The sequence below is a fragment of the Novosphingobium sp. ES2-1 genome, assembly GCF_015169775.1.
Classification (GTDB): domain Bacteria; phylum Pseudomonadota; class Alphaproteobacteria; order Sphingomonadales; family Sphingomonadaceae; genus Novosphingobium; species Novosphingobium subterraneum.
Window position 1 is genome coordinate 114,139 of sequence record NZ_CP063446.1, and the last position, 57,671, is coordinate 171,809.

A 57,671-nucleotide genomic window follows, 5' to 3' on the forward strand; every position below is an offset into this window, starting at 1 on the left:
GGTTTTGCCGAAGTCTGGTCGAGAGAATAAAGCGGCCGGCAGATGGCGGGTAATCGTCATGCAGCTGAAAACAGAGCGGCCTGTTCAATTTGATCTTCTTCCCGATGCCCGGGCCAGACTGCTGGTGTGGCTCGAACCGCGGGGGTAGCAATTGTGGACGATTATTTCTGTCCAAGCCGGGTTGGTCACCCCAGCACCCGCCAGTCTGCTCGGCTTGTCGACGAATGAGTGACGCGAGTGGGCCCGGTTGGTCAGATGTCCCTTTCTGAACGCCTGATCCTGAAACCTTCGACCGTTCGTCTGGAAGCGAAATACGCGAACCGCTCAAGCCCAATCGGTAGCTAAGTTGTTTTCTGTTACAGCTTATGCACTGTTTTTCGTGCCGTGGACGGCCAAGAGGAGCATTTACCGGCGCGGAGAGATCACAGGCAATTTGGGTAGCCGCCGGCAAAGCCTTGAACAAAAAATTCGAGGCACATTGGAGGTCGGTCGGAACGCCTCCTTCAAGCGGTTAGCGCGGCGAGATGTGTCTCCCAAGCGATTGTGTCGTTGTGCGAATGCGTAAAGCCGATCGAACGTTCGAAGTCCACGCAGGCTTTCGAACGGAAGGCAACGATGTAAGTACGCCGCCAGCGGTCCGGCGAGGTATTCCCACCTGAGCCGTGGACGATCAGTTCGTCATGCACGGTAATGTCGCCCCGCTTCAGCGGCAGGTCCACGACCATATCGGCATCGTTCAGTTCGACGCTGAGGATGTGAGATTTGCTGCGATCTTCACCCATCAGAGGGCGGTGCGGACGCAGGCCTTGCTTCTGCGAACCCGGCACAACCTTGAGACAACCATTTTCCGGATCGGCATCGTCGAGCGCAAGGCTGCAGGTCGCGGTCAATGGCTCAGGGGTTCCGGTGGGCCAGTAACCAAGGTCCTGATGCATGGTAAAAACAGCATCGGGCTTCGCAGGGCGTTTCGCGAGGAACTGGTCATAATCCAGAGTTGCAGTCTCTCCGATCAGCTGTCGGGAGATCGAGGCTGCGCGCCGTTCGTAGAGGTTGTCGCGCAAGCTTGGTTCGTAGTGACGCGGCAATACGGCATTTACCAGGCTGAAGTTCTCGAATGCACGGTCATATGGCCCGGACATGTCACAGAAATCCTTGCCCATGCCGCTGACTTCGCCGCGAATGAAGCGCTCGAATTCGGTCTCGAGCGGCGCAAGTTCCTCCTCGGTCATCACGCCGCGCAAAGTGATGTAGCCATCGCGATGGAACTGGGCGATCTCCTCTGGCGTGAGGATATAATCGTCCCCCTGTCTACCGAACTGCTGCGTCATGTGTGCTCAAACCTTCGTTTTCTTGATGAGCTTCCAAAGCCCCATGTTAGAATCGCCGGATGCCTATCCTGTCAGGCGATGCAGATGGTGCCGTATCGTTCGGCGTGCATCGGGAAGATATGCACGTCTGGCGGGAAGTAGGAATAGCGGATGCGGGCGAGGACTTCGATCTTGTGGACGCCCGGTTCGAGGCCGCCCGGCTTGTCGACGAGGATTTCGCCCCATTCGGTCAGTCCCCAGCGCGCGGTGGTCTCTTCGCGCATTTCGGCCATGGTATACACTTCGTCGCGGATGCCGAAGCGGTTGATCTCGTGATCGTAGAACACGCCGTCGACGGTGACGTCGAAGCCGTCGAGTTGCGACAGGCGGGTGCCGTGGTAGTTGGGAATACGGATGCGGATGGCAAAGCCTTCGCGCGCACCGACAGGGCCGAAATTGCGGAAGCCGGTGCTCTGGATGAGCTGGTGTTCGAGCATGGTGTTCTCCGGGAAATCTTGGGGGGCGGAAGGCCTCAGGCGAACTTGCCTTCGTCGAACTCGCGCTCCAGCTTGCGCAGCAGCACGTGCTGGCGACGGACCTGATCGATCGAGCGCCAAGGCGCGCGCCAGCCTTCGTACTCGCTAGACAGGTAGCCCGAATAACCCGAGCGCTTGATCGCCGAGATCACCGGCTTCCACGGGATGTTCTGGTCCTCGAGGTTCTCGTCGATATCGTGGAACTTGGCCTGGATGAATACGACGTACTTGGCGATGTCGAGGAACTCCTCCGGATTGACGGCAATGCCGTTGAGGAATTCCATGTGCTTGCGCGCCTCGTCGTTGATCTGGTGCGAGCCCCAGTGCGTCAGCGGGCGGTCCTGAAAGATGCCAGTGTCGATCATCAAGCCGAAGTTCTTCGTGCCGGTGCGCTCGATGAAATTGATGTAACCATCGACGACTTCATGCTTGATCGGCGTGGGCGCGTGGATTTCCGGACAGATGACCACGCCGAGCTTGTGGGCAAGATCGAGGTTGCGCTCGGTATAGGCCTCCCACTGCGGTTCGGGGATCAGGTCGTGCGAAAGCACACCGAACTTCGGACGCAGGAACTTGAAGCCCAGCTGGTGGGCAAGGCGCAGGTCGCGCTCCAGCTCCGCGGCACCTTCCTCGACGGTGAGATTGCGCCCCAGCGTAATGCGCATGTCGACCCACGAGCACATGTTGGTGGGTTCCAGCTTGTACTTGTCGAGCAGGCCAAACCAGCGGTCGATAAACTGGCTGGAGGGGTTGGGGTAGCCTTCGATCTGTCCTTCGCCGAGGATCTCGATGCCAGTGGCACCGGTATCGGCGATGTGATCGAACGCGTCTTCCAGCGTCATGACCGATCCGTAGTCGTCGACGTAGCTGTAGGTTGAAACACCGTATTTGAACGAACCGGGCATGTCTTACTCCTGGATGGCGGGAGAAGGAGCCAGGCTTCCTCTCCCGCCGGTATGCGTGTCAGATCAGAAGTTCACGCTCGCCCGCACGCCATAAGTGCGAGGCGGCTGGAACTGGTAATTGTCGCTGAAGCCGTTGAAGTTCTGCTCGGCGAAGGACAGAACGTTCTTGTTGAAGACGTTGCGGATGTAGGCCTGCAGCTTCCAACCGCCGGCGTTGGGCTCGATCGATGCCGAGAGGTTGCCGAGGAAATACGACGGCGAGCGGATCTGCGACAAGTTGAAGGCCGAGAAGTAGAAGCTCGAGGAGTACTTGCCGTCGGCACGGAACGAGAGCAGGTGATCGCCCAGTGGTACGCCCTGTTCGAAGCCCATGGAGGCGGTGAAGTGCGGGGCGTTGGGCAACTGGTTCTTGCTGATGTCGACGTTCTGATTGTTGCCGTTGCGGACGATGATGTTATCGCCGAACTTGGTGTCGAGAAGCGTGCTGTTGACATAGAGCTTCGTGTTCTCGGCTACGCGGGCATTGAGCTGGCCTTCCAGGCCAAGGACGCGGGCGCTGCCGACGTTGAACACGCCAGTCGAGCAGGTCGGGCAGGTGCTCTGCTGCGCCTGATAACCTTTGTAGTTGAAGTAGAAGGCGGCGAAGTTGAGCTGCAGGGCATTGCCCATCAGCGTATTCTTCGTGCCGATCTCGAAGGCATCGACCTGTTCCGCGCCATAGGGCGTGGCGGCGACCGAGCCGTTGGAGTTGAAGCCGCCCGACTTGTAGCCGCGATCGTACTTGGCATAGATCAGGCGGCCCGACTCCGGACGCCAGTTGAGGCCGACGTGCCAGGTCGGCTTGCTTTCCTTCGTTTTGCCATTGCCTGAATTGACGATCGGGAACGGCGGGCAGGTGCCGGGCGCCGGGAAGCCGTTGCCGCATAGCGGGAACGCCAGTGCGGGCAGGACAAGGCGGGAGTTGCCGGTACGCGACTTGTTGTCCCAGGTGTAACGCGCGCCGGCAGAAAGCTGGAGTTGTTCGCTCAGGTCATAGTCTGCCTGGGCAAAGATGGCGTCGGACTTGGTTTTCACCGCAAAGTCGAAGGCAATGCCATAGCGGAACGATTGGTCGGCGTTGGGCGCGAAGGAGAGCGGCTGACCGGGTGCGAAAGCGCCGGTCATTTCGCGATTGTACAGGCCAGCTACGAGCGCGTTGTCTTCGGTGAAGCGGAAGTAGCCCGCCTGGATGAAGAGCTTGCCGGTCTTCCCGTTGCTGATGCGGACTTCGTGGTTCCACGTCGTAGGCGCCTGGGTGTTGAGGTACTGGCGATTGGCCGGATAGTTTGGGCCGGTGGCGTCGAGCGTGAGGTCGAACCGCTGCTTGTCCCATCCGCCCGAATAGATCAGGTTGAGGTTGCCAAGACCGCTATAGCTGGCTTCCCAGCGGATGCGTTCACCCTTGAGTACGGTGCGGGTGGGGGAATCGCTGCGGAATGCCGGGAGCGGATCGAAGCTGGGCTGGGGCGCGCCGAGGGTGTTCTTGAGCACGGCCTCGCCGTCAGTGTCGCGATCATCGCGCTGGTAGGACACCCACAGGTCAAACCCGTCCTTGGCGAAGCGGGCCTGGATGCGGCCGGACTTGAAGTCCTCGTTGTCGGCCGACTTCATCACGCCGACCTGGCGGCGGTAGCCGTCGTGCTTGAGGAACACGCCCGAAGCGCGCAGCGCGAAGTTGTCCGACAGGGCGAGGTTGACGGCGGCGTCGGCGTTGGTCGTGTCGTAGTTGCCGTATTCGAACGAGGCGGAGACCTCGTTCTTGAACTTGGGCCGGTTGGTGACAATGCTGACGAGGCCGCCGGTCGAGTTCCGGCCCTGCAGAGTGCCTTGCGGACCTTTCAGGACTTCGACACGAGCAACGTCATACATCGAGGTGTTGATCGAATAGGCGCGGTTGGTGAAGAAGCCGTCGCGGGCAACGGGAACCGAGGGATCGCCCAGCTCGGTGACATCGGTCGAGGCGATGCCGCGCACGGCGATATAGGCGGAACTGTTTGAGCTGGAGACATTGAGGCTGGGGTCGATCGACGAAAGGTCCCGGACCGAATTGATGCCGCTGTCGGCAAGATCAGCGCCGGTATAGACGTTGAGCGCAATCGGCGTGTCCTGCGCGGTCGTCTCGATGCGGTTGGCGGTGACGATGATATCGCCCACGCCGCGATCGGCGTCATCGGACTGACCGGCGTTCTGCGATTGCTGTGCGCTTTGCGCGAAGGCTGGCGTGCCCAGCGCCAAGGCGGACGTAGCAAGCAGGATGGCAGTGATCTTCATGGCTTTCCCCTCCCGAAAAAAGACGGCCGACACCTTGATGGTCGGTCCATTTGATCGCCGATTAGATAGGTGGCACCTGTGCGTCAAGCGTAAATCTAATCACTGCTCTGATTGCAGAACGGCGCGATGGCGCAGGCGCGGCGATGCGCCGTGGTTCAGCATGTCGGAGAGTTCAGTTTGCCAGAGCGGCCAAAGTTGCGCGGGCGACAATGGCCTCGGCGATGTCGACAGTCGGCACGGCGCTCTCGCTCGGCCGGATCACGCCCTTCTTGCGCATCGACGAGAACCCGTAAATCGCCGACCAGAAGGCGATCACGCGCAAATCGGCCTCGTCGTCGGTCACGCCGGGGAGTGCTGCCCGCAGGTGATCACGCAGGTTGAAATGCCCCTTGAGCTGGTAATCGAGCAGCGCCGGGTCGAGTACTGGCGAGGTCAGCTCGCTCTCGTACATGAGGTCGAGCAGAAAGGGGTTGGTTTCGGCAAAGCGGATGAACAGCAGGCCCATGCGGCTGAGCTTTTCCGCAGGGGTGACGGTGCTGCGGCGGACTTGCTCCGCGCCGTCAAGCATTTCCTCAAAGCCTTCGATGGCCAATGCCAGCAGAAGTGAGCGGCGGTCAGGAAAATGGTGGTAGGGTGCGCCCGGCGAGACACCGACCTGCTGCGCCAAGGTGCGGATCGATAACCCGTGGTGCCCATGCTGCCGCACGTATTCGCGGCCGGCATCGAGCAGATCGCGGCGCAGGTTTTCGCGGTGATAGGGCTTCTTGGCGGGCATCAATCTCTCGGGCCACCGGGAAAATGGTGGATTATCGCATTGCTTCCCTAACAGCAAACCACCTTCTTGCCAGACCGAAACCGACCGCCATCGCGCAATAGGGTTGGTGGACCGCAGGCCTTTCAACAGATTGTGTCGACCGGCTTGCCAGCCAATCTGATCAATGATCAAAATGTTGTCATGGATAAATACGGTCTGCTGACGCTTGCGACGTCGAATTACGAAGTGACGATTGCGCCGCAGGTCGGCGGTTCGCTGCGCAGTCTGGACTGGAGGGGGCTGCCAGTCTTCCGCAAAGCGCGGACCGGGCACATTCTGGACGCGGCGTGCTTTCCCATCGTTCCGTTCTGCAATCGCATCGCGCTGGGGCGCTTCGCGGTAGATGGGGTCGAGCATAGGCTGCCGTCCAACTTTCCGGATACCTGGCATCCGCACGCGTTGCACGGCTATGGCTGGGTGCGGCCGTGGCAGGTGATGGCGCTTGATGGCGCGTCAATCCGGCTGGTCCACGATTACGACGAAGGGGTGTGGCCGTGGCGCTATCGGGCTGAGCAGCAAGTGACGGTGGCGGCCGACGGCGTGCGGATTCGCATGAGCGTGACCAACCTCAGCAGCAGCCCCATGCCGGCGGGACTGGGCTTTCATCCGTATTTTCCAGGCGATGACAGCGCCGTGTACCATGGCCTGCATCGCGGTGAGTGGGAAACTTCGCCTGATGGGCTACCGCAGTCGCTGGTCGATGCGGGCAGGGCGGTGGACTGGTGGCAAGGTGCTCCGATGACGCGCCGCGTGGTCGACACGATTCAGGAAGGCCGCAAGGGGAAGCTGACAATCCAGAGACCTGCTGATGGCCTGCTGATCGAGATGGAACCGTCCGATGGACTGCCCTGTACCGGTGTCTATGTCGGGCGGGATGCAGATTTTTTCTGCGTCGAACCGCTCAGCCATCCGACTGATGCCATCAACCGTGCGCCCGAAAAGATGGCGATGCTGGCGGAGGGCGAAACGCTTAAGGCAAGTCTGCTCATCCGCGCCAGCCGCATCCGGACGCAGGACGATTGACTTCGTCGCAAGATAATCTAATCAACGATTAAATTGTGGCATAGGCGAAGCATGCCTGATGGCTGCCCGGGAGGATTGGATGGAGCCTGTCAGGATCGGTGTCGTCGGCGCGGGCGATATCAGCCCGGTCTATCTCAACGCGATTACGCGTTCGCCTGCGCTGGATCTGCGTGCAATAGCCACGCGTGATCCTCAGGCAATTGCCGAGAAGGCCACCGCTTTCGGAGCACGGGCCGTTTCGGTGGCGCAGCTGCTGGCCGACGAAGCGATCGAGCTTGTCGTCAATCTCACCCCGGGCGTGGCGCACGAGGAGATCAACGGCGCTGCGCTTGAGGCAGGCAAGCATGTCTATTCAGAAAAGCCCTTCGCCCTGTCGCTCGGCGCGGCGCGGCGGCTCGCGGACCTTGCCGAGCGCCGGGGCCTGCTGATCGGTTCGGCACCGGACACCTTCTATGGCAGCGCACATCAGGCAGCGCGCAAGGCGCTCGATGCGGGCGCGATTGGGAAGCCGGTGTTCGGCACCTCGTTCCTCGGGCTGCCAGGCCTTGAGTTGTTCCACCCGAGCCCGGAGGCATTCTACCGTCCGGGGGGTGAGCCGCCGTATGATGCCGGCCCCTATTACACCACGATGTGGATCAACCTGCTCGGCCCCGTGAAGCGCGTTTTCTCCGTTTCGGGCGCAGGCAAGTCAGAGCGTACCATCCTGCGTGGCCCTCGTCAGGGCACGCCTTTTCCGGTGACTGTCGACACAACGTTCAACACTGTGCTTGAATTTGCTGAAGCCTCGGTCAGCTTCATCATCTCGCTCGACGTTGTGGTGCCTACGCTGCGGCCAGGCGAACTATTCGGGTCAGACGGCATTTTGGCCATGGCCGACCCGATGTTCTTCGGGGGAGAGCCTGCGGTGATTGCGCCGCCTGAGCCGCGCATGGGCCTCGTTACCGCCGATCAGGGCTTTGCTACGCCCAACCGGCATGACCACACAGGGCGAGCGGTGGCCGATTATCGCGGCGCAGGGCTCGTCGATCTCGCACTCGCGATCCGCACCGGCAGCAGACACCGCACCGGGGCCGAGTTCATCGTCCACTCGGTTGAAGTGATGGAGGCCATCGTCAGGTCAGCCACGACGAATTCGGTGATTGACCTTGAATCCACCTGCGAGCGTCCCGCGACCATCGACCTCCAATCCGATGCCGCGCTGATTGCGCTGACGGCATCGCCATTCGATCTGGCCGCGAGTGCCTGGGCCCACTGATTTCTCGCTTTGATGGAGTTTCCCCAAATGTCCGCACGTCATTGCATTCTGGCTGCCAAATTTGCCTGCAGCCTTGTCCTGACTGCTCCTGCCGGCGCGATTGCTGCCGATGGCCCGCCTGATGGTTCGACGCCCGAACAGAAGGCGGCAATCGCCAAGGATCCGGCCTACCGCAAGCAGGATCTCATCCTCACGAACCTGCCTCGCAACAGGGCCGCGCCGAAAAAGCTTTTCAATGGTCGCGATCTGACCGGGTGGGATAGCTGGCTTGGTTACACCGTGCCAGCCACGACTTACGGGACGCCCAGCAGCGCGCCGATCGGGCTCAATCACGATACCTACGGCGTGTTCAAGGTCGTCCAGGAAGACGGTGCGGCGGCGATCTATTCCAGCGGCAAACTGTTCGGCGGGCTGATCACAAAGGAGGCCCACCGCAACTACCACCTCCACGTCGAATACAAGTGGGGCGCGAACACCTGGATGCCGATGCCGCGCAATAACGGCGTGCTCTATCACTCGCACGGGGCCTATGGCGCGTTCTTCGGCACGTGGATGAGCGCGATCGAGTTCGAGGTGGTGCCGCACTCGGTCGGCATGCTGCTGACGGTCGGCGATTCGAAGGGCAAGCCCTCGTTCGAGACAGTGGACTGGCGCGTGGGGGCGACGGTGCAAGTCGCCAATGATCCGTCGATCCCCTATCCGAGCCGCCGCTACTTCCATGGTGGCCTGCCCGCGCAGCTGGTGTTCCCGACGTGGAACGTCGATGCCGGAGTGGATGCCGAAAAGCCGCTCGGCGAGTGGAACTCGCTCGACCTCTATGTCTTCGGTGACAGGTCGATCCACGTCGTCAACGGCGTACCGGTGATGGCGGCGACCAACCTTACCACCAAGGACGCCAAGGGCCGGACGATCCCGCTGACGGCAGGCAAGATCCAGCTGCAGTCGGAGGGGGCAGAGACGTACTTCCGCGCGATCACGATCGAGCCGATCCGCCGCCTGCCGACCATCGCCGAGCGCAAGCCGGGCTGACAGAAAAGGAGCGGGCATCATGGCAAAGACTGTCTTCGAGCAGGTGACGCAGCAGGAGGACCTTCTCGACGTGGCCGAGTTTCGCGCGGCGGCAGAGCCGCTGATGCCCGAGGCCTACCGCGACTTCGTCAATAACGTCGGCATGGAGCGCACGCTGTACGACGACATGGCAGCATGGCAGGCGCTGCACCTGCGGCCGCGGGCGCTGGTCGACGTCTCGCACATCGATACCACTGCCACGGTGCTGGCACAGAAGATCGCGATGCCGATCATGACCGCGCCGTTCGTCGGCTCGACGCTGGTGGATCCTGAAGGGGAGGTGGCAACCGCGCGGGGGGCAGTGGCGGCCGGTACGATCACCACGCTCAGCATGATGGGCACGCGTCCACCAGAGGCCGTGGGGGCGGTAGCAAGCGGGCGATACTGGCAGCAGGTTTACTTCATGCGCGATCGCGGCGTGGTAAAGCACGTGATTGATCGGGCCGTAGCCGCAGGGGCTTCGGCTTTGTGCTTCACGGTAGATCTTCCGGTGATGCCGGCATTCCCCAGGCCCATGCGCCTTGCCGCGCAAGCGCTGTTCCAGCGATGGCAGGAACCGGAGCACAAGATGTACGCCGTTCGCGACTACGCAGATCGGCCGATGGGGGCAACTTTTCCCGATGCTGCTGCAACCTGGGCAGATGTGGAATGGATGCGCGGACTTTCGGACCTGCCGCTGGTCCTCAAGGGCGTGATCCGGCCCGACGATGCCTTGCGCGCTCGTGATCATGGTGCAAGCGCGCTGATCGTTTCCAATCACGCTGGCCAGGGCCTGCGCCATTCACAACCGGTGGCCCACGCGCTACCGGCAATCGTTGACGCCGTTGGGCGGGACATTGAAGTCTATGCAGACAGCGGCATTCGTACAGGCGCCGACGTTCTGCGGGCTTTGGCACTTGGCGCACGTGCCGTTCTTGTCGGCCGGCCTGTGCTTTGGGGCTTGACCAAGGGGGGCTCTCAGGGGGTGGAGCGTGTGCTGAAGTTGCTGCAGGCCGAACTCGCCGAGATTATGGCAATTACCGGCACGTCGAGCATTGATAAGATCGATCTGTCTGTTCTGGGTGCAGGCGGAATCTCACCACATTCGCGGTAGGCCGCGCTCAGCTTTGGACCTTTCCCACAATTGCGCCGAGCGCATTGCTGGCTTGTAACGATAGGATGCTCCAGTCGTGCAGGGTACCAGTGTATGTGCAGAAGACCTGTTCGTCGGTCAGTGCTTCGATGATCTCCCATTCTATGACCCAAGTGTACGGCTTTCGGGTCCGCCGCACCCGTAATCGTTACGTCGACTCTTTCTGCTGCTAAAAAATTTTTCTTGGCGGAAGGATTAGGCGATCCGGTGACTCTTATTTGATGCAAGGTCGAAAATCGGCCGCACAGGAGGATGCTACGAGAGGCGAGGCGAACACGGAGCTGGCGAAACGTCGCCAGAGGGCAACGTGGGTTGCGCAACACCTGCTGCCGCATGAGCGGCGGGTTCGGGGGTGGCTTGCGCGGTCCCGCTTGCCCGGCGAGGAGATCGACGAGGTCATGCAAGAAGCCTACTGCAGAATTGCAATGCTCCCGGCGGTCGATCACATCGAGCATCCGGTAGCGTACCTTTACTCCGTAGCCAGAAACCTGGTGCTGCGCCGCATCAAGCGACAGCAGATCGTCGCGCTGGACGTCGTCGCAGACATCGAATGCGTCAGCGACGATTCCCTGCAGTCTCCGGAACGTCAGACCGAGAGCCGCCTGGATTATCAACGCGTCCTCGCCATTATCGCGGGCCTCCCTGAACGTTGCCGGCAAGTGGTTGAACTGCGCAAGCTGCAGGGCTGGTCGCAGAAGGAAATCGCCGCGCATCTCGGCATTACGGAAAAAGCCGTAGAGAAACAGATCTGGACTGGGGTTCGGGCAGTCCGTCAGGCATGGCAGCAGACCGAGGCGGAAGTCGATGCGCTGATAAGCGGAACGGCACGGCCCACCGCACGGCGTGGAGGTCGGACATGACTTCGCCCGTCAACAGCACCCGATCCTCGGACGAGGACTTCATCGCGGGGCAGATAGCGCGAATGGACTCCGGCGCCTGGACGGCAACGGACGAGGCAACGCTGCAGACCTGGCTCGATGAGGTCCCCGCCCGTCGTGGCCTGTTGCTGCGCATGGAAGCCGAATGGGTTGCACTCGACCCAGCTTCGGCCGCGACAGACTCCAAGAATGAAGAGCCATCAGCACCGCTTGCGATTTCATCCGCCGGTCGCTGGACTCGCCGTGGGTTGATGGGCGCTGCTGCCGCTTCGGTGGTTGGTGGTTACCTTGCTTTCCGGCTGGGAGACGGTGCCACTGATTTCGAGACGCGGGTGGGCGAGATCCGGCGGTTGCCACTGGCTGACGGTTCGGTGATGACGATGAACTCTGCCAGCCAGATCAAGGTGAACCTTGCACAGGACGTTCGCCAGATCGCCCTGCTGCAGGGCGAGGCTTGGTTTGAGGTCGCCAAGGATGCCAAGCGGCCGTTCATTGTCCAGGTCGGCGACGTCCAGGTTCGCGCGGTCGGCACGGCGTTCTCGGTCAGGACCCGGGGAACGGCGGTGGAAGTGCTCGTGACAGAAGGCGTGGTCGAGACTTCCGCAAGGCACGACAGCAACCTGAAGCTGACCTTGAAGGGCGGGGACCGGGCGATCGTCGGCGCCAGTGCGCTGGTCGATTTCGAAACCGGTCAGTCTACCGACGTCGACCGCGCGCTGGCGTGGCGCAGCGGAATGATCGATCTGAACGGCACGCCTCTTTCCAGCGCTGCCGAGGAGTTCAACCGCTATAACCGGCGCCAGATCGTCATCGCCGATCCGGCGATCGCAGCCGAACAATTCGACGGTCTGTTTCGTGTAAACGATCCGGATGGTTTCGCAGAAGCGGTCAAAGCAAGCCTTGGGGTCCGCATAAATACTGCCGAGCCGGGAATTATCAGAATAGAGTAGGCGACCTGAAAAAAGATCGGAAGCAAATCTTTTTTGGAAGGATTTTTGTTTCTGGGAGCTCTTGTTTGCACAGGCACAATCAAAAGCCTGGCAAGCCTGAATATGGGAGGGATTGATGTCGGTTTCGAGAAATATACTGCTAGCTTCGTCAGCTATTGTTTGTGCGGTTTCCTCACAAGCTGAAGCCGCTGCGCAGACCCGGCAGTTCTCCATCGATGCGCAACCCGCCGAAACGGCGATCAGCATCCTTGGCCGACAGGGCGATGTTCAGGTCATTGCCGCCAGAAAGGTAACGCGTTCGATCCGCACCAACGCCGTTCGGGGCGAAATGAGCGTTGGCGAGGCGCTTGACCGGCTGCTTTCAGGGACGGGTCTTGCCGCGCGCCAGCTCGGCAACGGATCTTATGCCATCGTCACGAGAAGTCCGTCGACCACGGTGACGTCTCGGCCAGTGGCCCTGACACGCGCGTCCGCGTTGACCCCAGTTAGCGAAATGACACCGGTGGCGGCCGCCACCGCTCCTGCTGCTGCGCCCGAGGAAGCCATGCAGGACGCTCCTGCGCAGCAGCTGGAAATCGTCGTGAGCGGCTTTCGCGGCAGCCTGGTTCGCGCCCAGGACATCAAGCGCAAGTCAATCAACCTGACCGAGAGCATTCTGGCCGAGGACATGGCCAAGATGCCGGACCTCAACCTTTCGGAGTCCATTCAGCGCCTGCCGGGCGTCGCGATCTCCCGCGAAGGTGGCGAAGGTCGCAACATCACCCTGCGTGGCTTTGCCCCGGATTTCACGCGCACGACACTCAACGGAATGGAGGTTCCTGCCAGCAGCGACGGTCTGGACTCGGGCGGTTTCACCATCAATGCCGGCCGTGCGTTCGACTTCCATATCTTTGCATCGGAGCTGTTCAACCGGGTCGATGTCCAGAAGACGCAGCGAGCATCGATCGAAGAGGGCGGCATCGCCGGTACAGTCGATCTCTATTCGGCAAAGCCGTTCGATTTCAACAAGCCGCAAGCCGTGATCTCGGCGCAGGGCGGCTACAATTCGATTACCCGCAAGGTCGATCCCCGCGTCACCGCCATGCTTTCCGATCAGTTTGCCGATGGCAGGGTCGGCGTGCTGGTGTCTGCCGCCTACTCGGAACGCACCGTTTATCAGGAAGGCTTCGGCTCGGTCCGCTGGACATCGCCGTTCGTCAATGGCGACAGCTGGGCTGACACCAATCCCGTCGTGTCCGGGACGCCGGTGGACTGCCCGGCTGCCGACAATCTGGACTGCCTGTGGGCGCCGCGACTGCCTCGCGCCGATTTCTTCGGCAACAACCAGAAGCGTCTCGGCCTGACCGGCTCGCTGCAGTTCCGTCCGACGGACACCTTGGAAGTCAGCTTCGACGGGCTCTTCTCGCGCCTGGAGAACGACCGTCTCAGCTACAACTCGATGGAGTGGCTGCTGACACATGGTCCGGCCGGCAATTTCGTCGGACAGACGCCCCGTTCGTTCACGATCGCTCCAGACGGCAAGCAATTGATTGCCGCGTCGTTTGACGATGTCACTTCGTGGTACGAAAGTCGTCACCAGACTTCGGTTTCGAAGTTCCAGCAGTATGTGGCTTCGGCCAAGTGGCAGGCGTCGGACAACCTCAAGCTTGATGTCATGGCTGGCAAGGCGCGCGACGCGGCCGACCGCGAGGAGCTGCGCTTCTATGCACGATCAGTCCCGCACTTCTACTCGTATGACTTCACCAAGAACCAGGACGTGCCGGTCCTGAACTATGGCAACTACGATCCGAACAACGCTGCAAACTTCATCAATGCGCTGACAGCGGCCAACCGCCTGAACAAGGTGATCAAGGACAACTTTACCACCAAGGGCAACCTGGTTCTCGAGGCTGGCAACATAACCGCTCGCACCGGCGTGGCCTACAGCCGCAGGTCGGTGGCCTATTCCGAAGCGCAGGGCAACTTGCCCAGCTTTGCGCCGCAGACTTACCTGCAACCGTTCCCCATCTCCAACTTCGGCAAGGGCGTCGTCTCGGGTGGCCTGCCGACATTCGCCGTCTTCGATTTCGACAAGGTTGGCGCGTCCAACCTGATCTCCGATACTTATACGCCCAATACGGCTGCGGGCTGGGAAGTGATCGAGAAGACACTGGGCGGCTACGGCGAAGTTACCGGGGAGTTCGACCTCGGCGGGATGGTTCTGCGCGCAAACGGTGGCGTCCGCTACGTGAAGACCAACATCGATTCTCGGGCAACCATTGCCGGTTCTGCGGTTTCGGTGAAGCGCAGCTATGACAATTTCCTGCCTTCGCTCAATCTGGCGCTGAACATCACTCCCGACATCGTGGCGCGAGCCGCATATGCCCGATCGATGACGCGGCCGGGGCTGGGCTCGCTCAACATCGCCGCCCCGACCTTCGAATACACCACAAGGACCGTCGGCAATCTCGGCAATCCAGACCTCAAGCCGTACCTTTCCAACGATTACGACGTCGGGCTGGAGTGGTACTTCAGCAAGGGCGGACTGATCGCTGCCGGTCTGTTCAAGAAGGATATCATCAGCTCGCTCAGCACTGCTGTGGTGACCAAGCCGGTGCCGCAGGAATACTGGCAGGCGATCTACGCCGATCCCCGCTATGACGCATCCTACAATGCCGATCCGGCCAAGGTGCCCTACACCTTCTTCCAGGCGGTCAATACCCCTGGCGGCAACAGCGTGAAGGGTGTCGAAGTCACGCTCAACGCGCCGTTCACGTTCCTGCCGGGCGTCCTGTCCTACTTTGGCGTGGCATCGAACTACACCCATGTATCGGCGCGTGACTCAACGGGCCTTTCGCCCAATTCGTACAATTTCACCGGCTATTTTGACACCGGTAGCATGGGCATTCGCGTTTCGGTGAACAAGCGCGATGACTATCTGTTGAGTGAACCGGGCGGAAACGGCCACGTTCAGGAGCGCAAGTACGGTCCGACCCATGTCGACCTGTCGGCTTATTACAACATCACGCCAAAGTTGACCCTGACGGTACAGGGCATCAACATCACGAACGAGAAGGAGCGGATATACGGCACCGGCGACGGCAGCCAGTATCTGGGCCGCGAGTTCTCGCGGACGGGGGCGCAGTGGTTCGTCGGAGCGCGCTACCAGTTCTGACGATGACTGGGCCGTCCGCAAATCCCCTCGCGGGCGGCCCCCTTGCATGAAAGCGGCCGGTTAATGACGCTGTTGAGGATGGCACTTGCGGCTGCAGCTGCCTGCGGGCTGACCGGTTCGTTGCCGGCAACCGCAAGAGAGGTGGACGACAGCTATACCGTCGCCCAGCGCTTCGAGCGGTACAAAGGTCAGTACAGCGGGATCACCTGGCCGGCAGTGACCCTTGCCGAGGGACAGGAGATCCTGTTCGACCGTTCCTACAAGCGCCTGTCTGATCGCAGCCTTGGCCTTGATGTATTCCTGCCGTCGCAGAAACGACGGCTGGGCACTGCACTGGTGCTGGTTCACGGAGGTGCCTGGCGATCGGGCGACAAGAGCCACTTTTACCCACTGGCCAGCCGCCTCGCCGGACTGGGCCATACCGTAATTCTTCCCGAGTATCGTCTGGCGCCCGAAGCCGGGTATCCTTCGGGAATGACCGATGCGGCAGACGCCCTGCGCTGGGTGCACGACAATGCGGCTCACTTTGGCATCAAGCCCGGTTGGATAGCTGTAGGCGGAGCGTCATCCGGCGGGCAGATGGCGGCTTTGCTCGCATATGACGCAAGGTTACGCACCGACGAGGCGGGCCGCATGGTACCAGTCGCTGCCCTGATCGATCTCGACGGGGTGCTCGACATGACCGATCCGTTGGCGTTGCAGTTCGAGAATGCGGCGGGCGACAAGTCGCCGTTTGCGCAATGGGTCGGTGGATCTTTCGAAAGCGCCCCGCAGACCTGGATCGACGCAAGTGCCGCGCATCATGTTTCGCCGAGGTCTCCGCCGACCCTGATCCTCGGGAGCGGCATCCCGCGTTTTACCGCAGGGAGAGTGGCTGTGCTGGCGGCGCTGAAAAGCCATGGAACGCGGACCGAAGTATATGATCTGGTCGATGCCCCACACGATTTCTGGCTTTTTGAGCCGTGGCTGACACCTACCGCGCGCAGGATCGACCGGTTTCTGCGTGCCCTTCTGAGTTCCAGCCAGACTGGGGATGGGCGATGAAGTTCTGCTTGGGAGTCCTCGCCGCAGCACTGCTCGGCGGAGCGTCCGCTGTGGCCAGTCCTGCCGCCGATACATACGCTGTTGCACGGGACTGCACTCGGTCTGCCTTGCCTTGCTACACCTCGGTGCAGCTCGCCTTGAATGCGGCCGAGCGGGATCAGTCGGAACGATGGATCGAGATCCGCGTCATGCCGGGCGATTACGAAGAGAAGCCCGTGATCCGGCGCAACCGCATCAAGATCGTTGGGGCGGGGCGGAACGTCAGCCGCCTCCACTTCGGCGCCGTGGCACAGACATCGGGCCGTTATCACCGCGCCAACTGGGGAACGCCGGGATCCGCCACGCTCACGATCAATGCAGCCGAGGTGCGCATTTCGGACATCGCGATCGAGAACACCTTTGACTATCTGGCCAACGATGCGCTCGCAGGCAGCGATGAAGGCAAGATTGCCAACCCGCAAGCCGTTGCGCTTCTCCTCGATGTGGCCAGCGACAGCGTGGCGATCAGCGATGCAGCGATACTCGGCTATCAGGATACCCTTTTCACGAATGGCGGCCGGGCCTGGATCGCGCGCTCGCTGATTTCCGGCAATATCGACTTCATCTTCGGTAACGGACAGCTGCTGATCGAAGACAGCGAAATCCGGACGAGGAAGAGGGCCGCGGAAATCGCACCGGGCGAGTTTCATTCCTTCATTGCGGCGCCTTCCACCCCTCTATCCCAGTCTACAGGCCTCGTGATCTATCGCAGCCGCCTGACGCGCGAGCCGGGCGTGCCGGACGCTTCGGTCGCGCTCGCCCGACCATGGCATCCGACAAAGCGCTTTGCCGATGGCCGCTACGCCGATCCTGAAGCTGTCGGACATGCGCTTTTCATCGAATGCCACATGGACGCGCATATCCATCCCGACCGTTGGGCGCCGATGAATGGAACGTCGAGGGACGGCACCATGGGTACCGTCTTCCACCCGCAAGACGCGCGCTTTGCCGAACGGGGATCCACCGGCCCCGGCGCGGCATTGAAGTCAATCGGGATGACTTGGCGCGACGCACGTTCCCTGCAGGAGATCAGGCAGGAATTCGCCAGTATCCCGCTCGGCCGGTAGCGGATCTCACCAGACCTGCCCCAAAACTTGCGAGCCGACGGCTACAGGATGGGGCCATTCAGGCTATTGCGGCCGCCAACTGCTGGTAAGCAGCCCGCCTTCACCGAACAGCGCGGTCATGGGATCGGCGCTTTTGGCGGCGCGGGAGAGTTTGTCGGCGAGGGGGTCGTCGACGGGTCCGTTGTGGCCTTGCAGGTGGTGGATCCAGGCGGTCAGGCCTTCGCGTATGGCGGGGCAGGTGCGGCCATGTTTCTCGTTGTGCGCCAGCGTCTCGAGCCAGCGCTGCGGGATCTTCTGCGAACCGTCCATGGCGATCTGGATCAGGCGGTGGTTGAGGCTGGGATTGGCGAAGCGGGCGATGAGGGCGTCGGCATAGGCGGCAAGGTCCTGCCCCGGTGCGGTCGCGATCGTCGGTGCGGCTTCGTTGCGCATCAACTGCTCGGCAAGGCTGCGCAAGGCAGGATCGGCAATGGCTTCGTGGACATATTCATGGCCCGCCCTGAGCCCGCAGTATGCCAGCAGCGAGTGCGCGCCGTTGAGCATGCGCAGCTTGGCCGTCTCGTAAGGGGCAACCTCGGAGACGATCTGCGCGCCGACAGCTTCCCAGCGCGGACGCGGGGACGCAAAGCGGTCCTCGATCACCCACTGGCTGAACGGTTCGGTGACGACACAAGCTTCATCCTGGCAGGCTTCATCCTGGCAGGCCTCGTCTTCAGGACCGCCCAGCGCTGCTGCCACCGCCGCGCGGTCCTCGTCGGTCGTGGCGGGCACGATGCGGTCGATCATCGTCGCGGGGCAGGTGCAGTTCCGATCGAACCAGTCCACCAGATCAGGCTCGTGCCGGGCAAGGTACTGGCGCATCAGGCGCTCGAGTATCGCGCCGTTCTCGGCCAGGTTGTCGCACGACAGCAGCGTCACGCCGGGCAGTCCCGCCTTGGCCCGCGCCAGCAGGCCTTGCGTGACGAAGTAGTAGAAGCTCAAGGAATGCGCGAGATCGAAGTCAAGGCTGCCATCGCCCTGCCGGCAGTAGCCCTTCTCGGTCACCGTCAGGCTGACGATGCGGGTGGCAGGCGCAGCCACGGCGGCAATCACCGCATCGGGTTCCTCGCTCGCCACCAGCACGTTACGGACCGATCCCACGATCCTCGCGCGCATCCCGTCGTCCGATTGCTCGACCACCGTATAGAGCCCGCCTTGCGGGTTCATCTGCCGCGCAACGCCCGCCGAGCGTAGCGAGACACCGGTGATCATCCAGTCACGGTCACCAGCATTCATCGCCGCATCGGTGTACCAGGCCTGATGCGCGCGGTGGAATGCGCCGATGCCGAAGTGGACGATGCCAACCTCTTGGCTTTCGCGATCGTAGAGCGGGCGAGCAACCTCTGCGGGCAGGGCTGCCAGCGTGTCCGGGGACAGGCGCTTCACAGGTTATAGGCCTTCTTCGCCAGATTGTACGACAGGTCCTGCGCAAGCTCTGCCGCTTCCCAGTCCTCGATGCGGTGCTCGGCCACCAGCTGCGCCAGGAAGCCGCAATCGATGCGCCGGGCAACGTCGTGCCGTGCCGGGATCGAAAGGAAGGCGCGGGTATCGTCGTTGAAGCCGACGGTGTTGTAGAAGCCCGCCGTCTCGGTCGTCATCTGGCGGAAGCGCTTCATGCCTTCCGGGCTGTCGTGGAACCACCAGGCCGGGCCGAGCTTGAGGCAGGGGTAGTGCCCGGCCAGCGGCGCGAGTTCGCGGGCATAGGCGCTCTCGTCCAGCGTGAAGAGGATGATCGAGAGGTCCTTCTCGTTGCCGAACCGGTCGAGGAGGGGCTTCAGGGCATGGACGAAGTCGGTGCGGGTCGGGATGTCGGCGCCCTTGTCGCGCCCGAAGCGTTCGAACAGCGCGGCATTGTGGTTGCGGAAGGACCCGGGGTGGATCTGCATGACAAGGCCATCGTCCAGGCTCATCGCCGCCATCTCGGTCAGCATCTGGGCGCGGAACAGCTCGGCGTCCGAGGAATGGAACTCGCCCGAAACCACCCGCTCGAACAGCGCAGCCGCTTCGGATGCGGAAAGGTTGGCAGTTGCTGCCGTGGGATGGCCATGGTCGGTGCTGGTCGCGCCCATGTCCTTGAAGAAGGCGCGGCGCTGGCGGTGGGCGGCAAGGTAGCCGGTCCACGTGCGGCAGTCCTCGCCGGTCAGCCCCGAGAACAGGTCGAGGTTCGCTGAAAAACCCTCGAACTCCGGGTCGATCACCGGATCGGGACGATAGGCGGTGATGACGCGGCCCTGCCATCCGCCGGCGCGCGCGTTCTCGGCGCGGATCGCGGCGTGGTGCTCCAGAGTGTCGAGCGGGCTCTCGGTCGTGGCGATGACCTCGATGTTGTAGCGATCGAACAGCGCGCGCGGGCGGAAGCTGTCGCTGGCCAGCATCTCGGTGATCGTGTCGAAATAGAGGTCGGCAGTCTCCGCGCCCAGCTGCACGCCCATGCCGAAGGCCTCGGCGAAGACCCAGTCGAGCCACATCCGCGAAGGCGTGCCGCGAAACAGCCAGTAGCGTTCGGCGAACAGCCGCCATGCCGCGCGCGGATCGACCGCCTTGTTGCGCACGCCAAGGTCTTCCAGCGCCACCCCTTGCGAATAGAGCATGCGGAAGACGTAGTGGTCGGGCACCAGCAACAGGTCGGTGGCATTGCCGAAGGTCTCGTTGCCCGCAAACCAGCGCGGATCGGTATGACCATGCGGGCTGACGATCGGCAAACCCGCAACGCTTGCATGAAGCTCGCGCGCAATCGCGCGCACCGATGGATCGGCCGGCAAAAGCCGGTCCGGATGAAGCTCAAGTATGCGGGGCATCAGTCGTCCAGTGCGGTGAAAATGAAGCTGCGGAATTTCGTTTCGCCCGGTCCTGCGGCATAAAGGCCGGGACGCAGCATCAGGAAACCGCCACGGACGTTGTGGTGATAGCCTGAGACTTCCATTCCGCGGTCGAACTTGCGCCAGGTGCGTCCGCCATCACCCGAGGTGTGATAGCTGACGATGTGGCGACGATTGGTCACGCGGATCCGCATGGCCGAACCGTGCGGGTTCGCTGGCCGGCCGCGCTCCATCCCGTACTGATGCGTGACGAAACGCTCCCTGTCGAAGCCTAGACCGGCATAAAGCTTGTCGTCGTAGAACAGCACAAGTCCAGCAGTGGCGCCCTCGGCCAGCTCGATGTCGCACTCGAACTGATAGGACGTATCTCCCGCGATCTGCAGCAGGGGCGAACCGGACGATGGTGCCAGACCCTTGCCCTTGAAGAACAGGGTCCTGTCGGAAACGCGCACGCGGTCCGCTTCATCGGGCGCCGGGCGGAAGAACGACCATTTTGTTCCGAGTTGCAGCGTGCTGAAATTGTCGCTCAGCGGCATGCCGTGGGGAAGCGCCTCGCCCCCGCTCGGTTTGGCCAGGGGCTTGGAGAGATCGCCGCCTTGCATGTGAAACCAGCCATCTGCAGTCCAGGCGACTGGATCAAGCAAGCACTGGCGTCCAAGCGTCCAGAAGCTGTTCTCGAAACCATGATAAAGGCTCCACCACGATCCGTCAGGAGCTTCGACCAAGCTGGCGTGGCCACGTGACCACCATGCCTCGCGCACGTCCTTGGTTCGGACGAGTGGATTGCCGGGATGCTGCTCCCAGGGTCCGTGGATCGACTTCGACCGTGCGGCAATGACCATGTGGCCTGTGGGCGGGCCGGCAGTGCCACCGACGGCGGTGAGCATGTAGAACCATTTGCCGATGCGATGGATCTTGGGACCTTCGGGCGAGAAGCCTTCGACGTCCAATTCATCGGGATATCGCCATGGGTCGTAGACATGTTCGACCGGGCCTGCGATCTTCAGGCCATCGTCCGAAAGACGTACGCGATCGCCGCCCGACAGGAACAGCCAACGCGAACCATCTTCGCCGACCGCATGGCACGGATCGATATGGTCGTGCAGTCCAAGTGGGACCGGATCGCTCCACGGCCCGTCGATATGATCGGCATGGATCACGTAGATCTCGTTGCGTGGGAGAGCCTTCACCGGGATGTAAAGGAAGTAGCGTCCGGCGTGTTTCTCAAGGCTGACTGCCCAGACGGATCCGATGTTCCTGTGTAGCGCAGGCTTGCGCGGCTGCCAGTTCACCAGATCGCGTGAGTGCCAGATCAGCAGCCCGGGATAGCTCTCGAAGCTGGAGAAGGTGAGGTAATAGTCCTTGCCGTCCTTGAGGATCGCCGGATCCGGACGGTCGCCCGAAAGGATCGGGTTTAGAAACATGCCGTTGCCCAGATCGGCAACGCGCTGGTTGTCGAAGCCCCGGTGCCGCGAGGGGACCTCGCGCGGCGCAGGTGCTGCGTTTGCTCCGAGAGGCGCGGCAAGACCGAAAGAGACGAGGGCGGCAGATTTCAGCGCATCACGGCGATTCACAGTCATAGCGCCAGTCCCGTGGTTCGCGCCCACGCGCGCCAAAGATCCGGCCAGACCTCGGCCGGCTTGCCGATTGCCTTGCGCAGGCCAAAGCCATGGCCGCCGAACTCGAACAGGTGGGTCTCGACGCGCACGCCTTGTGCCTTGGCGGCGGCACGAAGCAGCAGTGTATTGTTCACCGGTACCGCGTCATCGTCCTCGGCATGAAGCAGGAACAGTGGCGGGGCATCGCGCGGCATGTTGCGGTGAGGGGAATGCGCAGCTTCCATCTCCGGCGCAGCGGCCTTGCCGACCAGGAGTTCGCGCGAACCGGGATGGGCATCGGGTGCGGACATCGAGACCACCGGATAGATCGGCGCGGCGCTGTGCGGTTTGGCCGATAGCGCGTCTGCCGCATCGACCGGGGCATAGGTCTTCACCGCAAAGCGCGTGGCAAGATCGGCGCAGACATGACCGCCGGCTGAGAAACCCATTGCAGACACGCGTTCCGGATCAATTGCGAAATACCTGGCGCGCTGGCGAATGAGGCGCATGGCGCGCTGCGCATCGGATAGTGCGACATCCGGACCCGCTGCCCAGCCTTCCCCGGGCAGGCGATAGAACAGGACGAAGGCGGTGAAGCCACGGGCCGCGAGCCAGCGGCCCATCTCGTACCCTTCCTTGTCGACCACAACCCAGCGATAGCCCCCGCCCGGCGTTATCAGGACCGCAGCGCCGTTCGGGCGGTCAGGCCGGAACACAGCCATGCGCGGGCGGGATATCCCGAAGACGGCACGATCGGTGACGAGGCGGTCAGTCGAGCGCTCCTGCACGGTTTCGACCAGTGCTTTGGCCGGTTGGCCGGGCGCGCCGCCTGGCCAAAGATCGATCGTTTCGGATGGCTGTGGCAGGCCAGGGGGCAGGGGGCCACCGGACACGGCGGGCGGCGGCGTCTGGCCACTCGCTGCTGCACCAAGGCCGAGTGACAAAAGAGAAGCTGCCATGAAAAATCGACGATCCAGTGATCCTGCGACAGTCATGGCAGCTCCTTCTGAGGTACCGGGCGCGGGAGGGATGCGCCCGGCAGGTTGGTCGTCAGTACTTGAAGCGGGCACCCACCAGGATGTTGCGCCCATAATGATTGTTCTCGTAGTTCCGGTTCGCGTCGATGTCGGTGTAGCGATAGCGGTAGGTATCGAGCAGGTTGTTGCCCTCGACCGAGAGTTCGACCCAATCGGTCAGCTTGAACCGCATCGAGGCGTCGAGGTTGAACATCGACCCATAGCCTTCGAGGACGTTGCCGGTGCCGCTCGCACCCTCGTGATAGCGGCCGCGATAGGTGCCCATTACGCGGGCCGAGAAGCGGCCGTCGTCATAATACAGCGTGCCGTTGAAGGCCTGCTTTGAGACGTTGGCAAGAGCCGCGGTCCTGTCGACGTTGACCAACGCGCCACCTGGCGTAGTCGCCGGACCCTGCAGCGTGTAGGTTGCATCGCTGTCGATGAAGGTTGCGTTGGCGATGATGCCGAAGTTGCCGAGGAAGCCTTCGGTAAAGATCTTGAACGGGATCTGCGCTGCCAGTTCGATACCCTTGAGCTTTGCACCGGTGCCGTTGACGGTGGTGGTCAGCGTCCAGATCGGCTGGTTGAGGAGGGCTGGGTTCAGCGCAGCTGGCGAAGAGGGGTTCAGCACCGAGGCCGGAAGGCCGGTCTGCGCGAAGGTCGCCTCGGTGATGGCTGCGCTCTGGGTGAAGCTGGCCACATCCTTGATGAAGCCCGCCACAGAGATCAGCGCCTGCGGAGCGAAATACCATTCGATCGACAGGTCATAGTTAGTGGCCTGGAAGGGCTTGAGGAACGGGTTGCCGCTGTTCACCCGGAAGTTGAACCCGTCCGCCGAACCGCCCGGCGTCAGGGAGCCTAGCGTTGGACGCGTGATTACTTCGGCAACTGCGCCGCGAACGATCAGGTCTTCGGTCGGGTAGAACGCCACGTTCGCCGAGGGAAGCCAGTTGTCGTACGACCGCTCGACCGTGGCCTGGGTCCCACTGACAAGACCATAGGAGGACTGTTCGGTCTTCACATAGCGGATGCCTGCGTTGAGCGCATAGCGCAGTCCCAGTAGTTCGCCCTTGCCGTCAAACTGCAGGTAACCGCCCTTGGTGGTTTCCTGGACACCGCGAATGTTGCCAGCATCGGGAACGAGCGCGCGGTCGTAGAGCTTCGTCAGCGCCGTGGTGGTTTCGAGATTCGGAACCAGCCAGGCGTTGGTGTTGCCTGCTGGCTGCCCGGCATTGCCGAGGTTGAACACCTGCGCCAGTTGCGCCGTCACCGGGATGCCGTAAACGGCCGTCGGGCCAAAGACTGACGAGGCCGAACACGTGATCGTGCCAAGCACGCGGTCAAGCCCACCATTGCCGCACACAGCGGTGTCGCGGGTGTAGGATTCGGTGTCGAAATTGAAGCGGCGCCACATCGCACCGGCCTTCACGGTGAAGCCCTCCGCAACGTCCCATTCCGTGCGGAACTGCACGGTCTTGAACTTGTTCACCACGGTCGATGGGCGGTCGCGGATTTCGGCGAGCTGGAAGTTGGCCGGGTCGGTCACGCTGGTGCCGAAGGTCAGCTTCGGGCTCTTCATGTCGGTGTAGTCGAAGCTGTACCCCTGCGCGTCACGATCATCGAAGATCATCGTGGTTTCGACCGGGATGTCGGCATCCGATTTCGAGAAACCGCCGAGCACCGTAAAGCGCAAGGTATCCGACAGGTCCTGGTCCCAGGTGCCGCCGACCTGATAGAACTCGGTCTTGCTCTTGCGAAGGTAATGCTCCGTGCGGACCCATGCATCGTTGAGCGTCGCCGAGATCATGTTGTTGTTGCTGTCGTAGACCGGGTTCACGACGTCGATCGAACGCTCGTTGCTGCGCAGCAGGACTTCGCCCCACTGCTCTTCGCGATCGGCGTTGAAGCGGGAAAAGAGCCCATCGATCGAGAACTTGGTGGCATCGGTCGGCGCGAACTGGACCGAGCCGGTCAGGCCCAGGCGTTCGCGGTCATGCTTGACCTCGCCGTAGCGCGGAATGCGGGGGTGGAAGGCAAGCGCGGCCTTGTCGCACGCGGCGTTGCGACCGACGGTGTAGGTCCCGCCGGAGTTCTGGCGGCCGGTCAGGTCGGTGGCGCTCTGCGTGAAGCATGGCGCGCCATTGACGGAGTCAAAGCGGGCCTGTGACCAGCGCACCGTATTGTTGCCAAGCTCAAGGACCTTGGTTTTCTGGTACGCGGCAGAAAGAGACACACCGAAGGTGCCGGAATCGTTGCGCCAGCTGAGCAGGCCGGCGAGACGCGGGCCGACATAATCCGACAGGTCGTTGTAGGTGCCGACGACCGAGGCGACGCCGGTGAAACCGGCCTTGCCGGCCAGCGGGTTGCCGGTGTTGAGATCGACCACGGCGCCCAGCGAACCTTCATCGAGGCTTGCTTCGGCGGTCTTGTGGACGACGATCGAACTGAAGAGCTCGGAAGCGAAGACGTTGAAGTCGAATGCGCGGTCGCGGTTCGCCGATGCGCCGTCGGTCGAAGTCGCCACGGTTTCAAGACCGTTGACGCGGACGCGGGTGAACTGGCTCGACAGACCGCGCACGGTAATGGCGCGGCCTTCACCGGCATCGCGGGAGATCGAGATGCCGGGGATGCGCTGCAGCGATTCGGCAAGGTTCTGGTCTGGGAACTTGGCGATGTCCTCGGCGACGATGGCATCCACTGCGCCGACGGCGTTCTTCTTGACGTTGATGGCCGCCTGGAGTGACTGGCGGAATCCGGTCACGACGATCGCATCATCAATAGCCGCATCGTCTGCGCCGACTTGTGCTTCGGGAGCTGCGACCGCTTCCTGCGCCTGGGCAAGACCGCTTGCCGCGAGCCCGCCGCCCGCCAGCAACGCCATCCTGAACAGCGATATGCGCGAAACTGAAGTAAGCATGATGAATCCCCTCATTGCCCTTGTCGAGCCCATTGATACCGGTGTCAAAGAGGGATGACGCGAAGCGACAACCTTTCTGTGCACCACTGCTCCCGCAAGCCGGCCCTGCTACCAACATGGTACCGGCTATCGATCCGATCCCGCAGCGATCATGCCCGCAAAGGCTTGGCATGTCATTTAGGTAACCGGTGTCATTATTTATTGCCCTTGCATCGCGCCTCTGTCAATAACCATGCCAATGGGAGAGTCTGCGATGCATCAGAGACTGCAAAAGTTCACGATTTCCGCCATTTTCGCCAGTCTGCTGGCAACGACCGCCTGGGCCGGGCCGCACCCCGCCGATCCGACCAAGGGCGGGGCCAACGGGCGAATCATCCGCGTTACCACGCTGGCAAAAGCTGGCCCTGGATCACTTGCCGAGGCGCTTGCCGCAAAGGGTCCGCGCACCGTCGTGTTCGAGGTCGGCGGCACGATCGACATGGGCCGCGACACGCTGGAGATCACCGAGCCGTTCCTTACGGTAGCGGGACAGACTGCGCCGTCGCCGGGAATCACGATCGTCAAGGGTGGCATCGATCTGAAGACGCACGACGTCATCCTTTCCCACTTGCGCGTGATGACCGGTGCTGATGGTCAGGCCAAGCTTTCAGGCTGGGAGGCTGACGCCTTCTCGACCGTGGCGGCGCGCAATGTCGTGGTCGAACATTGTAGCTTCCTGTGGGCGCTCGATGAGAACATGTCCGCGTCGGGACCGCGCTTCACCGGCAATTCCGTGGCCGAATGGCGCGCTGGTACCAGCCACGACATCGTCTTCCGCGAGAACATCGCTGCGGAAGGACTTGCCAATGCCAGCCACCCCAAGGGTGAGCATTCCAAGGGTTCGCTCATCCATGACAATGCGACGAACATCACCTTCTACCGCAACGTCTGGGCGCATAATGTCGAGCGTTCGCCACTGGTGAAGGGCGGCGCGCAGGTCACCATGATCAACAATGTGATCTACAATCCCGGCCACCGCGCGGTGCATTACAACCTGATGAACCTCGAATGGGGCGGCCACGACTATGTGACTGGCGAGATCACTGCAGTCGGCAACGTCATGCGTGGCGGCAACGATACCGATCCGGGCCTGCCGTTCCTGATGCTGGGCGGCGATGGCGATCTCAAGTACTTCGGCAAGGACAACCGCGCGGTCGACCGCCACGGCAACCCCCTTCCGCAGTTCGGCCGCTATGGCGAGACGCGGGCCAGGTTGATCACCGCGAAAGCGCCCCTGACCGACATCTCTCGCTACAGCACCCTGCCTTCGGGTGAGGTAGAGACGTCCGTGCTGCAGACAGTCGGTGCGCGTCCGTGGGATCGTGCGCCCGATGATATCCGGGTGCTGTTCTTCGTCGCCGAAGGACGTGGCGACATCATCGACGACGAGAAAGAAGTCGGCGGCTATCCGCACACCGTGGCCACATTCGCGCCCTTCGTCGAGGCCGACTGGAACCTCGATACGATGACGCCGAAGTCGGGCCGGTATCCGGGCCAGAAGGCGGGACCGCAGGAGAAACTCTCCTCCCGCGACGCGACGATGCGCCAGCCATGAACGCGGTCTTCGCCCTGTTGCTTGCCGCAGCGCCGCCCATGGCGGTCATCGATGAGGTGGACACCATGCGGCGTGAACCCCCGCCGCATGGCGGCATCGGCATGAGCACTGCATGGCGGATCAGTGACGCGGTGCCTCAGCCGCGCCGCATGGAGTTCCGCCGCCGCACTCTGGATGTCGGCGCGGCAATCGGCGAACATCCCATCGCGCACGATGAGGTCTACTACGTGCTCGAAGGCGAAGGCGAAGTCGTGTCTGACGGGCAGCGTGCCGTGCTGAGGAAGGGCATGACCGCCTACCTCTACGAAGGCGCGGTCGTCGGCATCACGCAGCGCGGGGACGCGCCTCTGGCACTGATCATCAGCTACCCGGTTGAACGTAAGGTGCCGTAGCCCAGAGTTCGCGCTCCCACCGGCGTGGATCGTTGACGGTCTGGACCCGGCCGTCCGAAACCACCAGCGTCTCCCGGTCTGGAAGGGTGTACGGCATCCATTCCGCCAGCCCGGGCTGGCCGGTCTTGGCAAGGCCGGTGAATGCTTGCATCAGCAGGCTGCTGGTGGTCCGAGCGCCTGCATCCGTCCCGCTCATGCTGCCGGGCGCATCCAGCGTCCCGAAGACGTGAGGGATGTCATCGGTATGTGCGGCACCGCGCAAGGGATCGCTGGGAGAAGCGCGGTCCAGCTGATAGACCCAGGTGGCTTTGGCACCAGCCTTCGCCCGCTCGTCTGCCTCGATCACTTGCCCGGGCCACGAGCGGCCCGCCGTGGTCGCGGAGTAAAACACCTGCTCTGGCGTCCATTGCGGGTATTGCGCGCGGTACTGCGCGACGACCCAATCGACGTCGAGATCGATCTTGATCTCTGGCGCTATGCGGGCCGCGAGGTTGTCCCAGGCCAGCCCCTGTAGCTTTGGCCCACGCGGATCGATGAAGGCCCGGGTCTCTTCGCGCACATTGCCCAGGATCATCGGTATTCCCAGTGACTGGGGCGCCGCATCCGGCCAGAACGGGTGGCGGGGCAGATTGGTCATGTCCAGCACCGGGCCCATGTAAAGGTTGCCACCCATGATCGGGTCGGGTGCGGCAAGGCCTTCGACGAGTCGCTGCACAGGCATCGTCTGAAGTGTTTCCACGTCATCGGGGCGCAGCTTCAGCGCTGCTAGCAGGGCAAGCGTCCGCTTCCATGCGTTCCCGGGTCCGCTCGCCACGACTTGCTGGCCGCTCATCGTTGCCGCCGCATGGAACAGGCCGTCAGCCGCCGGCATCGCCATCAGTGTCGCAATCTTGGCGCCGCCTCCCGATTGGCCGAAGACCATGACCCGCGCCGGATCTCCACCGAACGCGGCTATGTGGTCGCGCACCCATTGAAGGGCAAGGATCAGGTCCAGCTGCCCAAGATTACCGCTGTCCGCAAACTGCGGCCCGAAAGGCTTGAGCCAAGCATAGCCGAGTGCATTCAGCCGGTGGTTGACTGTGACGACGACGACGTCGCCCTGCGCCGCCAGCGTCCCGCCGCGCGTCAGCGGATCGGTGACCGTGCCGTTGGAATAGGCCCCGCCATGGAAATAGACCATGACCGCACGCCGCGCTCGCGGATTGGCATCCGGCGTCCATACGTTGAGGAACAGGCAGTCCTCGCTCTGCGCCAAGTCGGGATTGCCGCGTTGAGGAGCGATCGGGGCGAAGCTCTGCGCCCTTCGCGGCGGGCCTTGCCACGGCTCCGGCACGGCCCGTGCGAACCGCTCTGCACGGCCATAGCGAATGCCCTTGAAGGCCAGCACGCCATCCTCGCGCAGTCCGGTAAAGCGTCCCGCTTGCGGGTCTCGGGCTCTGCCCAGAACCGGCGATGCCGCGAGTGCCGCACTGGCGCCAAGCAACGCGCGCCGGGTCAGTTCACCGCCTGACATCGCCGCCTTCGGCGCTGAACGCAGCGAGTTCGCTCTGCCTTATTAAACAGAAGTCGCCGGGGACAGAGTGTTTGAGCGCAGCAAGCGCAAGGCCGCATTCGGCCATGGCCTGTGCATCGCCGCCTTGCAGGTAACGGTGCAGCACTCCGGCCGCCAAGGCGTCCCCGGTCCCGATCCGATCGATGATGCCGGTAACGTCGATCTCGGATGTCTGATGCTTTGACTCGCGCGCGTCGACGCGCGCCGCGATGCGATGGTGGTCGCTGCTGACCACCTGGCGTGCAGTCGAGGCGATCAGTTGCAGGTTGGGGAACGCGGCGAAGGCCGCTTCCACCGCCTCGCGCCGCCGTTCGGCGCCATCGCCCGAGAACGTCTTGCCGAGCAGCAGTGATATGTCGCGGTGGTTGCCGATGAGCACGGTCGCTGCACCCACCAGTTCGGTCAGCACGGCGCGCGGATCGCTGTTCCAGCTTTCCCAGAGCTGAGCCCGGTAGTTTCCGTCGAGGCAGATAGGTACGCCCGCGCTCTGCGCTGCAGCCACGGCGGCTCGGGCAAGCGCGACGCCATTGGGCCCGAGCGCAGGGGTTATGCCCGACAAGTGCAGCAGGCTCGCCCCTTCAAGCGCTCCTGCAAAGTCGAACGCCGAAGCGTCAGCATGCGCAAATGCGGACCCGGCGCGATCGTATGTGATCGATGAGGGCCTGAGCCCAGCGCCGGGCTCCATGAAATAGAGCCCCATGCGCCCGGCACCACGGGCGACGAAGCGGGTATCGACTCCGCCCGCGCCGAGTTCGGCCCGCGCCTTGTCGCCAAGGGGATTGTCGGGCAGCAGCGTCACCATGCGGGTGGCGTGGCCCAGCGAGGCGAGCGCGACGGCCACATTGGCTTCCGCCCCGCCGACAACCATCTCGAGGCTCTGCGCCTGGACCATCAGACGCGCGCCGGGTGGCGAGAGCCGCAAGAGCAATTCGCCAAAGCATACGAGGTGACCGGCCATCAGGGCGCCAGGGGTCACCGGGCCAGCCAGCCGCCGTCGACGGCCAGCACGTGTCCCTGCACGTAATCTGCCGCGCCGCTGGCAAGGAACACCGCTGCACCGCCGATGTCCGCCGGATCACCCCAGCGTCCTTCCGGTATACGCTCCATGATCTGGCGATTGCGCGTCTCGTCCGCTTGCAAAGCGGCGGTATTGTTCGTGGCGATATAGCCCGGTGCAATCGCGTTGACGTTCACACCCTTGGCCGCCCACTCGCAGGCAAGCAGTTTGGTGAGGCCGGCGACGCCGCTCTTGCTTGCGGTGTAGCTCGGCACCCGGATGCCGCCCTGGAAGCTCAGCATCGACGCAATGTTGATGATCTTGCCGCGCCGCCCGGTGGCCTCGCGGTTGGCGATCATGTGGCGGCCCGCCGCCTGCGAGAGGAAGAACACGGACTTGAGGTTGGTATCGACCACCGCGTCCCAGTCCTCCTCTGTGAAGTCCACCGCATCGGCCCGGCGGATGATGCCCGCGTTGTTGACCAGCACGTCGAGCCCGCCGAGCGAAGAGATCACCTGTTCGACCACAGACTGCACCGGTTCGATCGTCGAAAGATCGGCACCAACCACTTCGCAATTGCGCCCCAGTGCGCGAACTTTGGCTGCGGTTTCCTCGGCAGGCGTGCGGCCGACTGCGGCAATGTCTGCCCCCGCCTGTGCCAGCGCCACGGCAATGCCTTGGCCAATACCGGTGTTGGCACCAGTGACGACCGCAACGCGGCCCGATAGGTCGAACAGGTTCATCGTTATCCTCTCCCCTGGATCAGGGGTCAGGCCGAAAGGCCGCGCAGGTAGTCGGAGATCGCTTCGTCCTTGCAGTTGGCATAGAACAGGTCGGCAAACTTCTCGCCAGCGATGGCGGCCTTGAGCAGGTCCTGGTCAACGGTCTTGAGGACGGTCAGCATATCACGGCAGGAAGCTTCCTTGAGGCTCTTGAGGATGCCACGATTGGTCTTCATGATCGCCGCGCGTTCCTTGGGATAGCCAAGGCCGCGTTCGCCATCGAACAGTTTGCGGTACACGTCCTGCAGGTTCAGTTCGGCTGCCCAGCCGAAGCCCTTGGAGTAGGGCATCGAGATCGCGTTGCCATCGTTGATCTGGCCGAACAGGAACGCGTCGGTCGGGTCGATCACCAGTCCGCAGAACACGCCCGGCATGCTGTTTGCAGCAAGCATCGAACCCATCCCGGTGCCACAGCCAGTAACCACGAAGTCGGCAGCCCCGGAGTTGAGCAGGATGCCGGTAAGCAGGCCGTTCATCACGTAGGTCAGCGAGGCTTTGTCCTCGGGCGTGTACATGCCGTAATGATGAACCTCGTGGCCAAGCGGCTCTGCCACGGCGGCCAGCGATTCGTGGACGAGGCTGGCCTTTGCGGCCTGGCTGTTCTCGATGATCAATGCGATTTTCATGGGAATTCCTCTCGCTTCGGCTTGCTTGACCGAGCAGTTTGACGCGAATTTGACCCTTAGGTAACCGGTGTCATTAGTCGAAGCAAGCCCATTCGTGCGCCATTTTTGCAGGTATCAGCAGGTGGCGACCGACGCCCGCTCGATCAGGTCGGAAAGGAAGTGCGAGGGCTGCTTGCGCGCCTCTGCCGGGTCGATCAGCTTGAGCGCCGCGGCTCTGGCCATGGCCTGGATCGGCCAGCGCACGGTGGTGAGTGGGGGCCAGATATGGGCGGCGATGGCAGTGTCGTCAAAGCCGACGATCGAAAGGTCCTCCGGTACTGAAAGGCCGAGCGTCCGCGCTGCGTGCAGAACGCCTGCGGCCATCTCGTCGTTGCTCGCAAAGATCGCGCCGGGGCGGGGCGTTGCGGCGAGCAGCTTCCTGCCTGCGGCAATTCCCGTCTCGAACGTGTAGTTGCCCTCGGCCATGATGGCATCGTCCAAGGGGATCCCCGCCATCTCCAGCGCATCGCGATAGCCCAGCGACCGCTCGGCAGCGGAGCGGAAACCTTCGGGACCGGCGACGAAGCCGATGCGGCGGTGGCCCCGACGGATCAGGTAGTCTATCGCTTGCGAAACCGCCTCGCGGTCGTTTGACGCCACCATGTGCTCGTCTTCGTCAAGCTTGACCGAGCCCATGCGCACGTAGGTGACGCCAAGTTCGTCGCACAGTTCGGCAAGCGCATCATTCTCGGAAATTGGCGGCAGAAGCATGACGCCGAACAGCCTTTGCTGTTCGAGAAAGGCCCGCACGTCGTCAAGCATGTCAGGCGAGCGGCGATTGACAGGACGAACGACAAGCGCAAACTCGGTATCGCGGATTGCGGAAAGGATCCCTTCCTGCACGCCCAGCACCATCTGCGCGTTGGGGTTATCGTGGATCAGGCCGATGAGGAAATTGCGGCGCAGGGCCAGGGCCCGGGCTTGAGGGTTGGGGACATAGCCCAGCTCCGCGATCACCGCCTCGACCTTCTCGCGCGTTGCATCGTTGAGCAGCGGCGAGCGGTTGATTACCCGGCTGACGGTTTTCTTCGAGACGCCCGAAAGGCGCGCCACGTCGTTGATTGTCGGCTTGCCGTCCTTCGACTTCTTCACACGTCGTCCCGTCGATCCCAGCCCGGTTCACGGTGACTTACACCGGTGTCAAGGCGTTGCAGCGTTACTAGCCGGTTCTTGTCAGACTTTGCAATGGGCCGCGAGTCTTGGCCATTGACACCGGTTACCTAGAAGCTATCCAAAGACGGTGCCCTGCCGGGCGTATTTTTGGGAGAGTCGCGGATTGTCGGTCGTCGTTGCCATGCCGGACGTGCTGCGCGTTCACGCGATGGACAGCGTTGCGGTGGCGCTGCGTCCGCTTTCCCGCGAGGCGGCGGTCACAGTCGGCGGCGTCGCCCTTGCGATCATGGAAGACATTCCGCAGGGGCACAAGTTCGCCACGCGCGCCCACGCCGTCGGTGATCGGGTCGTGAAGTACGGATTGCCGATCGGCGTTGCCACCCAGGACATCCAGGTTGGCGAACACGTCCACGTCCACAACGTGAAGACCGCGCTTGACGGCGAACAGGTCTACTCTGCCGAAGTCGCACGCGGCGGATTGGCCACGGCGACCAGCGCTTCACGGACCTGGCAGGGCTACCGACGCCCCGATGGTCGTGCCGCGACGCGCAATGAAATCTGGATCCTGCCAACAGTGGGCTGCGTCGGTCGCACTGCGGAGCAGGTCGCCCGTGCTGCACAAGCACGCCATGCCGCCTTGATTGCGGAGGGCCGAATCGACGGTGTTCACGCGTTCAATCATCCTCACGGTTGTTCGCAATTGGGAGACGATCTCGACGCGACCCGCGCGTTGCTGGCTGGGCTGGCCGCCAATCCCAATGCGGCTGGCGTCTTGCTGCTCGGTCTGGGGTGTGAATCCAACCAGTTGAGCGCTTTGCTGGCCGCGCTGCCGCAAACGGCGCGGTCCAAGGTACGGACGCTGTCCTCGCAATCCGCTGGCGACGAATTGGTGGAAGCGGCAACGCTGGTAGACGAACTGGTCGAACTCGCAGTCTCCGCGCAGCGCGAGGACCTGCCGCTCTCCGCGCTGATCGTGGGGCTGAAGTGCGGTGGGTCCGATGGCTTGTCAGGTCTTACCGCCAATCCGATGCTCGGCCGCTTCAGCGAACGCCTGGCCGCATCCGGGGGCACGCCGATCCTCACCGAGATTCCGGAAATCTTCGGCGCGGAGCAGGCGCTGCTGGATCGCGCCGTCGATGCTCGGACGTTCGCGTCTGCCGCTGCGCTGGTGAACCGCTTCAAGCGTTACTACCTCGATCAGGGCCTGCCGGTGTCGGAAAATCCGTCGCCCGGCAACATCGCCGGCGGGATTACCACGCTCGAGGAAAAGTCTGCCGGCGCCGTGCAGAAGGCCGGGACCGCGCCGCTCGCTTCGGTGCTGGATTACGGGGGTCAGGCGGTCGAACCCGGCCTCGCCTTGCTCGAAGCGCCCGGAAACGATGCGGTTTCTTCCACGGCCCTTGCCGCAGCAGGTGCAACGCTCTTGCTGTTCACCACCGGGCGCGGCACGCCGTTGGGATTTCCGGTGCCTACGGTCAAGGTCGCCTCGAACCGGGCCCTGGCGCTGGCCAAGCCCCACTGGATCGATTTCGACGCCTCGCGCGTGCTCTATGAAGGCGAGCAGGCGGCAGATGCGGCTTTTCTCGAGACGCTGGTCGCTATCGCCAGCGGTCGCCGAACGGCCGCAGAACGCAGCGACCAGCGCGAAATGGCAATCTGGAAGAAGGGCGTAACGCTCTAATTGTATAACGCGACCGGATGGCTGAGACTTGTGATTGACACCGGTTTCCTATAGGCAGCCGGACGAATGAAGGACCAAGGGATGGGGACCGAATTGAACGAGAATGCGGATCAGGTTGCAGCGGCCTTCGTCAGCGCCCGCCGCGAGGCCTGCGTCCTCGAAACCTACCCCGGCACCGCGCCGCAGGGTCTCGACGATGCCTATGGCATACAGGGTCGCGCCATTTCGATCGACGGGCGTGAGGTCGTCGGCTGGAAAGTCGGGCGCATCAATCCCCCTCTCGACGCGTCGCTTGGCGCCAACCGCCTTGCGGGCCCGATCTTTGCGGACAGCGTCGTCGACGCCAATGTCGGCGATACTCCAACGATGCCGGTCTATGCAGGAGGCTTCGCCGCCGGCGAGGCCGAGTTCCTTGTCCACGTCGCGCCGGGCTTCAAGGGTCCGGTTCCTGCTGACGACGCCGGCACGATCGCGATAGTTGATGATGTCCGCATCGGGATCGAGATCGCAAGTTCGCCCTACCCGGGCATCAATGCCGATGGTCCGGCGGTTACCGTGTCCGACTTCGGGAACAACACTGGCCTGGTGCGTGGCGCCGCTCTGCCCAACTGGCAGTCGACCGACCTCTGCTCAATCAGGGTCAGGAGCGAGATTGACGGCGTCGAAGTCGGGTCGGCAACCGCTGCCGCGATGCTCGACGGGCCCTACGGTGCGGTGCGCTTCTTGCTTGGCAATCTGCTGGCTCGAGGCTTCGATGTGTCGCAGGGCCTATGGGTCTCCACCGGTGCCGTGACCGGCGTGCACGAGATCGCCGTCGGCCAGGAATTTCGTGCGATCTTCGAGGGCCACGGCGAATTGACCTGCTCGATCATCGCGGCGGGCCCCCGCTGAATTGCACTTGGCGGCACAGCCCGTAACGGGTTGGCCGCTTCGGGAGAGAAGCAATGGACCAGAACTTCAACCCGGCTGCAGCCGCCTCTGCCAAGGCCGGGCGCTACCGCTGGGTCATCGTTGCCCTGCTGTTTGCGGCCACGGCAGTCAACTACATCGACCGCCAGATGATCGGCGTGCTCAAGCCGACGCTGGTGGCCGAGTTCGGCTGGAGCGAGACCGATTTCGCCCAGATCGTGTTCTGGTTCCAGGTCGCATATGCCATCGGCTACATTGGCTTTGGCCGCATCGTTGATGTGGTCGGCGCGAAGCTTGGCTATACCATCGCAATCGTGATCTGGACTGCCGGGCACGTGGCGCACGGCTTCGCAACCGGTCTTGTCAGCTTTGCCGCCGCGCGCTTCGGTCTCGGCGTCGGGGAAAGCGGGAACTTCCCGGCTGGCATTCGCGCCGTCACCGACTGGTTCCCCCAGCGCGAGCGCGCCTATGCGATCGGCCTGTTCAACGCCGGTGCCAATGTGGGCGCGATCATCACGCCACTGCTGGTCCCGGCGCTTGTGCTGTGGTTCGATTGGCGCGCCGCATTCTTCATCACCGGCATCTTCGGTGTGGCATGGCTCGTCGCATGGTGGCTGATCTATCGCCATCCTGCCGAACACCCGCGCGTCTCGCCGGCCGAACTTGCCTGGATACAGCAGGACCCGGCAGACCCGGTGGAGCAGATCGGCTGGGCAAAGCTCCTGACCGTGCGCGAGACCTGGGCCTATGCGCTTGGCAAGTTCCTGATCGACCCGGTCTGGTGGTTCTTCCTGTTCTGGCTGCCCGGCTACCTGTTCGAGCGCTATGACATGGACCTCAAGACATTCGGTCTGCCGCTCGCGGCGATCTACCTGATTTCCGATGGTGGTTCGATCTTCGGCGGATGGATGTCCTCCCGCCTGATCAAGGCTGGCCGCACTCCGAACTTCGCGCGCAAGGCCACGATGTTTCTGTGCGCCGTGGCGGTACTGCCGATCTGGTTCGCGCAGAGCCTCGACAGCGTGTGGGCTGCCGTATTCATCATCGGGCTTGCCACTGCGGCGCATCAGGCCTTCTCGGCGAACCTCTACACGCTGCCTTCAGACGTGTTCCCCCGTGGGGCGGTAGGCTCGGTGGTCGGCATTGGCGGCACGGTCGGGGCTCTCGGCGGGATGGGCATGGCCCTGTTCACCGGCTACATCCTCGACAAGACCGGCGGCTCGTACGAGGTTCTTTTCGCCATCTGCGCCAGCAGCTACCTGCTTGCCCTGGCTGTCGTGCATATACTCAGCCCGCGGCTCGCTCCAGCAGCCGTTTGAGGCGCGTTGGCAAGCGAGGCGCTGCACGAGAGCGTCATTGAAAGGGGCACTCCCTACCCGTTGCTTCGACCATCATCCGAGTGACGCCAGGGACCAATGCAGGGACTGGCTCCTTTCGGTCATCGGCGCAGCCCAAGCTCGAGACCAAGTTGCACAATGGTCGGAAATCTCTCGAGCCTCAAAGATGCCCCAATTCTGATCCGTGTCCTTCCATTGTTCGTAGGTCCGCTCATAACACCTGCTAGCCGATGCACTGGTCAGGTGCCGGTCGAGCGTCGGGAGCCTCAACGCTTGCGCAGCGTCTATCTTCCTCGAGAGACTGGCACGCGCCGGACTGGAAGAGTCAGGCAGTGTATGCCGCCGCCGCAGCGGGTGAACTGCGAAACGTCAACTGTTTCAACGTGATAGTCGTGGGCGCGGAGTCGTGAAACGGCCTCGTCGTCCTCACTGGCGATGATCTTCTTGCCACCCAGTGCAAGGATGTTGCAGCCGAGCTGCGGCACGCTGGCGGCTGGCATGTCGATAAGCGCAATGCCAAGCTCGCGAAGCCGCGCAACAAAGCTTGCATCGAGCAGTTCGACACAGGCCAAGGCTTCGTCCGGGCTGACCATGCAGAACAGGGTGTCGAGATGGAGGTGGTCTGCATGGAACGGGCAGACCAGCACTTCCCAGCCGGCATCGTGGAACGGCGCGGCGAACTCCTCGAGCCCTTCGCGCGAAGTCCGCTCGCCCGAACTCCCGATCAGGAGGAGGCCCTCACGGGCAATGCAGATGTCTCCACCCTCGATCGTGCCCGTGGTGACGCGCGGCCAGTTAAGCCCCCAGGCTCTGACGTGGCGCGCCAAAGCCTCGGTTTCGCCACGACGATGCGGCATGGCAGGGGCCGTCAGCATCGGTCCGAAAGGGGTCGCTACGGCGATGTCCCGGGTGAAGCACATATCCGGAAGGTCCGGTTCTGGCGTCACTAAGTGGCAGGTTACGCCGTTGCGGCGCAGGGCTGCACACAGTGCCTCATGCTGCCGCTTGGCCGCCGGCATATCGACCGCAAAGCCCTGCTCGAGATTGTCGCGTGTAACGGTGCAGCAAGGTACCGGCGCCAGATAGTCCGGCGGGCACAGGACGACGTCGGTAAGCAGGTCGGTCTCGCCACTGATGCGCCAGTCGAGAATGGTCGGCACGCTGTCGATTGCAGAGGTATATCGCGAAAGAAGATCGAGTTTCATATGTTCTCCTGGCTGGGAGAACGGTGGCCCTTGCCCGGTCGTTCCACTGTCTACCGCACGGATGGGCGCGGTCGGGCTATCTCGGCGGCCTTTTATCTGCCCACCGTTGCCAATTCACCGCTCATCGACGGCGCGCCATGTTGGAATGTTTCCCCGGGGAAACACTCCAAATAGGATGCACGGTCACCCCCTTCGGCGTCAGCCGGCCGGCCATTCGTCTGCATGGGCCTGGCTTGCGTGCAGGAAGGCATCGAGCGCGATCTCGGCAATCTCGGCACGATCGTCCTGATAGGGTTTCCCATACCCGGCAAAGATGCTCATGCCTTCCATCGCCGAAGTGATGAAGATGCTGGTCAGGTCCACGCTTCGTTCGTGGGCGGCAGGGTAAGCGCAGCGGACGGCGGATACGATGGCGGCGCGGGCCCTGTCGTACATCTCGTACATGCGGTCTGCCACGAACGGATCGTGGTTGGACAGCGCCCAGAGCTCCGGAAACAGCCGCGTGGTGCGCCGCGTGCCGATATCGTCCATGATGAGCTGGCACACGTCCATCAGGCGCGCAACAGGAGGGAGCTTCTGGTCGGCCATGATCTCGGCGAAGGCGTCCTCGTATCCACGGATGATCGCGTCGAACAAGGCAGAGACGAGGCTTTCGCGCGAGGGGAAGTGATAGGTCAGGTTACCCATGCGCAAGTTGCAGGCCGTGGCTACGCCGCGCAGCGTCAGGGCGGCGTAGCCATGCTCGAGCAAAAGATCATGCGCCGCCTGCAGGATTACGCGGCGCGTCCGGTCTCCCTTGGCGTAGCCGCCCATCCTGTCGGGCAGGGTCAACTGGGCGACGTGCAAGGGAGGGCCGGACCTTCGCGTCATGTGCGCGGCAGAAATGGCGGGTCCGACGAGCGGAACGCATCGAGCACGTTCGTCATGATGCGCGCGACGTTGTTCCGGCCGCCGTTGCATGGCAATGCCTGGCTCCACGCGATCGACCCGGCGGCAAACACTGCGCCGCCCTTGGCGTTGGCATAAAATGCAATATCGCCACGCACTTGCGGGTCCTGCGTGCCGCCCCTGCCGGGGAAGGCATAGGTGATGTCTTCGGACACCAGCGGGTAGTTGTCCGAGTGATTGAACGAGGACGCGACCAACAGGGTGTGCGGTGGCGTGCCCAGCGTGAGGTCGTAGCGGTCCATCTCGAGCCCGGAGGCGCCGCCGAGACCCAGCCCGAAGTTGCCGATCAGTTCATCGTGGCCCACACCTTCGAACAGCCATGCCGCCTCGGGTTCGAAGGAGTCGGGCATGCGCTCGAACGGCTGGCTTTCGTCCATACCTTCGGTGGTAAAGCCCAGCGCGACGAGCTTCTGCGGCGGCCTTCCCCGCGCCCGCCACAGACCCGACCGGTCCCCCGTCGTCGCGAGATAGCCTTCGCCCGGCGCGGCCTGCCACGCACGGGAGCCGGTATCGAGCTTGCGGACCTCGATGCACCACGGCTCCTCGTCACGCACTTCGGTGACCCAGTAGAGGCCGTTGCCGCCGAGGTATCCGACGCGACCGCCACCGGCCACGTAGTCCTCGAGCGCATCGAGCATGCCCAGCGAGTAGTACTCGGGGTGAGTCCCGGTCAGCACCGCGCGGTAGGGTGCGATCAGCTCCAGGCCCTCGGCGGCGAGATCATGGTCGGTCACCACGTCGACTTCATAGCCCGCCGCGTCCAGCCACCAGATCAGCGAAAGGTCTGCCGGGAAAGCCCACGGCGCACCGATTGCCGGCATCCGGTACTTCGGGCGCATGTTCTGTATCGGCCTGCGCCACGAGGAGTAGCACACGCCCGCGTAGTCCGAATGGACATCGTAAGTGGACAGACCGAAGGCTTCCTGCTGCTTCCAGGTGAGATCCGCTTCACTCACCACCGGCGTATTGGCGCAGATGAGCACTTCCACGCGATCGATGTCGAACAGGAGGAGACCGCTCATGAAGGTCTTGGCGAGGTATCCCTCGTCGACGTTGATCGCGACCGGTGAATCGAGGTTGGCGGAGAATTCGTTGGTCCCGATCCCGCGGACGTTGAACGCAACCTGCCCGGCGCCGTAGTTCGCCTGGATATTGGGAACCAGCGAGGTCAGGTCGGTGACGGAGCTGGCGCCGGCCTGGGCCAGGCTGTCGCCACTGACGACCGAAAGGGTGATCCCGACGTCCTGCACAGACTGCCTGCGCTTCTGAGCAGTGACGGTGATTTCCTGGATCGTGCCGGAAGCTGCCTGGTCTTCAGCCTCCTCGGCATGAACAGGAGCAACCAGCATCGACGATGCAAGCGCTGCCAGCGACAGTCCCCACCTGCCAGCCACAGTTGTACCAACCATCTCATTCCCCCCTTGTGCCGAACCCGTCCCAAAGCTTGGCTCTGGAGGCAATGTTCTCACTTGGGCTGGATGTAACAATTCACCCGAAGCGGGGACAGCTGGGCGCTCATACTGCCTGTTGAGGTGATTAGTCTGTCAAGCGAAAGCGCTCCGCAAAGCAGCTACTTTCGACGCATGGAAGTTCTTCGCCACCTGGGTTGAAGCAGCGATCCCGTCAAATCCATGGAACGCCCCAGGCACGACTTCCAGCCGGGTCGGAACGCCGGCAGCGATCAGACGCTTGGCGTACATTATGTCCTCATCGACAAAAAGGTCGATAGCTCCGACGCCGATGAAGGTTGGCGGCAGGCCAGCCAGATCCGATCGGCGTGCTGGCACTGCCGCCACAGGAGCAGCATCCATGCCTGGCTCCATCCCCAGAAACGCACCCCACCCGAACCGGTTCTTGGCAGCAGTCCAGACAATCGTGCCGATCGGAGCCTTTGGCGTCTCCACGGTTCCGGTGCGGTCATCCAGCATCGGGTATATCAAAACCTGTGCGACGATCGGGACCTTGCCGACATCACGCGCTTTGAGGGCCAACAGCGCTGCGTGCCCGCCGCCTGCGCTCTCGCCCATAACGGCGATCCTGCCTGCATCGACGCCAAGGGATGTCGCATTGTCGTAAAGCCATTCGAGAGCTGCATAGTTGTCTGCAATGGATCCCTGATATCGTGTTTCCGGCGCGAGACGATAATCGACTGTGACGATCGTGCAGTCCAATTCCAAAGCCAGACGCTGCAGGTCAGCAACCATGCTGATAGCTGTGCCGCTGACAAAGCCTCCGCCGTGCGTGTGAAGGATTGCCGGACGGCGTTTCGACGCGTCGCTGTTGACGACGTACACGGTGACCGCCGGGTGGCCCGTCAAACCAGGTACAGATTGTCTGGTCCAGGCGGGGGCTTGGAGGGGAGGCTGCGCCCATCCGCCCATTGCCTTCCGGGTGAATGACAAGCTTTTTTCGGAAAGCTCGGGCATGGGTTCAAGCATAGCCATGAGTTGCTTGGCAAAGGGGCGCAGTTCAGGGTGAACGTAGGCGAATTCCTCTGGCTCGCTGGCACGCGCCAGTTCGCCCAGCCCGCCCAGAAGGCAGCCCGCAGTTCCGATGGCAGCCAGCTTGAAGGACTCTCGCCGTGAAACTCGCTTCACGATACTTCTCCCATACGTCGATCAGAATCTTACGAGTTTGCCCAAATTCGATACCAAGCCGAGTTCTGTCTGGCTTAGCCTCCAGTGCCTTAGCAGTTGCAAGGCGTCCCGCCTCGCTAACCTAGAAAGCGAGGCAGCAAGGCGGGACCTGTAGCCTGTCAGAACTTAGCTTCCAGGCTTGCCCCCAAGGTGCGACGCCCTTCACGCGTCAACCAGTTCACGGCGCCGCCTGCATCTGCAAAGGGCAATCCGATCACTGATGCATGGAAGCGCTTGTCCAGCAGGTTGCGGGCAAACACGCCGAGGCGCCAATTCCCGTCCGGGTGACCGATGCCGGCATTGAGACCGATGGTCACGAATCCTGGCTGGGAAGCAATCGCGCTTGCCACGTCATATTGAACCCTGCTTCGATAGTACCCGTTTGCTGCCCAATCGAACTGCAGGCTATCGCTGATTGGCAGGGTGACATTTGCCCCCAACGTAGCGCTGTATTTCGGTGCTCCGGAAAGGGGCTCGCCTTTCGCCTGGATCAGACTGGTTCCGTTCTGGGTGAAGCACGTGTAGCCGGCCCTGACGACACTTGGGCAGGCCGTGACGTAATCGGTAAACTTGGTGTCCGAATAAGTGAAGCCTCCATTCAGGCTGAACTCGGGGCTGACGCGCCAAGCTGCATCCACTTCAAAGCCATTCGCGCGGAAACCACCGGCGTTCTCCGTCAGGAACTCGGTTCCGTTGAAGACCGAGGTTTGGAGGTTCTTGTATTGATCGAAGAACATGTTGGCATTGAAGGTGACTGTCCGATTGAACAGCTGGCTCTTGAGCCCAACTGTCACGTCGCGGACCGTCTGGGGATTGACGCTGGACTTTGCACCCGTGAGCCCGGAGAACGTCACGGTTGGTCCCAGGTAACCACGGGCAACGGTCGCGAACACCATGACATCAGGCGCCAGCTTGTATTCGGCACCGACTCGCCCTGACCATCCTGTCTTCGACACGCTGCCCGTTTGCAGTGCACGGGGTGCATAGGGGACAACGAATCCTGGCGGCGTTGTCGAGAAATCGACCGTTGCGGGTGCGACGGCCGGGTCGACGATCGAGAACGACGACGATTTGACCTTGTCATTCTGGACGCGGAAACCGCCGAGAAGGGCGAACTGCTCGCTCACGTGGAACTTGCCGTCAATAAATCCGGCGTAAGAATCAGACTTTGTCTGGGTGTTACTCTGCCCTGCCGAGATATTGATGATCGGTGTGGCACTCAGCGTCGGTCCAAGAGCAATCGGTGTGAACGGGAAGGCCGGGCGCAACTGGGCGCGATTGAAGTCGTTAGCGTCGCCTACCTTGCGAACCGATGCGTAGAAGCCACCGGTAAACTCGAGCTGCGAGCCCTTGGGCGAGGACAGGCGCAGTTCCTGGCTGAAGAAAGTCTGATCGACACCGGTTGGCTGGGCCCTGAAGATCGGCAAGCTGCTGCCATCGATGGCAAATGCCTGCGGACCTTCGTTGAGACCACGGTAGGCGGTGACGGACGTAAGGTTATAGCCGCTCCCCAGCTCCTTGTTGATTTCGATCGAGGCTCCGAAGTTCTGCTCCGAGCTGTACCCTGGATAGTCTTCAACCGATTTGCCGTTCTCGAAGCCCGGCGTGACGCCCAAGGCTGACAGATTGGCGAAGCGTAATGCCATCAGCGGATTAAAGCCGGTTCCCGGCTTGGCGCTGTTTGGCAGGGAGTTAAGCGTCCAGAGTTGCCCCGGCCCTGTACGATTGATTTTGGAATAGTCGCCGATCACGTAGACGCTGAGATCTTCGGACGGCTCCCAAAGCAGCTTGGCGCGCGCGCCATAGCTGCGTTCACCACCCCACATTTCATCGCGCAGGACGTTCTCGAGGAAGCCATCATTCCGACGGTAGAAGCCGAACACCGACATAGCGGCATTGCTCGACAATGGCAGGTTGACCGAGGCGTTGGCGTTGACCTCGTTCAATTCACCGTACGATGCGTACGCCTTGCCCGAGACCTTGTCGAACCGGGGCTTGGCCGTCGTGATGTTGATGACGCCGGAAGAAGCGTTCTTGCCGAACTGGGTACCCTGCGGGCCCTTGAGCACTTCCACCCGCTCGAGATCCCCCAGGCTGTTGAGCGGATTGCCGAAGGGGATCACGACGTTGTCGACGACGGTGCCGACATTCTGTTCGGACGACGAGGCGAAACCGCCTGCCGAGCCAACGCCACGCAGACGGAAACCACTGTCGTTCGGGGAACTGCCAAACTGAAGGCCAGAAACCTGATACTGCAAGTCGGGCAGGCGCTGGAATCCTCCCTTGGCGATCTGTTCAGCTCCCAGTGCTGACACGGCCAACGGCACTTCCTGCAAGCGCTCTGCCCGGCGCGAGGCTGTCACGACGATGTCCCCGAACACGTCGGCATTCGCATCGGTGCCAGCGCCTTCAGTTGTATCCTGGGCATTCGCTGACCATGAATATGAAGCAATCGCAGTCGACGCCGCCAGTGCCATCAATCTGTATCTATTCATCTTTATCTCCCTGAAACTGAATTATCGGAATAATGTCTCTCGATTGTCGAAATTATGAAGAAGAGACGCCTATTTTCTTCGAGTTCCATGCCTATTCGCACGTGGTATTCATCGTGAATGGCGAGTATTCTCGGATGAAGACGTCTGGTGCTGCCAATTCGGCCCAACGTTGAGCTGTGGTCCAATCGGGGCCGAAACTATCGCTGCGCCAGAAGGACACCTCTCGTGTCGAACTCGTGGACACGGCCTGAGACCTTCCCGTCGAGCGATCGTTTTTTCCGGCACATCGCTGCGGTTCTCCCACCTGACCCAGTCAAGGCGCGGAGATGCCGAAAGTTATCCCTCAAAAAAAGAAATGATTCCCTATGCGGGTATAGATCTGGGCTATGCTTGCGCGGCAGGAGACGCTCGAGCCTTGCCAAGCTTCATCCAGCGAATGTCAGCAGGCGATGATCCGACATCCGAAAAAGTAAGGACCTCATCAAAAAGGACCGGAGGGTGTCACAAGATCAACGTTGCCCGCCGAAGTCAGCATGATGAGGCGAATGTCCGGCGAAACCGTTTTCAGACAGTACGAAGTTGCCAGAGCGGTCCTTGCCGAGACGCTGGAGATCACTGCCGTTTGGCGCCGAACCAATTATTCTGGCTGAAGACCTCGCCACCAGAAACGCGGTCCTGAACAGCGGAACGTAGACCGTCCGCTGGGGGCGGCACTTTGCGTTTGCTGCCGCGTTTTGGCTGTGATGCTGAGATCGATCCTCGTTGCCGCCTTCGCTTTGCTCCTCACCTGCGCAAGCGCGCTGATCCATCCCGCGTCCGACGAACGGGCGATGTATGGGTTCGAGGGGCCGCTCGAGCAGAACTGGTTGCCGCGCGAGGTGGCGGGGTGGCCCGCGCCGTTTCTGGCGGACAGCACGGCCACTTCCGTGCCGCACCAGATCGGGCCGGAGGATGACTTCCGGCCCGGCCCGTTCCTTGCGGATCTTGGCTTCTGGGCGCTGGTGGTGCTGGGCGTGATGCGGGTCTGGCGCCTTGTGCGGCGCCGAGCCTAGCGGTCGAGCGCCGCTTCGGCCCAGTCGACCGCCACATTTTGCATCTCCGGGTGATTTCCTTCGGCGACCAGTTCCACGATCTTCGCGCCCTTGACCGGCACGGCAATGGCGGCAGGCGCGTCGCCGGGCTTCATCCACCCGGTCTGCTTCAGCAGCTTGCCATCGGCGTGGACCGAGAAGCGGACGCGAGCGGTGGGGTCGGCGACGGAGTCGTCTATCCCGGCGAGGGTGGTGAAGGTCGAGAAGCCGGTGTTGCGGACTTCGAGGCGAGAGTTGGCGAGGGTGCCGATGGCGTTGTGATAGGTCTTGCCCGCGATCTTCGGAGTCTGGGCGAAGGGGGTCGCATCTGCCCGCGCACCGCCCCAACCGCCATAAACGGGATGTTCGCCATCGGCCTTGGTCGAGCGCCAGGGCAGAAGGCCGCGATAGACCATCGGGTCGGCCATGGGATGCACGATACCGTCGACCGCCGGGTTCACGTTGCCGGGTTGCTCGGACAGGTAAAGGCCTTGCGCGTGCTCGCGCGTGCCGCTGGCCTTGAACAGCAGGGTCTGGTGGCGTTCGAGATGGACCGGCATTTCATTGGCGAAGGATTTCGTGTCGCCGTCCCACAGGTCAGTCAGGGTAATCGGTTGATCGGCGCGGTATTTGAGGTGCGACGCGATGAGCTTCACGTCGATCGGGCTGCCGGTGCGGTTGAACAGGGCGACAGCCTTGGTGCCGTCGGCCAGCGTCTTGGTGAAGATCTGAACGCTGTCGCCATCATAGGCCAGCACGGCCTGATGCGCGGCCGCGTCCTGATTGAGCGCGATGACCTGCGCATTGCCGAGCACGCCCATCATTGCGGGCGAGGCCTTGCGCAGATCGAAGCCGATGATCAGAGGTGCGTTGAGCATCGCCCACAGCGACATGTGCGAACGCGCCTCGGTGAGGTGCGCATCGTCGAACTCGCCGCTGCCGATGAACAGCATGTCGGGATCGTTCCAGCTGTTGGGCTTGGCGTAAAGTTCACGCCGGGAGGCGGAATCGAGATTGTGCAGCATCCGCTCCCAATTGGGGGAGATGTCCTCGCTGGTGCGCGAAAGGTTGCCGAGGGTACGCGCCCATGAGCGGACGTCGGCCGAACCCCACAGGCAGATCGACAGGACGAAATCGTTGCCAGGCTTGTTGCGCGACAGCGCCTGGCCCACCTGATCGAACAGGCCCTTCACTGCGGGGATATTGGTGCGCGGGATCGTGTCGTAGTCGATCAGCGGATCCAGCGCGCGCAGGCGGCCGGATTTGACCTGCGGGCTATCCGCCGCGAGCGCCCGGATGCCGCAGCCGTCGACCTTGATATAGTCGAAGTTCCATTCGCCGAAATAGAGCGCGATGTCCTGATCGATGTGGCCGTAGAGGCCGATCTCGCGTTCGGCCATGGTGCCCGCGGGCTGGCCGGGGCCGGCGGGATCGCCGTAGATCTGGCCGCAGCTGTTTCGGCCGATCTCGCTGTAGATGCCGGCTTTCAGGCCCATGGCGTGAAGCCGGTCGGTGAAAGGGCGGAAGCTGGTGTTGCCATCAGCCGTTCGGGCCGAAGGGAAGTTGTCGGTGCGGATCAGCACACGGCCATCAGCCTGCCGCCGCTTCGCCCACCAGCCATCGTCGATGTTGACGTAGCGGTAGCCCTTGGCGGCGAGCCCGGAATCAACGATCAGTTGCGCCGAGGCGATGACCTTTTCCTCGTCGATGTCGGTGCCGAAGGCGTTCCAGCTGTTCCAGCCCATCGGCGGCAGCGGGGCGGAGCCACGCGTCGTTACGCTCCAGGTGCCACGGGCCTCGAGCGGCTTGTCGGCGGCGTTGGCCGAGGATGCGAGGGTGGTTGCTGCGAGCAGGGCGGCGACAGTGAGGCGCTTCACTTCGTTGCTCCGAACGCGAGGTGCTTGCTGAAGAACGGCACGACCTGTTCCTGGAAGCGGAAGGCGACGCGATTGGTGTGATCGCCTTCGTACAGCGTGAAGCTGTTGGCGATGCCGTAGGTTTCGAGGACCTTGTGCAGGGTTTCGGTATCGGTCTTGAGGCCGTCCTTGTCGCCCACGTCCATGGCAATCGCAGCGTAGCGGCGCATGTTCGGGATGTACTGGTCTACGAAGGAGAGCGGGGCGTTGGCGGCCCATTTCGCCATGACGTCATCGCGGGTCTTGCCGTCGGCGGTCAACGGCAGGTCGAGATAGAGCGGCGGGTTCTTCGGGTTGGGTGACCAGGCGGCGGCAGCCGCCAGGGTGCCGCGCTGTGCCCATTGCAGGCTGGCCGAGTCGGCCGGGCTCTTCATCGCGGCATAGGCCTTCATCGTCTCGGGCGTGACGCCAAACAGGCCGCGCGCGGAGAGGCAGCACGGGCTCATCAGGTAGAGCGCGCCGAACACGTCGGCATGCTTCATGCCGATGCGCGTGGCGCCGTAACCGCCCATCGAATGGCCGACGAGACCGCGGCTTTCGCGCGTGGGCAGGGTGCGAAAGTGGCTGTCGATGTAGGTCACAAGATCGCGGGCGATGAAGGTTTCGAAATCGCCGGTGGTGACAGACGAGGAATACATCGAGCCGTTGTGCGCGGTCTTGCTGTCGGGGAAGACGTAGATCATCTCGCGCGCACCTTGGGCCATGCCGCCTTCGATCACCTGCGGCACGTGGATCTCGCCCATCCATTGCTGCGCGCCGATGGAATAGCCGTGGAGCGCATAGACCACCGGATAACGGCCTTTCGGATTCTTCGCGTAGCTGGGCGGCAGGACGACGAAGACGTCACGATCGGCGCTATCGCCTTCAAGCGCGCCTTCGAGGGCCGTGGCGTGAACAGAGATCTTCTGGACCGTGGTCTTGGGTGCGCCAGCAATGGCAGCGGGTGCAGGCGTCTGCACTTGCGCGTATGCGCTTGAAGGTAGCGCTCCCATCGTAAGGGCTGAGAGGGCCAGCATAGGCAAAAGGCGCATTGGTCAATCTCCCGAGGTTGGTTCTGGTTGTTGTCAGCTGCCGCGCAGTGCGCGGAGGAGCATGGCGCGGATCTGGCCGTAGTTGGCCTTGAGATTGCCGAGGACGCCGCGCTGGTCTTCGGGCAAATGGGCAAGGGGGTGGCCTTCGGTGCGGAAGACGTAGTGATCAAAGAAGGCGCGGAAGGCCATGCGCTCTGCCTCTGGGCGTTCGGCTATGGCGATCATGGCGTGGAGCATAGACAGCGAGGGCGCGTCAGGCCCGGTGGCAGTGGCGTCCCACCAGTAGTTGAGCATGACGTTGATCGGGGCCTTGGCTTCAACCTGGTGCCACCACAACTTGGGCAGGAAGAGGGCATCGCCCGGCTGCAGGGTAACGGCGATGGCACGGGCGCGGGCCTTTTCGAAGCGGGGGAAGCGCGCTGGGTCCGGATTGCCGGCGGCGAGGCTCGCGGGTTGGCCGGCCATCGTATTGTCGATCGGACCAACGTAGAGATCGCCAATGGCATCAGGCGGGTAGAGCGTGAACGTGCGCTCTCCGGCGATCACGCAGGCCAGATTTTCATAAGCATCGTAGTGAGCCGCAGCGGTGGACGGATTGCCGATCCACAGGCGTGGTTCGACAGATCGGGGCACGATGGCAACATGATTGGGCTCGGCAAAGCCGGGAAGATAGGCGTGCGCGACAAGCGAACCGACATAGGTCGTCGGCGCCGAGGGATCGGCCGCGTGGGCCAGCATCGCGTGGAAGGCATCTCTGAGCGCCATTTCGCTGCGCGTGAAGTTGAAGCCGGAAAGATCGTCCGAATAGAAATAGTGGCCCGCGTTGATCGGATCGCTCTGGAAGACTTGTGGTCGGCGTTCGTTCGCAAATCCAAGCATATAGTCCAGCACTGCGCCTGGCTCTGCGCTTGCGGCCCGTGTCGCTGGCAAAGCCGCGCCGAGGCCTCTGATGACCGCGGGCCGACCCGTTTCAATAACTTGAACGCGAAACGCCTCCGCGCTGACCAGCGCGGTGTGGTCTTTCGAGATTTCTGTCAGTTCTGGCCGGGCCTGTCCGGTCATGTCATGCCCAGCCGCTGGCAGGCATGGCGAGACGTTCATTCCGCCTGCGGGCAAGCTGGCCGATCTGGCGCAGCGACGCGCGGATTGCCAATGCAGCAGCCAGGGAGCCGTCTCTAAATAGTCTGATGATTCTAGTATCATCGAGATCTGCAAGCGCATCGCCGCTGACCGTGTAGAGGCCATTCAGGGCGACGGTCTGGCCATCGTCGAACTTCAGGGAAATGTCGACCGGCTCGACCAGCCGCGCCTCGACGATATCGGCAATGAATCTTTCCGTCCTTGCCGCGTTGCCCATCAAGGTGCCGATGGCGCGCTGGACGAGACGCATCTCGTCGGTCGGGCCGCCCATGGCATCGAACAGGGGAATTGTGCCTCCGGGCGCGAAGCGGGGATGAGCAAGATCGACGGCAATGTTCTCGTCAGAGGCAAAAAATCCCTGCCGTTGCAGGTCGAGCGGAAGAAACGCAGCGTTTCCAGTGCCCGCACCCTCCACGAGGACTTCTTCGGGCGAGAATCCGAACAACGCGACGATGGCGAATCGCCCTGTTTCGGGGGACTTGGCCAGCATGACCGGACAGCAGGATGCGGCCGCTTCGACTTCGGGCAGCGAGATCTGCACCATGTGCGGATGCGCGCCAGCAAGAGGGTGCATGGCCAGGTTGCGATGGACCTCGCTGTTCAGGATCTCGAGTTGCTCAGCCATTCGTCCTCTCCCGTCTTTCCCTGTTTTTCAGGCAGCTTATCGCGGTTATGCCCGGTACTTCATGTGCGCGCTAACATGGCTGATCTAACGCCATCCGCCGCCTTGTTGCAACACTATCCAACCAAGGTGCCATTGCGCAGACAATTTGGTATTGATAGCGCTACCTAGATCAGTTACACCGGTCTCGCAAGGTGACGCTGACAGAGCGCCTGCAGGGTTGAGAGGCTGAAGGGAAATCGCAGTTCGCCTGCGCGATGCTTCTCCGATTGCGCGTGCTTCGTCATGGCTGCCGGTCCTGTCGTGTGGGGCAGCCGGATGCAGATCACCTTCCCGGGCGGGGGGGCCGTCAGAGTAGCAGTGGAGAGGGTATGAGGACGTCCATCAATTCACGCTTCCTTATCGGAAGTGCAGCAGGCGCGATCGCGCTTGCCATGGCGATGCCGGTTGCGGCGCAGGAAGCGCAAAGCTCGGTCATGAACGACGAGCCGAGCAACGCCGAAATCATCGTCACCGGCATTCGTGGCTCGCTCCAGCGCAACATGGAGATCAAGCGCACGGCTTCGGGCGTGGTCGATGCGATTTCGGCCGAAGACATCGGCAAGTTCCCCGATGCCAACGTGGCTGACGCACTGCAGCGCCTGCCCGGCATCTCGATCCAGCGTTCTGGCGCTCGCGGCGAAGCCAATGGCGTGACCGTGCGCGGCTTTGGCGGTGACTTCAACGACACGCAGTTCGATGGGCGTCGCCTTTCGACCGCTTCGGGCAGCCGTGCGGTCGACTTCACGACGATCGGCTCGGACTTCGTCTCGAACATCTCGGTCTTCAAGACTCCCGACGTCGAACTGGGCGCCAGCGCCATCGGTGCGACGATCAATGTTGCCCTGCCCAAGCCCTTCGACAGCGCAGACAGCAAGTTTGCGGTAAAGGCTTCCGGTGCCGTTCAGGACCGCAGCGGCAAGGTTACGCCTTCGGGTGCGGCCCTCGCGAGCACGCGTTTTGCCGACGACACCATGGGCATCCTGGCCTACGCCGCCTATCGCCGCGTCGATACCGAAACCAACCAGGTCTTCATCCCGGGGTGGATCGGCAACTACTTCTATCAGTGCCAGGCGCAGGCGGCCTGTCAGACCAACGACTTCACGCCTGCCAAGAAGAACGTGCTGGGCTGGTTCCCGCAGCAGGTTGGCGCCAACCAGATTACCACGAAGGACGAGCGCATCGACGGCCGTCTTGCCTATCAGTGGCAGGCCGGTGACGATGTGCTGCTGACGCTGGACGGCAACTTCACCCGCCAGACGCTGAACACCGCGACCTATGGCTACGGCGCATGGTTCAACGGTGACGACTTGCGCAATGTGAAGCAGGACAGCAACGGCACGGTGGTTGATTTCAACCAGTTCGGCACGCCGATGGACTTCAACGCCAGCCTGGCGCGGACGATCAACCAGACCTACATGTTCGGCGGCAACCTGAAGTGGGATGCGACCGACGAGCTCAGCTTCGACTTCGACGCATCGCTCTCGCGCTCGGTCCTCAATCCCGGCCGCAACGGCTACCAGAACGCGATGGACATCGGTTACGGCGGCACCAATGCCGATCCGAACGGGCCGTTCCTGTCGACGGGTTGCACGTATCCCGCCGGTGCGGGCCCGACGACCGCGCCGACTTCGTGCAGCCGCTATTCGACGATCCTTGGCGCCAATACCGGCGTGAAGATCGGCGGGCCGAGCAACAACTTCCTGCCCAGCATCCACGACGTGGGGCCGGGTGGCGACGTTTCGCGCTTTACCGACAAGTCGCTGATCGGCAGCCACGTGATTGCCGGCTTCCCCAACTACTTCACCAACCTCGTCAAGCAGGTGAAGATCGGCGGCAAGTGGGACGGCGACAACCTGAAGGTCCACTTCGGCGGCAGCTTCCAGGAAAACAAGTATCATCAGGAAGGCGAAAGCCCGTTCGTGAACGGCACGTTCTTCCGCTACGGTGGTTACGGCGCTCCGTCTGGCCGTACCGGCGCAGTCGCACCGCTGCCAGACAGTGTCTATCAGGGCATCATCAGCACCAACAACTTCATTCCGGGTTACGAAGGCAACCTCGCCCCTGCGATCATCAAGTACGATCCGGTGGCGGTGTACCGGGTGCTCGAGGCGACCGGACGCGGCACGACTGCGCCTGCGTTCAACCCGGACAGCGTGCTCAACGTCAAGGAGCAGACGTTTGCGGCCTATCTGCGCATCAACTTCGAGAGCGAGATCGGCGATATGCCGTTCAAGGTCAGCGCCGGCGTACGCGACGAGTACACCAAGCTGACTTCGGGCGCGCTTGGCCGCAATCCGGTGAAGTTGATCACCGTGCCGACCGACCCGACGCTGATCCAGGTCGATACCTTCACGCCGCAGCAGCTGATCGAGCGCAGCATTTCCTACAACTACGTCCTGCCCAGCCTTGACGTGAAGCTGGAGGTGAAGCCGAACCTGATCCTGCGGTTCGATGCATCGCGCACGCTGACCCGCCCGGCGCTGGGTGATCTGCGCCCGACGATCAACCTTGGTACGCTGCGCAGGGGCAGCCTTGCGGCATCGGGCGGCAACGCCAGCCTCAAGCCCTACCTTGCCGACAACCTCGATCTCGGTGTCGAATGGTACTACGGTTCCAACTCGTACTTCGCGGTCAACGGCTTCATGAAGTTCATCTCGAACTTCATCGTCGGCGGCGTGAGCACCCAGACGATCAACGGCGTGGTCGATCCGTTCACGAACCAGCCCGCGCAGTTCCAGGTGAACAGCAAGGTCAACGGTCCGGACGGCGTGGTGCGCGGCGTCGAAATCGCCTGGCAGCAGGTCTTCGGCGATAGCGGTTTCGGGTTCAACGCCAATGCCACGCTGGTCAATACCAACCGAACCTTCAACACGGCGGACATCTCGGGTTCGGCCTTTGCCATCACCGGCCTTGCCAACTCCGCGAACCTCGTGGCGTTCTATGACAAGAACGGTCTGGAAGTGCGCGTTGCCGGTAACTGGCGCGACAAGTACCTGCTTGGCCTTGGCCAGCAGCAGGGCGGCACCTTCGGTGCGGAACCGGTCAACGTGAACCGTCAGTTCCAGATCGATGCCAGCGCAAGCTACCAGGTGACCAAGGAGCTGTCGGTCTTTGTCGAGGGCACCAACCTCAACAACTCGAACTACAGCACTTATGGTCGCTTTTCGAACATGTCGCTCGACACGTTCAACTACGGTCGCCGCTTTGTCTTCGGCGCACGTTTCAACTACTGACAAGACGTGATGGTGGTGCCGGAGCTTCGTGCCCCGGCACTGCTGCAAAAGCAGGACGGAGAGGTGCGCGGATGGTTCGTGCAGTGCGCGATGTCGTGATTGTCGGTGGCGGAACGGCCGGGTGGCTGACCGCAGCGATCATTGCCGCAAAGCACAAGGCCCGGATCGGACACGACTTCTCCGTCACCTTGGTTGAAAGCCCCAACGTGCCGATCATAGGCGTGGGCGAAGGGACCTGGCCTACGCTGCGCTCGACGCTCAAGAGCGTGGGCATTTCCGAAACCGATTTTTTCCGCGAATGCGATGCCGCCTTCAAGCAAGGCGCGCTGTTTGCGAAGTGGACCACGGGCGCCGAGGATGACGCCTATTATCATCCGCTGGTCCTGCCGCAGCGCTTCGGGCAGCTGAACCTTGCGCCGCATTGGCTGGCGGGCACGCTGAACGAGGGTGGCGACAACGGCGAGACCTTCTGCGACGCGGTATGTCCGCAAGGGCGGCTCTGCGACGAGAACCTGGCGCCCAAGTCGATGGTCAATGCCGAGTACGAGGGGCAGGCGAATTACGCCTACCATCTCGATGCCGGCAAGTTCGCGCCGTTCATGCAGCGGCATTGCACCGAAAAGCTGGGCGTGCGCCACGTGCTGGCAGACATGCGCCAAGTGCTTCAGGACGAAAGCGGCGACATTCGCGCGATCGCGACCGAGCAGGCAGGCGAAATCAGCGGCGATCTGTTCATCGACTGCACCGGCATGCGCAGCCTGCTGCTGGGGCAGACGCTCGGCGTCGGCTTCAAGGACTGCAACGACGTGCTCTTCTGCGACACCGCGCTCGCCATGCAGGTGCCATATCCCGCCCCCGATGCGCCGGTGGCAACGCACACGATCTCGACCGCGCAATCGGCGGGGTGGATCTGGGACATCGGTTTGCCGACGCGACGGGGTGTTGGGCACGTCTATTCAAGCCGCCATATCAGCCGCGAGGATGCCGAGGCGGAACTGCGCGCTTATGTGGGTCCGGCGGCGGAAGGTCTTGCGGTGCGCAAGATCGATATCCGTTCGGGCCACCGCGAACTGTTCTGGAAGAACAATTGCGTTGCCGTGGGGCTGGCGGCAGGGTTCCTCGAGCCACTGGAAGCCTCCGCCATCGTGCTGATCGAGCTTTCGGCCAAGATGATCGCAGACCAGATGCCCCCGGTGCGCGAGGTTATGGACGTGGTGGCGCGGCGCTACAACGAGAAGACGCTGTACCGCTGGGGCCGGATCATCGACTTTCTCAAGCTGCATTACGTCTTGAGCCAGCGACGCGATACGGCGTTCTGGCGGGACAACATGGACCCGGCCTCCATTCCCGAGAGGCTGCAGGAGCTGATGGCGCTGTGGCAGTATCAGGGCCCCTATATGCACGAGGAGTTCGACCGGGTGGACGAGGTGTTCCCTTCGGCATCCTATCAGTACGTGCTCTATGGAATGGGTTTCCGAACCGAGGTTTCCGCGCGCACGCTCGAACCGGAAGTGCGTGAGGCGCGGCGTGCGCGGGCAGAGAATGCTGACGTCACTGCGCGAATGCTGAGTGGACTGCCCAGGCATCGCGACCTGATCGACCGCATCGTGAAATACGGATTGCAGCCAGTCTGATCCGCAACGACCAGCCCTGCCGGGTCGCATCGGCACGGGATACTTGAGAGGAAAATCGTGATCGCCAGTTCATTGCCAACGCGCGGCCTCGCGCGACTGCTGCTTGGGTCCGTCAGCGTGGTAACGCTAACTCTGTCCACCGCCAACGCGCAGGAGGTTGATCCGCGGGCCGAGGCGGACCGCCTAGCTTCAGCGCTGGTGGCGAAGATGACCACCGACGAGAAGGTGGAGCAATTGCTGAATGTCGCTCCGGCTATCCCGCGCCTTGGCGTGCCGGCCTACAACTGGTGGACAGAGAGCCTGCATGGCGCGGGCGGTGCAGTGCCGACCACGAACTTCCCTCAATCCATCGGGCTTGCTGCCACGTTCGACCCGCCATTGATCCATGACGTGGCACGGGTGATCAGCACCGAACTGCAGGGCCTGCACACGCTGGCTCGACAGACCGGACATCTCGGCAAGATCGGCACCGGGCTCGACACCTGGGCGCCCAATATCAACATCTTCCGCGATCCGCGCTGGGGGCGGGGGCAGGAGACCTATGGCGAGGACCCGTACCTTACGGCGCAACTGGGCGTCGCCTATGTGAAGGGCATTCAAGGGCCGAACCCGGACCTGCCCGACGTGATCGCCAGCCCCAAGCACTTTGCGGTGCATTCAGGGCCCGAACCGACCCGCCACACCGACAACATCATGGTTTCGCGCCACGATCTTGAGGACACCTACCTGCCCGCGTTCCGCGCGGCGATCGTCGAAGGGAAGGCCGGGTCGATCATGTGCGCCTATAACCGCGTCGATGGTCAGCCGGCATGTGCCAGCGACCTGCTGCTCAAGGACCGGCTGCGCGGAGCTTGGGGCTTCAAGGGCTATGTCGTTTCGGACTGCGATGCAGTGGTCGATATCTATGATCGCCACAAATATGCGCCCGATGCTGCCTCGGGCGTGGCGGTAGGCCTGCTGGCGGGCGTCGACAACGAATGCCACACCGGCACCATCGGTGAGGCCAAGGGGCTGGCCGACCGCTACAAGGCGGCACTGAAGGCGGGCTACCTGACCGAAGGCGACCTTGACCGCGTTTTGGTGCGGCTGTTCTCGGCACGCTATCGCAATGGCGACCTGGGCGGGATGAGCGCGCGCAAGCCCAATGCCACGCCAGTGAGCGCAGTGGGCACGCAGGCAGGTTGGGACCTTTCGCTCAAGTCTGCCGAGAAGAGCCTGGTCCTGCTCAAGAACACGGGCGTGCTGCCGCTGAAGGCCGGCGCGCGGGTGGCGGTGATCGGACCCTTGGGCGATGCGACGCGGGTGCTGCGGGGCAATTACTCGTCGGCCAACTCCGCCCCGCCGGTCTCGGTGGTCGAGGGCTTGCGCCGCGCGATGCCGGGAGCGCAGGTCAACTATGTGCCGTTCTCTCCTTCGATCGTCGACGGCGATCTGGTGACGGATGGCAACTTCCTGACGCCTGACGGAAAGCCGGGGCTGAAGGCAGTCTATTATAACGCGGTGGATCCCGACAAGCCGCGCGGCGAACGGACGTTCACGGCAAAGCCGGTGGTCACGCGGATCGAGACCAACCTGAAAAGCAGCGCGATGCAGCTGAAAGAGGTGAGCCCGGCGTACAAGGTGGTGTGGGACGGCTTCTTCGTGGCGCCGGAAAGCGGCCTGTACAAGATGGGCGTGACCGCGGTGAAGGGCGCAATCGAGATCGGCGGGAAGCCCGTGATCACCTCCGATCACTACTCGCTGTGGGGTGAGCCGCCAAAGTACGTCGAGGTCGAACTGAAGAAGGGCGAGCGCTATCCGCTGCACTTCGATATCGAAGGAGGCGGCGCGGCGGGGCCGGGCTTGTTCTGGAAGCGCATCAGCAAGGACCCCTGGGGCGATCTGGCGCGCGGCGCGGCCGAGGCCGATGTGCTGGTCGCCGTGGTCGGCCTGACGGCGGACCTTGAAGGCGAGGAAATGCCGCTCAAGATCGAGGGCTTCGACGGCGGTGACAAGACCAGTCTGGAACTGCCGATGGATCAGCGCGAACTGCTGATCCGGGCGCGCACGCTCGGCAAGCCGCTCGTCGTCGTGGCGATGAACGGCAGCCCGATCAACCTGTCATGGGCGAGGGACAATGCCGATGCACTGGTAGAGGCGTGGTATCCAGGTCAGGCCGGGGGGCTTGCCGTGGCCAATGTGCTGACAGGCAAGACCAATCCGTCCGGACGTCTGCCGCTGACGTTCTACAAGGACACGGCGGACCTGCCGGCATTCACCGATTATTCGATGAAGGGGCGGACTTATCGCTACTTCACCGGCAAGCCGGTTTATGGCTTTGGCTATGGCCTGAGCTACACGACATTCGGCTATGGCCCTGCGAAGGTCGATCCGGTTGGCGGCAGCACGGCCAATGGCATTCGCGTGACGACGCAGGTGACCAACACCGGCGCGCGCGAAGGCGAGGAAGTGGTGCAGGCCTACCTGCGCTTCCCCGATCAGCCCGGTGCCCCGCGCGTGGCGCTGCGCGGGATTCAGCGGGTTTCCCTGAAGCCGGGCGAGAGCAAGGCGGTGACGCTGGAGCTTTCGCCGCGTGACCTTTCGGCCGTGCGGCCGGACGGAGTGAGGCAGGTTTTTGCGGGGACTTATCGCCTCAACCTGGGCGGGGGCCAGCCCGACAGCGGACTGCCGGGGACCGAGACGACCTTCAGCGTAGACCGCGTGGTCGATCTGCCGAAGTGAAGATCACGGCGCTTCGCCTTGTCTCTCGGCAGGGTGAAGCGCCAGTCTTTGTTCGGTCAGGATCTGCCAGCCGGTGAGGAACAGG

General features: G+C 62.7%; 43 protein-coding genes (1 of these 43 running past the window's edge). 18 read left to right on the top strand and 25 right to left on the bottom strand.

What is annotated here, in order from left to right; genetic code table 11:
* Positions 1-503: 503 nt before the first annotated feature.
* The 5 genes from IM701_RS15975 to IM701_RS15995 form a co-directional block, all read right to left on the bottom strand.
* Positions 504-1,328 carry a phytanoyl-CoA dioxygenase family protein gene (locus tag IM701_RS15975; RefSeq protein WP_193828736.1) on the bottom strand — a complete coding sequence of 275 codons (825 nt, stop codon included), beginning with the start codon at positions 1,326-1,328 and terminating at the stop codon, positions 504-506.
* Positions 1,329-1,399: 71 nt separating this feature from the next.
* Positions 1,400-1,804: a DUF6379 domain-containing protein gene (locus IM701_RS15980; protein ID WP_039335577.1), complete on the bottom strand. Its 405-nt coding sequence runs from the start codon at positions 1,802-1,804 to the stop codon at positions 1,400-1,402.
* Between the two features lie 35 nt (positions 1,805-1,839).
* Entirely contained in the window at positions 1,840-2,748 is a 909-nt protein-coding gene (locus IM701_RS15985; protein WP_039335579.1) for a sugar phosphate isomerase/epimerase, read from the bottom strand.
* Positions 2,749-2,811: 63 nt separating this feature from the next.
* Positions 2,812-5,058, bottom strand: a complete 2,247-nt coding sequence (locus IM701_RS15990) for a TonB-dependent receptor (RefSeq protein ID WP_193828737.1) — start codon at positions 5,056-5,058, stop codon at positions 2,812-2,814.
* 172 nt (positions 5,059-5,230) lie between these two features.
* Complete coding sequence (locus IM701_RS15995; RefSeq protein WP_039335583.1) at positions 5,231-5,833, bottom strand: TetR/AcrR family transcriptional regulator; 603 nt, start codon at positions 5,831-5,833, stop codon at positions 5,231-5,233.
* Positions 5,834-5,965: 132 nt separating this feature from the next.
* On the opposite strand from IM701_RS15995, the gene IM701_RS16000 reads away from it, so the two are divergent.
* The 9 genes from IM701_RS16000 to IM701_RS16040 all read left to right on the top strand — a co-directional run bounded on the left by IM701_RS16000 (position 5,966) and on the right by IM701_RS16040 (position 17,482).
* The gene (locus IM701_RS16000) at positions 5,966-6,895 is read left to right on the top strand and encodes an aldose 1-epimerase (RefSeq protein ID WP_193828738.1); all 930 of its coding nucleotides are present in this window, start codon (positions 5,966-5,968) and stop codon (positions 6,893-6,895) included.
* 79 nt (positions 6,896-6,974) lie between these two features.
* Positions 6,975-8,150 (top strand): Gfo/Idh/MocA family protein, encoded by a 1,176-nt coding sequence (locus IM701_RS16005; RefSeq protein ID WP_169745725.1) that lies wholly within the window; start codon positions 6,975-6,977, stop codon positions 8,148-8,150.
* Between the two features lie 27 nt (positions 8,151-8,177).
* Positions 8,178-9,179, top strand: a complete 1,002-nt coding sequence (locus tag IM701_RS16010) for a DUF1080 domain-containing protein (RefSeq protein WP_193828739.1) — start codon at positions 8,178-8,180, stop codon at positions 9,177-9,179.
* 19 nt (positions 9,180-9,198) lie between these two features.
* Positions 9,199-10,311 (top strand): alpha-hydroxy-acid oxidizing protein, encoded by a 1,113-nt coding sequence (locus IM701_RS16015; RefSeq protein WP_193828740.1) that lies wholly within the window; start codon positions 9,199-9,201, stop codon positions 10,309-10,311.
* Positions 10,312-10,721: 410 nt separating this feature from the next.
* Positions 10,722-11,210 carry an RNA polymerase sigma factor gene (locus tag IM701_RS16020; protein WP_230487916.1) on the top strand — a complete coding sequence of 163 codons (489 nt, stop codon included), beginning with the start codon at positions 10,722-10,724 and terminating at the stop codon, positions 11,208-11,210.
* Positions 11,207-12,178 (top strand): FecR family protein, encoded by a 972-nt coding sequence (locus IM701_RS16025; RefSeq protein WP_193828742.1) that lies wholly within the window; start codon positions 11,207-11,209, stop codon positions 12,176-12,178. The genes IM701_RS16020 and IM701_RS16025 overlap by 4 nt, the downstream gene beginning before the upstream one ends.
* Before the next feature lie 115 nt (positions 12,179-12,293).
* Complete coding sequence (locus tag IM701_RS16030; RefSeq protein WP_193828743.1) at positions 12,294-15,332, top strand: TonB-dependent receptor; 3,039 nt, start codon at positions 12,294-12,296, stop codon at positions 15,330-15,332.
* A 63-nt stretch (positions 15,333-15,395) separates the two neighbouring features.
* The gene (locus IM701_RS16035; RefSeq protein ID WP_230487917.1) at positions 15,396-16,376 is read left to right on the top strand and encodes an alpha/beta hydrolase; all 981 of its coding nucleotides are present in this window, start codon (positions 15,396-15,398) and stop codon (positions 16,374-16,376) included.
* Entirely contained in the window at positions 16,373-17,482 is a 1,110-nt protein-coding gene (locus IM701_RS16040) for a pectinesterase family protein (protein WP_193828744.1), read from the top strand. The genes IM701_RS16035 and IM701_RS16040 overlap by 4 nt, the downstream gene beginning before the upstream one ends.
* A 63-nt stretch (positions 17,483-17,545) precedes the next feature.
* On the opposite strand, the gene IM701_RS16045 is transcribed toward IM701_RS16040, so the two are convergent.
* From IM701_RS16045 to IM701_RS16065, 5 genes are all read right to left on the bottom strand, one after another.
* Positions 17,546-18,907, bottom strand: coding sequence for a mannitol dehydrogenase family protein (locus IM701_RS16045; RefSeq protein WP_230487918.1), 1,362 nt, complete (start codon positions 18,905-18,907; stop codon positions 17,546-17,548).
* Positions 18,904-20,319 (bottom strand): glucuronate isomerase, encoded by a 1,416-nt coding sequence (gene uxaC, locus IM701_RS16050; protein ID WP_193828541.1) that lies wholly within the window; start codon positions 20,317-20,319, stop codon positions 18,904-18,906. Before uxaC ends, IM701_RS16045 begins: the two co-directional genes overlap by 4 nt.
* Entirely contained in the window at positions 20,319-21,920 is a 1,602-nt protein-coding gene (locus IM701_RS16055) for a family 43 glycosylhydrolase (RefSeq protein ID WP_193828745.1), read from the bottom strand. Before IM701_RS16055 ends, uxaC begins: the two co-directional genes overlap by 1 nt.
* Positions 21,917-22,897 carry an alpha/beta hydrolase gene (locus tag IM701_RS16060; protein ID WP_230487919.1) on the bottom strand — a complete coding sequence of 327 codons (981 nt, stop codon included), beginning with the start codon at positions 22,895-22,897 and terminating at the stop codon, positions 21,917-21,919. The genes IM701_RS16055 and IM701_RS16060 overlap by 4 nt, the downstream gene beginning before the upstream one ends.
* Positions 22,898-22,988: 91 nt before the next feature.
* A complete protein-coding gene (locus tag IM701_RS16065; RefSeq protein WP_193828747.1) occupies positions 22,989-25,871 on the bottom strand; it encodes a TonB-dependent receptor in 2,883 nt (960 codons plus the stop codon).
* Between the two features lie 253 nt (positions 25,872-26,124).
* Here IM701_RS16065 and IM701_RS16070 point away from each other — a divergent pair, with 253 nt between their 5' ends.
* Both IM701_RS16070 and IM701_RS16075 read left to right on the top strand, forming a co-directional pair.
* A complete protein-coding gene (locus IM701_RS16070) occupies positions 26,125-27,465 on the top strand; it encodes a polysaccharide lyase family 1 protein (protein ID WP_039335854.1) in 1,341 nt (446 codons plus the stop codon).
* A complete protein-coding gene (locus tag IM701_RS16075; RefSeq protein WP_193828748.1) occupies positions 27,462-27,857 on the top strand; it encodes a cupin domain-containing protein in 396 nt (131 codons plus the stop codon). Before IM701_RS16070 ends, IM701_RS16075 begins: the two co-directional genes overlap by 4 nt.
* Here the strand turns inward: IM701_RS16075 and IM701_RS16080 are convergent.
* The 5 genes from IM701_RS16080 to IM701_RS16100 all read right to left on the bottom strand — a co-directional run bounded on the left by IM701_RS16080 (position 27,826) and on the right by IM701_RS16100 (position 32,945).
* The gene (locus tag IM701_RS16080) at positions 27,826-29,370 is read right to left on the bottom strand and encodes a carboxylesterase/lipase family protein (protein ID WP_193828749.1); all 1,545 of its coding nucleotides are present in this window, start codon (positions 29,368-29,370) and stop codon (positions 27,826-27,828) included. The genes IM701_RS16075 and IM701_RS16080 overlap by 32 nt on opposite strands.
* Positions 29,357-30,367: a sugar kinase gene (locus tag IM701_RS16085; protein ID WP_193828842.1), complete on the bottom strand. Its 1,011-nt coding sequence runs from the start codon at positions 30,365-30,367 to the stop codon at positions 29,357-29,359. The genes IM701_RS16080 and IM701_RS16085 overlap by 14 nt, the downstream gene beginning before the upstream one ends.
* A 14-nt stretch (positions 30,368-30,381) precedes the next feature.
* Positions 30,382-31,149, bottom strand: coding sequence for a 2-dehydro-3-deoxy-D-gluconate 5-dehydrogenase KduD (gene kduD / locus IM701_RS16090; RefSeq protein WP_193828750.1), 768 nt, complete (start codon positions 31,147-31,149; stop codon positions 30,382-30,384).
* Positions 31,150-31,175: 26 nt separating this feature from the next.
* Positions 31,176-31,814 carry an RpiB/LacA/LacB family sugar-phosphate isomerase gene (locus IM701_RS16095; protein WP_039335864.1) on the bottom strand — a complete coding sequence of 213 codons (639 nt, stop codon included), beginning with the start codon at positions 31,812-31,814 and terminating at the stop codon, positions 31,176-31,178.
* A gap of 114 nt (positions 31,815-31,928) precedes the next feature.
* Positions 31,929-32,945 carry a LacI family DNA-binding transcriptional regulator gene (locus IM701_RS16100; RefSeq protein WP_039335866.1) on the bottom strand — a complete coding sequence of 339 codons (1,017 nt, stop codon included), beginning with the start codon at positions 32,943-32,945 and terminating at the stop codon, positions 31,929-31,931.
* Positions 32,946-33,147: 202 nt separating this feature from the next.
* On the opposite strand from IM701_RS16100, the gene IM701_RS16105 reads away from it, so the two are divergent.
* The 3 genes from IM701_RS16105 (at position 33,148) to IM701_RS16115 (ending at position 36,875) form a co-directional block, all read left to right on the top strand.
* A complete protein-coding gene (locus IM701_RS16105) occupies positions 33,148-34,647 on the top strand; it encodes a UxaA family hydrolase (RefSeq protein WP_039335868.1) in 1,500 nt (499 codons plus the stop codon).
* Positions 34,648-34,728: 81 nt separating this feature from the next.
* A complete protein-coding gene (locus IM701_RS16110; protein ID WP_193828751.1) occupies positions 34,729-35,538 on the top strand; it encodes a 2-keto-4-pentenoate hydratase in 810 nt (269 codons plus the stop codon).
* A 53-nt stretch (positions 35,539-35,591) separates the two neighbouring features.
* Positions 35,592-36,875, top strand: coding sequence for an MFS transporter (locus IM701_RS16115; protein ID WP_193828752.1), 1,284 nt, complete (start codon positions 35,592-35,594; stop codon positions 36,873-36,875).
* A gap of 302 nt (positions 36,876-37,177) precedes the next feature.
* On the opposite strand, the gene IM701_RS16120 is transcribed toward IM701_RS16115, so the two are convergent.
* The 5 genes from IM701_RS16120 to IM701_RS16140 form a co-directional block, all read right to left on the bottom strand.
* On the bottom strand, positions 37,178-38,098 hold the full coding sequence (locus tag IM701_RS16120) for a dimethylarginine dimethylaminohydrolase family protein (protein WP_193828753.1): 921 nt from the start codon (positions 38,096-38,098) through the stop codon (positions 37,178-37,180).
* Between the two features lie 198 nt (positions 38,099-38,296).
* Positions 38,297-38,968: a TetR/AcrR family transcriptional regulator gene (locus IM701_RS16125; RefSeq protein WP_193828754.1), complete on the bottom strand. Its 672-nt coding sequence runs from the start codon at positions 38,966-38,968 to the stop codon at positions 38,297-38,299.
* Positions 38,965-40,455, bottom strand: a complete 1,491-nt coding sequence (locus tag IM701_RS16130) for a Plug domain-containing protein (RefSeq protein WP_193828755.1) — start codon at positions 40,453-40,455, stop codon at positions 38,965-38,967. The genes IM701_RS16125 and IM701_RS16130 overlap by 4 nt, the downstream gene beginning before the upstream one ends.
* Positions 40,456-40,590: 135 nt before the next feature.
* Entirely contained in the window at positions 40,591-41,472 is an 882-nt protein-coding gene (locus tag IM701_RS16135; RefSeq protein WP_230487920.1) for an alpha/beta hydrolase, read from the bottom strand.
* A 329-nt stretch (positions 41,473-41,801) separates the two neighbouring features.
* Positions 41,802-44,159 (bottom strand): TonB-dependent receptor, encoded by a 2,358-nt coding sequence (locus IM701_RS16140; RefSeq protein WP_230487921.1) that lies wholly within the window; start codon positions 44,157-44,159, stop codon positions 41,802-41,804.
* Positions 44,160-44,920: 761 nt separating this feature from the next.
* On the opposite strand from IM701_RS16140, the gene IM701_RS16145 reads away from it, so the two are divergent.
* Positions 44,921-45,229, top strand: coding sequence for a hypothetical protein (locus IM701_RS16145; RefSeq protein ID WP_193828758.1), 309 nt, complete (start codon positions 44,921-44,923; stop codon positions 45,227-45,229).
* Here IM701_RS16145 and IM701_RS16150 read toward each other — a convergent pair.
* Genes IM701_RS16150 through IM701_RS16165 form a run of 4 tightly spaced genes read right to left on the bottom strand, consistent with a single transcriptional unit; the run spans position 45,226 to position 49,959 of the window.
* Positions 45,226-47,124: an NPCBM/NEW2 domain-containing protein gene (locus tag IM701_RS16150; RefSeq protein WP_230487922.1), complete on the bottom strand. Its 1,899-nt coding sequence runs from the start codon at positions 47,122-47,124 to the stop codon at positions 45,226-45,228. The genes IM701_RS16145 and IM701_RS16150 overlap by 4 nt on opposite strands.
* The gene (locus IM701_RS16155; RefSeq protein WP_230487923.1) at positions 47,121-48,194 is read right to left on the bottom strand and encodes an alpha/beta hydrolase family protein; all 1,074 of its coding nucleotides are present in this window, start codon (positions 48,192-48,194) and stop codon (positions 47,121-47,123) included. Before IM701_RS16155 ends, IM701_RS16150 begins: the two co-directional genes overlap by 4 nt.
* A gap of 33 nt (positions 48,195-48,227) precedes the next feature.
* Positions 48,228-49,295, bottom strand: coding sequence for a cupin-like domain-containing protein (locus IM701_RS16160; RefSeq protein WP_370584374.1), 1,068 nt, complete (start codon positions 49,293-49,295; stop codon positions 48,228-48,230).
* The gene (locus IM701_RS16165; protein ID WP_193828759.1) at positions 49,258-49,959 is read right to left on the bottom strand and encodes a SapC family protein; all 702 of its coding nucleotides are present in this window, start codon (positions 49,957-49,959) and stop codon (positions 49,258-49,260) included. Before IM701_RS16165 ends, IM701_RS16160 begins: the two co-directional genes overlap by 38 nt.
* Positions 49,960-50,327: 368 nt before the next feature.
* Here IM701_RS16165 and IM701_RS16170 point away from each other — a divergent pair, with 368 nt between their 5' ends.
* From IM701_RS16170 to IM701_RS16180, 3 genes are all read left to right on the top strand, one after another.
* Positions 50,328-53,231 carry a TonB-dependent receptor gene (locus IM701_RS16170; RefSeq protein ID WP_193828760.1) on the top strand — a complete coding sequence of 968 codons (2,904 nt, stop codon included), beginning with the start codon at positions 50,328-50,330 and terminating at the stop codon, positions 53,229-53,231.
* 71 nt (positions 53,232-53,302) lie between these two features.
* Positions 53,303-54,865 (top strand): tryptophan halogenase family protein, encoded by a 1,563-nt coding sequence (locus IM701_RS16175; RefSeq protein ID WP_193828761.1) that lies wholly within the window; start codon positions 53,303-53,305, stop codon positions 54,863-54,865.
* 57 nt (positions 54,866-54,922) lie between these two features.
* Entirely contained in the window at positions 54,923-57,586 is a 2,664-nt protein-coding gene (locus IM701_RS16180) for a glycoside hydrolase family 3 C-terminal domain-containing protein (protein ID WP_370584375.1), read from the top strand.
* A 3-nt stretch (positions 57,587-57,589) separates the two neighbouring features.
* Here IM701_RS16180 and IM701_RS16185 read toward each other — a convergent pair whose 3' ends face one another.
* Positions 57,590-57,671: the 3' portion of an AI-2E family transporter gene (locus IM701_RS16185; RefSeq protein WP_193828846.1), read on the bottom strand. It continues 1,004 nt past the right edge of the window; 82 of the gene's 1,086 nt are visible here — the last part of the coding sequence; its start codon lies off the right edge, out of view; the stop codon is at positions 57,590-57,592.

What these genes read in the sequence shown, in the direction of transcription:
- IM701_RS16110 (WP_193828751.1), top strand. Translation starts at nt 34,729, where the DNA reads ATGGGGACCGAATTGAACGAGAATGCGGATCAGGTTGCAGCGGCCTTC.
- IM701_RS16115 (WP_193828752.1), top strand. Translation starts at nt 35,592, where the DNA reads ATGGACCAGAACTTCAACCCGGCTGCAGCCGCCTCTGCCAAGGCCGGG.
- IM701_RS15995 (WP_039335583.1), bottom strand. Translation starts at nt 5,833, where the DNA reads ATGCCCGCCAAGAAGCCCTATCACCGCGAAAACCTGCGCCGCGATCTG.
- IM701_RS16080 (WP_193828749.1), bottom strand. Translation starts at nt 29,370, where the DNA reads ATGTCAGGCGGTGAACTGACCCGGCGCGCGTTGCTTGGCGCCAGTGCG.
- IM701_RS16060 (WP_230487919.1), bottom strand. Translation starts at nt 22,897, where the DNA reads ATGGCAGCTTCTCTTTTGTCACTCGGCCTTGGTGCAGCAGCGAGTGGC.
- IM701_RS15985 (WP_039335579.1), bottom strand. Translation starts at nt 2,748, where the DNA reads ATGCCCGGTTCGTTCAAATACGGTGTTTCAACCTACAGCTACGTCGAC.
- IM701_RS16105 (WP_039335868.1), top strand. Translation starts at nt 33,148, where the DNA reads ATGCCGGACGTGCTGCGCGTTCACGCGATGGACAGCGTTGCGGTGGCG.
- IM701_RS16120 (WP_193828753.1), bottom strand. Translation starts at nt 38,098, where the DNA reads ATGAAACTCGATCTTCTTTCGCGATATACCTCTGCAATCGACAGCGTG.
- IM701_RS16155 (WP_230487923.1), bottom strand. Translation starts at nt 48,194, where the DNA reads ATGCGCCTTTTGCCTATGCTGGCCCTCTCAGCCCTTACGATGGGAGCG.
- IM701_RS16055 (WP_193828745.1), bottom strand. Translation starts at nt 21,920, where the DNA reads ATGACTGTGAATCGCCGTGATGCGCTGAAATCTGCCGCCCTCGTCTCT.
- IM701_RS16010 (WP_193828739.1), top strand. Translation starts at nt 8,178, where the DNA reads ATGTCCGCACGTCATTGCATTCTGGCTGCCAAATTTGCCTGCAGCCTT.
- IM701_RS16145 (WP_193828758.1), top strand. Translation starts at nt 44,921, where the DNA reads ATGCTGAGATCGATCCTCGTTGCCGCCTTCGCTTTGCTCCTCACCTGC.
- IM701_RS16135 (WP_230487920.1), bottom strand. Translation starts at nt 41,472, where the DNA reads ATGCCCGAGCTTTCCGAAAAAAGCTTGTCATTCACCCGGAAGGCAATG.
- IM701_RS16030 (WP_193828743.1), top strand. Translation starts at nt 12,294, where the DNA reads ATGTCGGTTTCGAGAAATATACTGCTAGCTTCGTCAGCTATTGTTTGT.
- IM701_RS16165 (WP_193828759.1), bottom strand. Translation starts at nt 49,959, where the DNA reads ATGGCTGAGCAACTCGAGATCCTGAACAGCGAGGTCCATCGCAACCTG.
- uxaC (WP_193828541.1), bottom strand. Translation starts at nt 20,319, where the DNA reads ATGCCCCGCATACTTGAGCTTCATCCGGACCGGCTTTTGCCGGCCGAT.
- IM701_RS16040 (WP_193828744.1), top strand. Translation starts at nt 16,373, where the DNA reads ATGAAGTTCTGCTTGGGAGTCCTCGCCGCAGCACTGCTCGGCGGAGCG.
- IM701_RS16015 (WP_193828740.1), top strand. Translation starts at nt 9,199, where the DNA reads ATGGCAAAGACTGTCTTCGAGCAGGTGACGCAGCAGGAGGACCTTCTC.
- IM701_RS16125 (WP_193828754.1), bottom strand. Translation starts at nt 38,968, where the DNA reads ATGACGCGAAGGTCCGGCCCTCCCTTGCACGTCGCCCAGTTGACCCTG.
- IM701_RS16085 (WP_193828842.1), bottom strand. Translation starts at nt 30,367, where the DNA reads ATGGCCGGTCACCTCGTATGCTTTGGCGAATTGCTCTTGCGGCTCTCG.
- IM701_RS16070 (WP_039335854.1), top strand. Translation starts at nt 26,125, where the DNA reads ATGCATCAGAGACTGCAAAAGTTCACGATTTCCGCCATTTTCGCCAGT.
- IM701_RS16075 (WP_193828748.1), top strand. Translation starts at nt 27,462, where the DNA reads ATGAACGCGGTCTTCGCCCTGTTGCTTGCCGCAGCGCCGCCCATGGCG.
- IM701_RS16095 (WP_039335864.1), bottom strand. Translation starts at nt 31,814, where the DNA reads ATGAAAATCGCATTGATCATCGAGAACAGCCAGGCCGCAAAGGCCAGC.
- IM701_RS15975 (WP_193828736.1), bottom strand. Translation starts at nt 1,328, where the DNA reads ATGACGCAGCAGTTCGGTAGACAGGGGGACGATTATATCCTCACGCCA.
- IM701_RS16170 (WP_193828760.1), top strand. Translation starts at nt 50,328, where the DNA reads ATGAGGACGTCCATCAATTCACGCTTCCTTATCGGAAGTGCAGCAGGC.
- IM701_RS15980 (WP_039335577.1), bottom strand. Translation starts at nt 1,804, where the DNA reads ATGCTCGAACACCAGCTCATCCAGAGCACCGGCTTCCGCAATTTCGGC.
- IM701_RS16025 (WP_193828742.1), top strand. Translation starts at nt 11,207, where the DNA reads ATGACTTCGCCCGTCAACAGCACCCGATCCTCGGACGAGGACTTCATC.
- kduD (WP_193828750.1), bottom strand. Translation starts at nt 31,149, where the DNA reads ATGAACCTGTTCGACCTATCGGGCCGCGTTGCGGTCGTCACTGGTGCC.
- IM701_RS16160 (WP_370584374.1), bottom strand. Translation starts at nt 49,295, where the DNA reads ATGAACGTCTCGCCATGCCTGCCAGCGGCTGGGCATGACATGACCGGA.
- IM701_RS16175 (WP_193828761.1), top strand. Translation starts at nt 53,303, where the DNA reads ATGGTTCGTGCAGTGCGCGATGTCGTGATTGTCGGTGGCGGAACGGCC.
- IM701_RS16005 (WP_169745725.1), top strand. Translation starts at nt 6,975, where the DNA reads ATGGAGCCTGTCAGGATCGGTGTCGTCGGCGCGGGCGATATCAGCCCG.
- IM701_RS16035 (WP_230487917.1), top strand. Translation starts at nt 15,396, where the DNA reads ATGACGCTGTTGAGGATGGCACTTGCGGCTGCAGCTGCCTGCGGGCTG.
- IM701_RS15990 (WP_193828737.1), bottom strand. Translation starts at nt 5,058, where the DNA reads ATGAAGATCACTGCCATCCTGCTTGCTACGTCCGCCTTGGCGCTGGGC.
- IM701_RS16065 (WP_193828747.1), bottom strand. Translation starts at nt 25,871, where the DNA reads ATGCTTACTTCAGTTTCGCGCATATCGCTGTTCAGGATGGCGTTGCTG.
- IM701_RS16130 (WP_193828755.1), bottom strand. Translation starts at nt 40,455, where the DNA reads ATGGTTGGTACAACTGTGGCTGGCAGGTGGGGACTGTCGCTGGCAGCG.
- IM701_RS16140 (WP_230487921.1), bottom strand. Translation starts at nt 44,159, where the DNA reads ATGGCACTGGCGGCGTCGACTGCGATTGCTTCATATTCATGGTCAGCG.